The sequence below is a fragment of the Pacificimonas pallii genome (assembly GCF_019204005.1).
Lineage (GTDB): Bacteria > Pseudomonadota > Alphaproteobacteria > Sphingomonadales > Sphingomonadaceae > Pacificimonas > Pacificimonas pallii.
Window position 1 is genome coordinate 55010 of sequence record NZ_JAGSPA010000002.1, and the last position, 55124, is coordinate 110133.

The window sequence follows — 55124 nt, forward strand, 5'->3', positions numbered from 1 at the left end:
AACGATTTGGTTAATTGGCGCGGAATTTGCTTCCCCTCCAGCGTTAGCGTTCATGTCCTCACATTCCCTTTCCTCCCGGAGTCATACCATGAAGTGTTCCTTTCTGATTACCGCCGCCGTCACGGCGACGCTTGCCACGGCGGCATCGGCCTTTCCTGTTTTCTGGACGGACTGGCAGCGGAGCAGCGGTACCAACGCGCAGTCGAACACGGCGTTTGGCGAAATCAACACCGGCACGGACACGATCGGTGTCAATTATTCGGGCGCGATCTCGTTCTTTCAGGACGGCGTGAACGGGAATACCACCAACTATTGGACCGAGCCGAACGCAGGCGACCGTCCCTATACAGGCGGCCCGATCGACAATGCCCCTCCCGGAGCGGAAATGATCGCGCTGAATGTTGCCGGGACGAAGACGCTGACATTCAGTCAGGCGGTCACCGACGTCTATTTCGGCCTGGTCAGCTGGAACGGGAATAGCGGCTCGTTCAGCGAGCAGATCGATCTGGTCAGCGAAGGCACCGGCTATTGGGGCGGCGGCAACTGGACACTCAATGGCAGCGGCAACGGCTTTGTTGCCTCCGGCGAGCTTCATGGTGTGCTGCGGATCACCGGCAATTTCACGAGTGTCAGCTTCACGGACGTCGCCAATGAGTTCTGGCACGGCTTCACCGTCGGGGTTGCGGGTGTGGCGGATCCTGACCCCGTGCCCGCACCTGGTGCGCTTGGCCTTCTGGGCCTTGGGGCGCTTGCCCTTGGCCTGCGTCGTCGCAGCGCGCGCTAGGCAGCCGGACATGACAGGCGTAGGGTAGCGAGGAGCGGCCCTACGCCTGTTTTCGCGCCTGTCTTTCGACCAGCCTCCTCGACGCCCATGCAAGGACGAGGATGGCCAGCACGCACCAGCCGCTCATCGCCAGCATCTGCCGGGGGAGCGGCATGCCCGCGTCAATGAGCCAGCCGGTCAGGCCGGGGCCGAGCGCGGTGGAAAATACCATGGCGGCCATGATGAGTGCCCGGACACTGCCGAGATGTTTCGTGCCGTAGACCTCTGGCCAGAGCGCGCCAAGGAGCGTCGAGGTAAACCCGTAGCTGATCCCCATCAGGACCATGAAGAGATAGATGCCCCAGATCGGCGTCAGAAGCCCGACCGCGGCGCTGGCGATGGCCAGCGGCATCAGGAAGAAGGGCAGTAGGCGGATGGCGCTGAAGCGGTCGATCAGCTGTCCGCAGACGAGCGCGAAGCCGACCGTCGTGGCCGCCATCAGCGGAAAGGCGGCGGCGAAGGCGAGTGGGTCGTAACCCCTGAGCTGCACCAGATAATCCTGATGGAAGAACACCGTCGTCCCGATGAATGGCGGCGCAAGCACGCCAATGAGGAGCGCGTAGAATAACGGATCGCGAATGACCTCGGCGCGGGTCCAGTCCCGCGCCGTACTGATGGGAGCCTCGGCTTCCCCCTCGGGCCGGCGTTCGGCGCTGAGCAGTTTCGTGATAATGGGCCACGCAAATATAAGGAGAAGCGCCGCGGCGCCGATCCAGACCGCCTGCCAGCCTAAGGCTGCGGCGATAATGGCGGCGGTGATGGGAAAAACCATCTCGCCCGCCTGAAAACCGGGTACGACCAGCGATGTCGCCCGGCCGCGCGCGGCCGCAAACCAGCGGCCGATTTCGGTGAGGGCGATGTGGCTCATCATGCCCTGGCCGAAGAGGCGCAGCAGGTAGAGCGCGATCAGCAGCAGCGCGACATGCGGGGACCATGCGAGCAGCAGACACGCCGCGGCGAGGATCGGAATGACGAACCGCGCCACCTGCCATCCCGGCATGATATCGAGCGCGCGCCCCAGGAGCGGCAGCGTCGCCGCGCTGCCCAGGGTGGCGACCATGTAAAGCAGTCCGAACTCACCATCCGTCAGATCAAATTTCGCACGCAGCTCTGCGCCTGACAGACCGATAAAGAAGGTCTGGCCAAAGGACGAAAAAAGCGTGAGCAGAAACCCGGCACCCAGCCAGCGGGCATTTGCACGGATGAAGGCAAGCATATCGTCCGTTACGCGGGCGGCGGGGCGGTGGCAATGTGCGTTCCCAGACCTTTTTCCGATGGCGGGATTGCGCCGCTGACAGCCTATCCGTTTGCACGCCCGGCGGCGTAGCCATAGGTCGTCGGCATGCTATTTCCGCTGATCCTTGCCGCGGCCTGGTGCCTGACCCTGCTGGCCGGCGGGGCGCTGCTGACGAGCATTGGGGGATGGTATCGCGGCCTGCGCAAGCCGAGCTGGCAGCCGCCCGACTGGCTGTTCGGTCCGGCCTGGACAATCATTCTGGGGCTTGCGGCGTGGGCGTTTGTTCTCAGCTGGGACGGCGCCGCCCGAGATGGCGAGACGTCATCCCTGATCGCGCTTTATCTTGTGAACGCGGCGTTTCATTTTCTGTGGTCACCATTGTTTTTCACGGTGAAACGACCGGATTGGGCACTGGTCGAAGTGCTGTTCCTGTGGCTATCGGTGCTCTCGCTTTGCGTATTTCTGCGCGACTGGTCGATCATCGCGAGCTGGATGGCCGTGCCCTACCTTGCATGGGTCAGCTTCGCCGCCCTGCTCAACTGGAAAATCGTCCGGTTGAACGGCCCCTTCGTACATGAAACGCCCGGTTGAGATAATCCGCCGGGTGCAAGGCACGCTCCTCCGGCACCGCGGCGATCGTCAAATCGATCATGACGCCAGATCCGTATCGCCCTTGCACGGGTCAAAGGACAGCGCAGCCAAGTGACATGCCCCTGACCGTTGGAAGTATCCGCTGTATGGATTATGCTTCGCGTAACATGCGGATTTTTGGACGTTGAGGAGACGCGATGCCTTTAGATGAGGAAGCAGCGGTCGATCAGCTGATCGCCAACGACCCTGGCAACGTGGCCGCCCTGATCAAGAAAGGAGACCTTCGCACAAGCGCAGGAGATGAGAAGATCGCGAACTCCTTCTACCGGAAGGCGCTTAAAGTCGCATCAGGCGGGCCGGTATCAAGTGAATTGAAGAGCGAACTTTTGCGGGTGCAGGCGGCTTGTCGGCGCTCGTCGGGGCGGTTCGAGGAATATCTCGCAGACTCGCTGCGGCAGGCAGGCTTTGGTGATGGACAACGTCCTCCGCGATTTCAGGAATCCATCGAAATACTCTTGGGGCAGCGCCCGGCGGTTTCCTCGCTACAAAATCCGCGAACCTATTTTTACCCCGGGCTGCCACAACGACGTTATTATGAGCGACATGAATTTCCATGGGCCGCCGAACTTGAACAAAAGGCGGATATAATCCGGGACGAGCTTCTGCCATCGGTCAAGGATGAGAGGCTGTTTAGGCCCTATCTGTATAGCGATCCTTCCCGCCCGCCCAAGCATGGGATGGTCGACAATCCTGACTGGAGCAGTCTGACGTTATGGGAAACGGGCGTGCCCGTTCCGGAGACGATCTCGCAATTCCCGAAAACGATCGAGGTGGTTCAAAAGGCCGACCTGCTACGCATGCCCAAACGAGCGCCCCAGATCATGTTTTCCAAGCTCGCGGCTGGTGCGCGTATCGAACCGCATGTCGGCCTTCTGAACTGCCGACTGGTTTGCCATCTTCCGCTGATCGTGCCTGACGGTTGCATGTTTCGGGTTGGCGGTGAAGATCGTCAATGGCGAGAAGGGCAACTTCTCGTCTTTGACGATTCCATCGTGCATGAGGCGTCGAACAACAGTCATCAGGATCGGATCGTCCTGATTTTTGAAATCTGGCGACCGGAGCTCGATGCCGATGAGCGTGCGGCCGTGACCGCGCTGTTCCATGCCGTCGACACATATTAATGTGTTCGTGGCCCCGCCGTGCCATTTTTGAAGCCAATTCTGCAAGCGGAATAATCTGTTACCGTCTCTTCAGGAGCCCGATAATTCGCGGGCGGGAATTGCGCTGGGTCAAGGTGACGCCTGGCCGACGGCGTTAGGGATGCCCTTGTGGCAGTGACCGCGCAACCGCCGCCGAGACCGTCACCACCGCGTTCCAAAGGAGATGTCCGATGAAAAACATCCTGCTGCACATGAATGACGATCGTGGACTGTCCGCACGCATGGAGGCAGCGCTCGCGCTTGCGCGTTACCTCGATGCGAAAATGTCCTGCCTGCATACGGCGACCAATCCTGAAGTCGCGCTGGATATCTATACCGGCGGCATGTTCGCGGTACCGTTGGCGACCGTTCGGCAGAGCGCAGAGGCGGAGTGGAAGACCTTTCGCGACAAATGGGCGGAGAAACTGTCGAAGGAAGACGTCGTCTGGTCGTGGGACCGTAGCGGCGATGTCCCCGCATCGGGGCTGGCCGAGGCGAGCATCCTGACCGACGTGACGGTCGTCAGCCTGATCAGTGACAGCCTTTCGGAGCAGACGTCGTCCGGTTTCGTCGCGACGGTCCTCACCAAGGCCGCGGGACCCGTCCTGGCGGTGCCGGAGGCGCTCGACCGGTTCGATCCGTCGGGTCCGGTGATGATCGCGTGGAACGGCTCGGCGGAGTCCGGCAAGGCGCTGCGCGCATCCCTTCCCTTATTGGAACGCGCCGCGTCCGTCCGCCTGCTTGCGATCGGGCGGCCGCAATCCGACCGGCTGAGCGGCAGCGACGCGGCAAATTACCTTGGCGATTACGGCATCAAGGCGGAAGTGGTCGAGCGCCCGGAGACGGGCGAGATCGGCACGCAGATCCTGGCGGCGGCGCGGGAATATGAAGCGTCCCTGCTGGTCATGGGCGGCTATGGCCGGTCACGGCTGGCGGAGACGCTGCTGGGCGGGGCGACGCGCACGATATTGCGCGACGCCCATTTGCCGGTGCTGTTCAATCACTAGAGCGGGCGGTCATTCCGGAGCCGCGTCCTTGGGTCTAAGGTCGCCGATTGGCCGGTGGAAGGCGGGCGCGTCGCTATTGGCGCGAAACAGCGTGACACCCGTGACGGCACCCTGGGCGTCGCGCGTGAACCGCAGCCTGTTGGGATAATCGGCGATGACGAAGACGTCGTCTCCGACATAGCTCATTTCGCTACGGTCGCGCCCGATGAACTGGGTGAAGAATTCGGATGCGATCCACAGCTTCCCCTCGTCCTGCAGGATCTGATAATCAAGATCGAGATTATAAAGCAGCCCGCGATACGATCCCAGAATGGCGGTTCGCAGGTCGGCACCGAGCGGACGAGGCTGAACCTTGTTCCGGTCGGCCCAGCCCATGGAGACGATGACCTCGCGGCGCAGTGTCGCGAAGATCGGTGCCCTGTTCGGCTGATCGCCATTCGCCAGCATCACCATGCCATAGCCGCCGTCCATGGCGCCAAGCACATCACCGCCCGTTCCGGTGTTGGACCCGTCGTGACGAAACCAGTCGGTGCCGCCAAAACCGAACCCGCGGAAAAACGGCATGCTCATGCCGCCGACATATTCCAGCGAGAAAATGTCCGTGAGCGCGCGAGCGGCGGCGGGCGTGATGATGCTGGTTTCCTCCCCCTTGAGCGCGCGCTGCATGGCGATCGTCCACATGGCCAGATCGGCCGGGGTCGACCACATGCCCGACGCCGATATCTGCGGCGTGATCGGCAGTCCCGTGCGGATCACCTGACGGTCCTTGTCGTGGACGAGGGCGGCATCATCCGGGAATCCCGGTGAACCCGGCTGCACCATGGTCGTATGATTCATACCCAGGGGAGCGAAAATATATGTCGCGGCAAGGTCGGACAGGGCAATGCCAAGATGGTCTTCGAGCGCGCGCTGCACGATGACATAGCCGCCGCCACTATATTTCCAGCTGCTGCCCGGTGCGAACAGGAATTCGATCGGCTTGTCATATCGCGGAAGGCGCCCTTCGAGGCTGTCGATCAGCGTTGGAATGGAATCGCCCTCATAGAAATCCGCAAAGCCGTGCTGCGACGTTCCGGCCGTATGGGTCAGCAGCTGCCGCCAGGTAACTTGGCGCGCGCCGGGCAGGTCACTTTCGGGAAGTTGCCAGCTTTTCAAATAATTCGCGATGGGGGCATCGAGATCGATTTTCCCCTCGTCGGCAAGCATGAGACAAAGCAAAGCGGTGACCGGCTTCGATATCGAGGCGGTGGAGAATGCCGTGGTTTCAAGTACGGGCGCATTGGTCGCGGCCGACTTCACGCCGAAACTGCGAATATCGACGATACGGTAATCATCGAATACCGCGAGACTGAGACCTGCCAGATCGCGCTCGGACATTTCCGCCAGGATGGTCGCCGAAAGGGCGTCGAGCCGAGGTTCGTGCGCAGCGATTGGCTGTGGAGCGGGCAGCTGGCTTCCCTGCAACGGCGCACAGGCGCTCGCCATCAAGCCGAGGGTGATTGCAAAGAGCGGGAGTTTCGGCATGATCGTAGCTTTCCATGAAATCGATGCGCGTGCACATCTTGGTGTATTGCTTTGGTAACACACTTGGCAATGAAGTCAAACGGAGTTGGCTGGCGGAATGTTCGCCGCCGTCACTGATGTTTTCGTCAGCGCGAAGCGCCGGTTCCGGCCCTAGCCGCAAAAGCGCGACCGCAGTTCCATGAGCGCCAGCGCAGCCCTGGCCGCTTCGCCGCCCTTGTCCTTTTCGCCGCGTTCGGCGCGGATGCGGGCCTGTTCGGAGTTTTCGACCGTCAGGATGCCATTGCCGATGGCGAGGCCGTCGAGGGTGAGGGCCATGATGGCGCGGGCGCTTTCTCCCGCGACGATTTCAAAGTGCCAGGTCTCGCCGCGGATGACCGTGCCGAGCGCGACATAGGCGTCATATCCGCCGCTCTGGTCGGCAAGGGCAATGGCGGCGGGGATTTCGAGCGCGCCGGGGACGGTAATGGTCTCGTGCGTGTGACCGGCCGCCTCCACAGCGTGACGCGCGCCGTCGAGGAGGTGGTCGGCGAACCCCTCGTAAAACCGGGCTTCCACCAGCAGGACATGTGCCATCACTTCGTCTCCATCAGCTGTTTCATGCGGCCGAGATACCGGGCCATCGTGTCGATTTCGATGTTCACTTCGTCGCCCGTCCCTGCCGCGCCCCATGTGGTTTGCGCGGCGCTGTGCGGAATCAGGTTGAAGCTGAAGCGCACGCCATCGGCAACATCCTCGACCCTGTTCACGGTCAGCGACGTGCCGTCGAGACAGACCGAGCCCTTCGGTGCGATATAGGCGGCGATGTCGGCGGGGCCGGCGATCCAGATCTCGTGACTGTCACCGACAGGCGTCATCGAATGGATCGTGCCGACGGCGTCGACATGACCGGTGACGATATGCCCGCCAAGCTCGTCCCCCAGTTTCAGCGCACGTTCGAGATTAAGGCGTGCGCCCTGCCGCCAGCGCGCGGCGGCGGTCCTCGACAGGCTTTCATCCGAAATATCGACGGCGAAGCGGCTGGCCTGTTTTGCGACGACGGTCATGCAGGCGCCGGAACAGGCGATGGAGGCACCGATGTCGATACTGTCCAGATCATAGGCCGTATCGATCCAAAGGCGCAGGTCGCCGCGCTGTTCCGTACTGCTGATCGTGCCGATGTCGGTGATGATGCCGGTAAACATGACGGGGTCCCGCTGCTGTGAAGTCTGCTGCTCTGGAGGTGCGCACTTGTCAGATGCGGGCGTAAATTTCCAGCGTATCCGCGCCGAGGCGGCGTGTGGTTCGCAAAGCCCAGCGGCCATGTGCGGCGGACAGGTCGGCAAGCCCGATGTCGCCAATGCCGGGCGCGCGGTCGCCGATCAGGATGGGCGCGCGGTAGATGAGAAGGCGGTCGACAAGATCGTCGCGTATGAGCGAACCGGCAAGGCCCGCGCCGCCCTCGACAAGGATATCATTGTATGGCTGGCCGAACAGGTCCTGTGCGCTGCGCAGCAGGAGCGGGTCGCGTGCGGAGATTTTCGCCGTCACCGGAATCTCCCCGAGCGTGGCGGAAATGATGGCGGGGCGCGGGCTGCGGTGCTGAAGCCCCGCAATGCGCACGTCGAGCGCCGGATCGTCGGCCTCCAATGTGCCGCGCCCGACAAGGATAAGGTCGGATTCCGCGCGGATCAGATGCGCGTGTGTTCGTGCGGCGGGGCCCGTGATCCACTGGCTCTCACCGCTGGCGAGCGCCGCGCGGCCGTCGATGGACACGGCAAGTTTCAGCGTGATGCGTGGCCGCCCCTCACGCTGGCGAACGAGAAAGCCGGCATGTTCGCGGGCGGCGAGTTCGGCGCATAGGCCCTCGACGACCTCGATCCCGGCGGCGCGCAGGCGGGCGAACCCCTTTCCCGCGGTGCGTGGGTCGGGGTCTTTCAGCGCGGCGATCACGCGCGCGGGCTTTGCCGCGATCAGGAGGTCGGCGCAGGCGGGTCCGCGGCGACTGTCATGCGCGCAGGGTTCCAGCGTAACGTAGATGTCGGCACCCCCGGCACGAGATCCGGCGGCGTCGAGGGCAACGGCCTCCGCATGAGGGCGGCCGCCATGCTGGGTCCAGCCGGTGCCCACGGTAACGCCGTTCCTAACGATCAGGCAGCCCACGGCGGGATTGGGACTGGTGAGGCCGCGGGCCCGGGCGGCCATGGCGATCGCCGCCCGCATCCGGCGCGGGTCGGGCAGCGGGCGCGCCGTGCTCATACGGGAATGCTCATTCGGGCGGCGTTGTTTCGGGCGGTTTGTCAGCGGCGGCTGACGCGCCGGCAGGGTCCGCCCCTGTCTCTGCGGGGGCTGCCGATATGCCGGCCATCGCTTCGTCGGCGAGACGCGCGGCAAGGGCCTCTGTGTCTTCGCGCATGCGGCGCTCACCGGCCTGGACGGCGGCGGCGTCCTCGGCAGTGCGCGTGGCATCCCAGTTCTGGAAATAGACGATTTCCGGCTCTGGCTTCCAATAGCCGTAAATATGTTCGACGAAGAATAGCGACGCGATGCTGCCGACGGCAGTCAATGCGATGCCAGCGCCAATCCACTGCCGGAGTTCGATGGCGGCAATGGCGTTTCGAAGTGAAGAGAGCATGACGGGAAGAATAAGCGCTTATTTACATATACGCCAGAGGGCAGGGCCGTGTTAACCAGCAGTGCGCGAACGGAGACGCTTTTTCACATCCGGTTTTTCTTGAAATTCCGGCGCTTCACCCCCACAATAAGGGCAAGCGGACAGCCCGGTCGGGCAGGGTCCGCACCACTGGGAGAGTTTTTGTCGATGGACAACCGTACCGATCCTCGTTTCACCGCCCGCCAGCAGGGCATGCCCGGCACTGCCGTGCCGCGTGCCGGCGGGGCCAGCTTCGACGCCGGCCTCAGGAAGCATATGCTTTCGGTGTACAATTATATGGCGTCCGGCGTCCTGTTGACCGGCCTTGTCGCGATGTTCACGGCATCGTCGGGCTTCATCAATAATTTCTTCACGCCAACCGGCCCGTCCATATTGGGCTGGGTCGTGATGCTGTCGCCGCTGGCCTTCGTGCTGGCGCTCAGCTTTGGCATCAACAAGATGACCACGCCGGTCGCGCAGGCCGTCTACTGGGCATTTGCGGTCGTCATGGGCCTGTCCATGTCGACGATATTCCTGACCTATACGGGCGCGTCGATCGCACAGGTGTTCTTTGCAACCGCCGGTGCTTTTGCGGGTCTCAGCCTGTGGGGCTACACCACGAAAAAGGACCTGTCCGGCATGGGCACGTTCCTGATCATGGGCGTGATCGGTATCATCATCGCGTCGGTGATCAATTTGTTCCTGAAGTCTAGCATGTTCGACCTGGTGATTTCGATCCTGGGTGTGCTGATCTTTGCCGGTCTGACCGCGTATGACACGCAGAAGATCAAGAATATCTACTTCCAGGTCGCTGGAACGGAATTTGCCGGTAAGGCCGTGATCATGGGCGCGCTGTCGCTCTATCTCGACTTCATCAACATGTTCATGTTCCTGCTGCGCCTGTTCGGCAGCCGCGAATAGGCCGCGCGCCGCCACGGGCGTGAGAGCGCCGGGCGGCCCCGCGGATATCCGATCTGAAGGGCCCGGTGGGATGTGACCCCGCCGGGCCTTTTTTGCGCGTCCGTCATCCCTGCGCCGCCCTGGAAATTTCGCGCTGGTCAGACATGACGGACCCGAATATCGTGGCGGGACGAACAAGGGGATCATTCATGCACCTACGCCACTGGCTTGCCGCCTACTGCCTGTCATTCGCCGCCCCGTTTTCGCTGGCTTCGGCGCTGGCCGAGGACGGCGGCGATGCCGGGAAATTCACCGCCGAACGCGTGTTCGATCTGGAATATGCTGATGACCCGCAGATTTCGCCGGACGGCGGCACCATTGTCTACGCGCGCAAATCGATGGACAGGTTCGCCGACCGGAATGTCAGTGACCTGTGGGTGATCGACACGAGAAGCGGCAGCCATCGCCCCCTGGTGGCCGGTGCGGCATCGAGCTCCTCCGTACGCTGGTCGCCGGACGGGAGCCGGCTGGTGTATCTGACCACGACAAATGACAAGCCGGACCTGCGCGTTCGCTTCATGGATAGCGGGGAGAGTTTCTCTCTGGCGCAGTTCGAATATGGGCCGAGCGCACCGACCTGGTCACCGGACGGAAAATATCTCGCCTTTTCCATGTTTGTGCCGGATGAAAAGGCCAGTTTCGCGAAATCGCCCAAGAGTCCGGAAGGCGCGAAATGGGCGGAGCCGATGAAAATCATCGACGATCTGGTCTTTCGGTTCGACGGCGCGGGTTATCTGCCCAAGGGGAAAACCCATGTGTTCGTGCTGAGCACGGAAGGTGGCACGCCGCGGCAGGTCACAAGCGGGGCAAATGGCTTTGACGCGCCCGCATGGCTGGGGAATGACACGCTGCTGGTGACCGGCAATGCCGCCGAAGATGCGGATTTGGATCCGATCGAGAGCGAGATTTACCGAATTCGCCTCAGCGACCTTTCCCGCTCCGCCGTGACGGACAGGGACGGGCCGGATTTCGCGCCCGCGGTATCGCCGGACGGATCGCGCATCGCCTATCTGGGGTTCGATGACGAGGTGAAGGCCTATCAGCAAACCGACCTCTATGTCATGCGCCGCGACGGGACGCGCGCGCGCAATCTGACCGCGGATTATGACCGCACGATCGGGGCGGTTCACTGGCGCGCGGACGGCAAGGCTTTGATCGGGCAGGTCGAAATCGATGGTCTGCTGACGCTGGTCTCCATCGATCTTTCCGGCAATGTGCGGCCCCTGCTATCCGACATGGGCGGCACGTCCATAGGGCGGCCCTATGCCTCCGGCAGTTTCTCGGTGGCGGGCAAAACAGGTGGCGGGGCCCCCGTCATTGCCTATACGAAAAGCTCGCCGGATCGTCCGGCCGAGGTCGCCCTGTCGCGCGGGGGCCGGGCGGGGCAGGTGATGACCCGGCTGAACGAGGACGCGCTTGGCCATCTGAACCTGGCGACCATCGAGGAAATCAAGGTGAGGTCGAGCCATGACGGGCGGGAGATCGAAGCCTGGATCGCCCTGCCGCCGGGGTTCCGCGCAGACGGCACCTATCCGATGATCCTGGAAATCCATGGCGGGCCCAACACGATGTACGGGCCGTATTTCGCAGCGGAAATCCAGCGCTATGCGGCGGAGGGCTATGTCACCGTCTACGCCAATCCGCGCGGATCGACCGGCTATGGCGAAGGGTTCGCCCAGCTGATCGAGCAGGACTATCCGGGGCATGATCATGACGATCTGATGAGCGTCGTCGATGCGCTTATCGCAAAGAACTATGTCAGTGAGGACCGCCTGTTCATCACGGGCGGGTCTGGCGGCGGCATCCTCACCGCGTGGGCGGTCGGGAAAACGGAGCGTTTCGCGGCGGCGGCCGCCATCAAGCCGGTCATCAACTGGACCAGCATGGCGCTGGCCGGTGACATTGCCCGCTATGTCAGCCGGCACTGGTTCAACGGGCACCCCTGGGAAAAGCCGGAGGAATATTGGCGCCGGTCGCCACTGTCACTGATGCCGAACGTGACAACACCGACGATGGTCATGGTCGGTGAAGAGGACTGGCGTACGCCAAGCTGGGAGGCCGAGCAATTTTATACCGCGCTGAAGGTCCAGAATGTCGATACCGTGCTCGTCAAGGTGCCGGGTGCCTCGCATTCCATCGCGGGCAGGCCGAGTCAGCTGATTGGCAAGGTCGACAATATCATGGGCTGGTTCGCGAAATATGATCCGGCGGCGGATAAGGACGCGGGAGAAGAAGCGGAGGGCGCGGAGTAGGGGTGGTCCCCGCGAAGCTGTGTTCTTTGCGCGCCCTCACTGATCATGCGGTGCTGACGCGCGGCGATTACCGAATCGCTTCCTTGATCGCTTCGCTGGCGGCATCGACGCCGGTGAGAGCCATCTGGCGGCCGACCTGGCCCATTTCCTCTTCAATGGCATCGCGGTCGGCACCGGGTTCCTCAAGCTGGGATTCCAGTTCCTCCATGCGCGCGCCAAGGCGGTTCATTTCAGCCTCGAAACTGTCCCAGTCGGGGGCGTCCGAACTGGCGACTATATTGTCGCCGCCTTCAGCCGCCACGCCGCCCAAAGCGCCGGTTGCGCTTTCCACGGCCTGATCGACGCCCTCTTCGACCTGGCGATCAATGGTGACGATTTCGCCCTCATCATTTTGGATCGTAAGCGTATTTTCGGCGCGGTCATCGTCTCCGATGCTGATGCTGACACTGCTGTCATCATCGCCGCCGGAATTTTCCCAGGGTTCCTGCCAGACAAGGGCAAGAGCGGCGATGCCGCCCACGATAAGCCCGGTACGCTTCCAATCAATTCCGCCGCCACTTTCAGGCATCAACCTTGTCCCCTCCATCTGCCTTGTCGTCACCGTCATCTACGGCAGCCGCCCTGGCCTTCACCTTTTTCTTTTTAGGTGGTTTGCGCTTTGGTTTTGGCGGGGCGGCCGTGATTTCAAACGCCGGTTTGCCATCCTTCATATGGACGACCACTTCGCCGCCATTCATCAGGCGTCCGAATAGCAGTTCCTCCGCGAGCGGCTGTTTTATTTCGGTCTGGATGAGGCGGCCCATCGGGCGGGCACCGAACAGGCGATCATACCCCTTTTCGACGAGCCACGCCTTCGCATCATCACCCAGGCTGATATGCACATCGCGGTCGGAAAGCTGCAGTTCCAGCTCCAGCACGAATTTTTCGGCGACCATGCCAACGACTTCGGGCGGCAGATAGTCGAACGGCACGGTGGCATCGAGGCGGTTGCGGAATTCCGGCGTAAACATCCGCTTGATCGCCTCGTCGTCCGCGCCCTCGCGTGACATCGCGCCGAAGCCGATGGATTCCTTCGCCATATCGGCTGCGCCCGCATTGGTCGTCATGATGAGGATGACGTTGCGGAAATCGACGGTCTTGCCATGATGATCGGTAAGCTTGCCGGCGTCCATGACCTGCAGCAGGATATTGAACAGGTCGGGATGCGCCTTTTCGATTTCATCGAGCAGAAGCACGCTGTGCGGATTCTGATCGACGGCATCGGTGAGAAGGCCGCCCTGATCATAGCCGACATAGCCCGGAGGCGCGCCGATCAGGCGGCTGACGGAATGACGCTCCATATATTCCGACATGTCGAAGCGCTTCAGCGGAATGCCGAGGATCGACGCAAGCTGGCGCGCCGCCTCCGTCTTGCCGACACCGGTAGGACCGGAGAAAAGATAATTGCCGATTGGCTTGTTCGGTTCGCGAAGGCCCGCGCGGCTAAGTTTGATAGCGGACGCCAGCGTGCTGATCGCCTTGTCCTGGCCGAAGACGACGCGCTTCAGATCCTGTTCCAGCGTCGCAAGCTGCAGCTTGTCGTCGGAGGAGACGGATTTGGGCGGAATGCGCGCCATGGTGGCGACGACAGCCTCGACCTCCTTGACGCCCATCGTTTTCTTGCGGCGCGATTTGGCGATCAGATTCTGCGACGCGCCGACCTCGTCGATCACATCGATGGCCTTATCGGGCAGCTTGCGATCGTTGATGTAGCGGGCGGACAGTTCCACCGCGCTCTTGATCGCGTCATTGGTATATTTGACGCTGTGATGCTCTTCGAAATACGGCTTCAGACCATGCATGATCTTGATGGCGTCCTCGACCGTCGGTTCGATGACGTCGATCTTCTGGAACCGGCGCAGGAGCGCGCGGTCTTTCTCGAAATGATTGCGGAATTCCTTGTAGGTCGTCGACCCGATGCAGCGGATCGAGCCCGAGGAAAGTGCCGGTTTCAGAAGGTTGGATGCGTCCATCGCACCGCCGGACGTCGCACCCGCGCCGATGACGGTGTGGATTTCGTCGATGAACAGAACAGCCTCCGGCTTTTCCTCAAGTTCCGAGACGACGCTTTTCAGACGCTCCTCAAAATCGCCGCGATAGCGTGTGCCGGCGAGCAGTGCGCCCATGTCGAGCGAGAAGATGACGGCGTCCTTCAGAACGTCCGGGACGTCGCCCTCCGTAATGCGGCGGGCGAGACCTTCCGCAATCGCGGTTTTGCCGACGCCGGGGTCGCCGACGTAAAGCGGGTTGTTCTTCGACCGGCGGCACAGGATCTGGATTGTGCGGTCAACCTCCTGATGGCGGCCGATCAACGGATCGATCTTGCCGGCCTCCGCCTTGGCATTGAGATTGACGGTGTACTGGTCGAGGGCGGATTCCTGCTTCTTGCCCTTCGGCTTGGTGTCGGCGCCCGTCTCGGCATCAGCAGCGCCTCTGGGAGGCTTCGCCGCGCCGCCGCTTTTGGCGACGCCGTGGCTGAGGAAGGACACCGCGTCGAGACGGGTCATGTCCTGCTGCTGCAGGAAATAGACGGCATGGCTTTCCCGCTCCGAGAAGAGCGCGACGAGAACATTCGCGCCGGTCACCTCGTCGCGTCCGCTTGACTGCACATGCAGGATCGAGCGCTGGACCACGCGCTGGAAGCCGGCCGTCGGATTGGGATCGACCGAAGCACTGGTGCGCAGCGGCTCAAGCTCGTTATCGAGATACTCCGCCAGCTGTCCGGAAAGGACATCCTGATCGACACCGCAGGCGCGGATGACCGCACCGGCATGCTCGTCGGAAATCAGCGCGAACAACAGATGTTCGAGCGTGGCATATTCATGGTTGCGCTGCGCCGCCTGAGCGAGTGCATTGTGGAGCGTCGTTTCAAGTTCGCGTGAAAACGCCGGCATAAAGGTTCCTTTCACCCCAGGAACCGGCCGCGCCTTAGGGGCCGACCCCGCTTGATGCCAAGATTTGCACTGTAAGCCGAAAGGTCAAGAGTGAAAGCCATCACGCCGCAGAAATCAGCCTGCGTTTTCGTTCAGGCGAGCTCGGGAAACCACAGGGCCTGGCAGCGCTCCGAATATGCCTGCAACCTGGGATGCGCCCTCGCCGCCTCGAGCAGCGGCCCGGGATATTCCGGAATCAAGAGGTTGGTGATCGTTGGATAGGCGATGGCGTCGATGGCGGTGGGCCGGTCGCCGAACATGAAAGGCTTGTCGCCAAGCTGCGTTGCCAGCGCGGCGATGTCCCTGGCCGCAAAGGCGTAGATATCCGATGCGTCGTGGAGGCCCAGGCCGTGCCCTTTCAAATTCGCGCGGGTCTGACGCCGTGCGATGACGGGGAGCAATGTGCGGATTACGGGCGGCATGCCGGAGAACCAGAACGCATTGGTTGTCTTCCAGCCTGCGTCATCCTCCCATCGGTCGTAGGCCATGGCCCAGTACAGCCGTTCCTCCATCATGCGGCAGAAGGCATGCGATTGCGCACGTTCACCATCCGTCAGGCCTTCATCGAAGTCGGTGCCGAAGCGCGTTTCCAGATGCCAGCGGATGAGTTCCGAATCGGCGACCGGCGTGCCGTCATCGTCGATGAACGGCAGCTTTCCCTTTGGACTTTTGCGCGGATCGTCGATGATTTCGGAACGGTAGGGCTGCCCGGTCATCTTCAGCAGGATTTCCGCCTTCATGCAGAAGGGGCTGGGGCAGGGAACCCCGAAACCTGATTTATACTGGTAGAGCGTGATGGCCATGATGCGTTCTCGATCTTTTGGACGCGGGCGAATCGGTGGTTCAGGCGATGATATCAGGGTTAAGCATGTCACGGAGATGTTCAATCCGGTCCTTCAACTGCAATTTTTTGCGCTTCAGACGCATTAATTGAAGCTGATCCGGGTTTCGCTTTTCCGACAGGGCATCAATGGAATCTTTCAGATCAGCATGTTCGACCAGCAGACCCTGTAGGCGAATTTTTGCCTCACGATCATTCATTGCTCTGACTCCGCTAACATATTCTCAAGTTTTTGCCCTGAATTTGGATGATCGTTACGGGTATCGGGGCTGACAGACTCGAAAAACTATGATTGGCTACCCGTTCCCTATCGCTTCAATCAAGGAGGTTCGAACTATGGGTCAGGCAAATTCGCACATCGCGGCGCTCTCGAAACGGCACGAGGCACTGGAGATGAAGATCGAAGCGGAAACACATCGCCCCCACCCTGACGACGTTCGCCTTCATGAGCTGAAAAAACAGAAACTGAAACTGAAGGATACGATCTACGCGCATTGAAGCGTAGGGCTGGTCCTTCCGGCCATTTTCCACAGCTGGTACGCCCGGACCCCTGCCTCAGGCTCGTCTTTTCATTGCTGGAAAGCCGCAGCCATGCGCGATATTGTCCCTGACCCCGATGGCCTTGTCCATCGCGAGGCAGAAGGGGCCATCGTGCCGATGGCGCGGATCATGATTATGCCGTGACGCTGGAGAAGCCGGTGGAAGCGACCCGGATCTGCGGTCGCTGGTGCGCGGGCGAAAAAGGGCGAGGCCGCCTAGTCGAACAGGCTGCTGACCGAGCTTTCGTCGGCGATGCGGCGAATGGCTTCGCCGAGGAGGGGGGCGATGGTAAGCTTGCGGACGCCGTTGCTGGACGCATCGGCCGACAGCTGGATCGAGTCGGTAATGACGAGCTCCTCCAGAACCGAGTTCTGCACACGGGCAACGGCGCCGCCGGAAAGAACGCCGTGGGTGCAGTAGGCGAGCGCCTTTGAGGCACCCGCCTCTGTCAGGGCGGCGGCGGCGTTGCACAGCGTACCTGCGGAATCGACAATGTCATCGATAAGGATGCAGAAGCGGCCGTCGACGTCGCCGATGATGTTCATAACTTCGGATTCGCCAGCGCGTTCGCGGCGTTTGTCGACGATGGCGAGGGGGGCGTTGTCGAGGCGCTTGGCCAGCGCGCGGGCGCGCACGACGCCGCCGACATCGGGACTGACGATGGTCAGGTTTCCGATATCGAAACGCGCCTTGATGTCCTCCGCCATGACGGGCGCGCCATAAAGATTGTCCGTGGGGATATCGAAGAAGCCCTGTATCTGGCCGGCGTGCAGGTCCACGGACAGCACGCGGTCAGCACCCGCGGTGGTGATCAGATTGGCGACGAGTTTCGCCGAAATCGGCGTTCGCGGGCCGGGCTTCCGATCCTGCCGCGCATAGCCATAATAAGGAACAACCGCGGTGATACGCCGCGCCGACGAGCGTTTCAGCGCGTCGATCATGATCAGCAGTTCCATCAGATTGTCGTTCGCCGGTGCGGGCGTCGACTGGATGACGAAGACGTCCTCGCCGCGAACATTCTCGTGGATTTCCACGAAGACTTCCTCATCCGCGAACCGGCGCACACTGGCATCCGTAAGCGGCATTTCAAGATAGGAAGCAATGTCTTCCGCCAGTGGCAGGTTGGCGTTGCCGGTCATGATCTTCATAGGTACGCGGGTTCCCTATTGGCGGCGGTGCCGACTCGAACGGCCCCCCTGTGCGGTCCCTCGCCTAACCGCGCGCGGGATTCGCAGCAACGCATGACGTGACAAAATTATGTCTAATCGTGATCGGCACGAGCGGACCTTTTCGCCATCCGTGCGTTATATTCGTGGAAATCACGGAAAAAGAGGAAACGCGTCCATGTCAGATAATGTCTATGCCATCACCGAACTCGTCGGCACGTCGGAAACCAGCGTCGATGACGCCATTCGCGGCGCCGTACGGCGGGCATCGAAGACGCTGAAAAACCTCGACTGGTTCGAGATGACGAGCATTCGCGGGCATATTGTCGATGGCGAGGTCCAGCATTTCCAGGTGGGTGTGAAGATCGGTTTCCGTCACGAAAGCCAATAGCGCGGCGTTGGCGGCGGCGTTGGAGCTGGCGGGGACGTCGGTGGCGGCGCAGGAAGGTGGGCCTTTGCCTACGCGCCGTCTCCGCGATAGGAGTGACTGATGTTATCTCCCGCAGAACTGGCCGACGACGCGCTGTCAAAAGAGATCGAGGCCGAGCGTATTGCCGTTCTGGAGGCGCTCGATGTCCTCGATACGAGCGCCGAGCCCGGTCCGGACAAGGCGGCCAGGGCGATGGCGCTCGCTTTCGATGCGCCGGTCGCCTTCGTATCGCTGGTCGACCGGGACCGGCAATGGTTCAAGGCGAGCTATGGCTCCGAGCTGCGTGAGACACCGCGCAATATATCCTTTTGCACGCACGCCGTCCAAGTGCCGGACGAGGTCATGATCGTCCCCGACGCGCGGGAGGACGCGCGGTTTGTGAACAACCCGCTGGTGACCGGGGAAGCGCAGGTTCGATTTTACGCAGGTGCGCCCATCATCATTCAGGGGCACGCCATTGGCAGTCTGTGCGTCATCGACAATGTTCCAAGACATGATACGCCGGAGCGGCTGATTTCGATGCTGCGCGAAATGGCCGATGTCGTCGCGCTCAGTCTTGAAAGCCGCCTTTTGAAGGACCGGGCCGACCGGGCCGAGGCCGATAAGCGACTGGTGAACGAGCGCATGGCATTCGCGCTGGATGTCGCCGACATGACCATCTGGAGCTGGGACCTGGAGACCGACCGGATGGTTAATTTCGGACGCGGCCGGTCACGCGACGCAAAACAGGAATTTTCCGTCGAAGAGTTTATCGACGCCGTTGTGCCCGAGGACAGGGACGGCGTTCGGGCGGCCCTGTCGGAGGCAAGGCGCGACGGGTCGGAATATCACGCGGAATACCGCATGATCGCGGCGCCGGAGATCTGGATGATGTCGGAGGGCCATGCCGTCGAACATGCCGCTGACGGTGCGGTCATGCAGGTGACCGGGGTCGAAACGAATATCACGGTGCAGAAACGCCATGAGATGCTGCTGGAAACCACGGCGCAGGAGATGCGTCACCGGGTGAACAATCTGATCGGTCTGGCGGATGCGCTGGCCGGGCGGACGGCGCGTGAGACGGATTCTGTCGATGATTTTCTCACGCTGTATCGCTCGCGCCTGCAGGCGCTGGCGCGAACGCAGAAGATGCTGCTGTCGGGTGAAGGACAGGCGAAACTGACAGGTTTGATCGAGGCGGTCATCGAACCGTTCCGGCGCAAGGACCGCTCGGTGATGACGCTGGACCTGCCAGACCTGAAGGTCAGAAACGCCATGACGCAGGTTCTGACGCTGGTGTTCCACGAACTGACGACGAACGCGTTGAAATATGGCGCGCTCCGCTGGCCCACCGGTGCCGTTCACCTGAAGGGGGCGGTCGTCGATGACCGCCTGCAGATCACATGGAGCGAGTTTACCAATAGCACCGGCGACGTCTCGCCGCTGGAAGACTATGTGGAGATCACGTCGTCGCAGCGCGGCAGGTCGATCGTCGACCGGATGGTGCAGGCGCAGGGCGGTACGATCTCGTTCGATTTTCGTGAAAGCGGCCTCGTCGTACAGCTTGACCTGCCGCAGGATTGATTTCTTTACGAACGCCGACGAAGTCCCCTATTGGGACGACGTTGAGCGACACGCCTCGTGCCAGATATATGGAGCAAGACCCAACCGATGCAGAGCCTCCTGAAACGCGTTGAGAAGGCCGTCGTGCTGAAGCCAAGGTCCGCGCTGAGGGATTTTGTCAGAACCGAGTCCGCAGGCGGTATCGTCCTGATGGTTTCGGCGGTGCTGGCAATCCTGGTCGCCAATTCGCCCTTCGCCGATGAATATTTCGGCGCGCTGAAGACATATATTGGCGGTTTTGACTTTACTCCGCGCGGCGAAGCTGAAGGCATAAAGTTCAAGGGGTTGAGCCTTGAACACTGGATCAATGACGGCCTGATGGCGATCTTCTTCCTGCTGGTCGGCCTGGAAGTGAAACGCGAAATGCTGGATGGCCAGCTGTCCACGTGGGAGCGGCGCATATTGCCGGGCGCAGCGGCTGCGGGGGGCATGGTGTTCCCGGCGTTGATTTTCGTGGCGCTGAACATTGGTGAGCCGACGCTGCGCGGCTGGGCCATTCCGGCGGCGACGGACATCGCCTTCGCGCTTGGCGTGCTGGCGCTGCTGGGAAAGCGGGTGCCGGGATCACTGAAGATTTTCCTGACGGCGGTTGCGATTATCGACGACCTTGGCGCGATCATCATCATTGCGCTGTTCTACACGAGTGAACTGAATATTGCGGCGCTGGTGCTGGCAGCGGCGCTGCTGGGCGTGCTGGCGTTTCTGAACAGGCAGAATGTGAGGAGCCTGATACCCTATCTGATCATCGGCGTTGTCGTCTGGGTGCTGATGCTGGTTTCGGGCGTGCATGCCACGCTCGCGGGTGTCGCGGTCGCGCTGACCATCCCGCTGACGACGGCGCCCGGCACGCCGGACAGCGTGGAATCGCCGCTGCATAAACTGGAACACGCCATCGCACCCTATGTGGCGTTTCTGGTCGTTCCGATCTTCGGCTTTGCGAATGCGGGCCTTAGTTTCGACGGGTTGAAGCTCAGCATGCTGACGGACCCGCTGGTGCTTGGCATTGCGCTTGGCCTGTTTGTCGGCAAACAGATCGGTGTGTTTGGCGTGATGTGGGTGCTCGAAAAGCTCGATATCGTCGATTATCCTGTCAACGCGTCGACGGCGCAGGTTTACGGCGTGGCGCTGTTGTGTGGCATCGGCTTCACGATGAGTCTGTTCATCGGCAATCTGGCCTTTACGGACGCCTATTATATATCCGAGGTGAAGATCGGCGTGCTGCTGGGATCCATGGTGTCCGGTATCGTCGGCGCCGCCGTCCTCATATTGGCAAAGCCGAAAAGGCAAGAGGTCGACGCGGAAACGGCTGAGGCATGAAGCGGGCGATCGCGCTGCTGCTGGCGGCGATTTCAGGGTCGGCGACGGCGCAGCAGGCCGCCGAGGTGCCGGGCGATGCCCAGACATGGTTCGAAACCCGCGTGGAAGCGGCCGCGCCGCTCGCCCCCTCGCTCGCCGACCTGCGCGAAGAGGCGCTGTTCCGCGCGCGCTGGTCGACGACGATCCAGCCCTGTTCCGCGCCGCCCGAAAATCTGCGCCTCTTTGGACTGCGCCCGGCCATGGCGGACCGGCTGGTCACCAATGGCATGCTTGCCGACGCATTCCTGGGGGCCTGGACATTTTATGCGGAAACGGACTGCGCCGAGACGCCGCTGCTGCGCTATATGTACGTTCTGGAAAAGGATGGCAGCCACGTCTTGATGGTCGTCAACCGCGGCGAGACCATCGCGACGCCGAGCATGATGCGCGAGACGAGCGCGGTCGCCGGGGCCGACGCCTTTGCGGCGGCGAAAGCGCGCCAGCCGGACTGCGATATCAAGAGCGTGGGCATGCGCGCCGCGCGCATCGATGCGACAGATCCCGGTTTGGGCCCGGAGATCGCCGGCACCCGCTTCACCGGTGGCTGGTCGGAAATCTGGGCGTTTCGCGCCTGCCAGCAGGATGTCGAGGTGCATGTGCGCTTCGATACCGACGGCAGGGGCGGAACGACCGCCCGTATCCAGAACACGCGGGTCGTCGGCTAGCATCCGCGTTTCCCGAATGACCACGGGCCGGGTATAAGGCGCCGATGGATTTCATTTTCGCGCATCTGACGGCCGTGATCGTGACCTTCGGGGTGGTGATGGCGACAAGCCTGCTGCTGCGGCAGCGCCGTGCGCCGCAGGCGTCCATGGCATGGCTGCTCTCGATCCTGTTGCTGCCCTATATCGCGCTGCCGCTGTTCCTGCTGTTCGGGCTGAGCCGGACGAACCAGCAGAAGATGCTGCCCCAAATCAGCGCGAGCCAGGTACCGGCGGAACTGCCGCCGGGGCCAGCGGCGCCTCTCCTCGCAAGTTACCGGATTCCGTCCGTCTCGGAGGGGAACCGCCTGATATTCTATCCGGATGGCGAGGCGACATGGAACGAGCTGAACGCGATGATCGCGCGCGCCGAGCGGTCCATCTGGTTGTCCACCTATGTCCTGCGGGATGGACCGGTCGGCGGCGCGGTACTCGAAGCGTTGTCGAAGCGGGCGCGGGACGGTCTGGACGTCCGGATCATGGTGGATGCGGCGGGATCGCTGTTCCTGCCGGAAAGATCGCTTGCGCCTTTGCGAAAGGCGGGCGGGCATGCGATCCGCTTTTCGCCGCTATGGCGGCTGCCGTTTCGTGGACGGCCAAACCTGCGAAATCATCGCAAGGTGCTGCTTGTGGACGAGAAACAGGCGCTGGCGGGGGGATTTAACATTGCGCAGGAATATCTCGGGCCGGGGAGCGATGCGGCGCGCTGGCGGGAACTGGCGTTTCGTGTCGATGGGCCGGCGGCGCTGGATTATGCGGCGATGTTCCGGTCGGACTGGGAAGATACGAGGGGCGCGGAACTGCCGCCGCCGCCTGCGCCGCTGCAACGCGCAGGCAATTCCGCCGTGCAATTGGTGCCAAGCGGACCCTATGCCGAGGGGCAGGTGCTTTTCGATCTGATCCTGTCAGTGATCTTCGCGGCGAAACGGCGTGTGTGGATCGTGACGCCCTATTTCATTCCCGATGAGGCGGTGGCGCGCGCGCTGGAGCTTGCCGCGCGGCGCGGGGTCGATGTCCGGGTGGTGGTGCCGGACCGGTCCAATCACCGCATCGCGGATTTCGCGCGCGGCGCCTATTTGCGGGAGCTTGGCGCGGCGGGGGTGAAGGTGTTCCGTTACAAGGTCGGCATGATCCACGGGAAGGCGATTATCGCCGACGACGCGGCGCTGGTCGGCTCCCCGAACCTTGATTTTCGCAGCCTGTTCCTGAACCGGGAATCGACGCTGGTGCTGTATCAGGAGGATGATATCGCCCAGGTCGCCGACTGGATCGACGGGCTGCGCGCGGCATCGAAGGAAGGCCCGCGCAAACTGGGCGTCATCAAGGAACATCTGGAAGGGGTTGCCCGGCTCGCGGCGCCGCTGCTTTAGGCCCCTCCCCAAAGGAAGGGGAAAGAGGTATGCCGCTTTGGCGTAGGACTGGGACTTTCACGTAACGGAGCAGCAAAGCCATGACCATTCCCGCCCTTTTCGACATGACCGGTCAAACGGCTGTCATCACGGGGTCGAGCCGCGGTATCGGCAAGGCCATCGCCCACCGCATGGCCGAGCACGGCGCGAACGTCGTGGTTTCCAGTCGCAAGATCGACGCCTGCGACGCGGCGGTCGCCGAGATCAACGAAGCGGTCGGCCGCGATGCGGCGATCGCCGCGGCGTGTAACATCTCGTCAAAAGACGATCTGTCGAATCTGGTCGATACGGCGCGCGGCAAGTGGGGCCGGGTCGACGCACTGGTCTGCAATGCGGCATCGAATCCCTATTATGGCCCGCTTGCGGAAATTGGCGATGAGCAGTTCACCAAGATCCTGCACAATAACATCATTTCCAATCACTGGCTGATCCAGCTGGTCGCGCCGGAAATGCGCGCGCGCAAGGATGGCAGCATCATTGTCGTGTCGTCCATTGGCGGCCTGAAGGCCTCCACGGTCATCGGTGCGTATAATATTTCCAAGGCGGCCGATCTGCAGCTGGTGCGCAATTATGCGGCGGAGCTGGGGCCCGACAATGTCCGCGTGAACGCCATCTGCCCCGGCCTGATCAAGACCGATTTTGCGCGCGCGCTGTGGGAGAACCCCGATACGCTGAAGATGGCGACGGCGCATTCTTCGCTGAAGCGCATCGGCGAACCCGACGAGATCGCCGGCATGGCCGTGTTCCTGGCGACAAAGGCGGGTGCCTTTACCAGCGGGCAGGGCATGGTCATCGACGGCGGCGCGACCATCGTCTGACAGTGGCTGGATGACGATTCCCCGCCTCCTGATCGTCTGGCATTCCGCGACCGGCGGCACGCGCCAGATGGTGGAAGCGGCGCAGGCCGGTGCGCGTGAAGAAAAGGGCGCGGACGTGGCCGTCCGCGCGGCGCCCGATGCAACGCCTGAAGAGATGCTGGCGGCGGACGGCTATCTGTTCGCCGCGCCCGAGAACCTCGCTGCGATTGCGGGCGTGATGAAGTCATTTTACGACCGCTGCTATTATCCGGTCCTGGGGCGCATCGAGGGGCGGCCCTACGCGCAGATGGTCTGTGCGGGATCGGACGGCGAGAACTGCGTGCGCCAGACCGCGCGCATCGCGAAGGGCTGGCGGCTGAAGGCGGTGGCCGAGCCGATCATCGTCTGCACCCATGCGCAAACGACCGAGGCGATCCTGGCGCAAAAAACGATCCCCGAGGCCGAGCTCACACGCTGCCGCGACATGGGGCAGGCGCTCGCCGCCGGACTGGCGATGGGGCTATTCTGAGCGCGCGGGCCGCGCGCGCGCGGCAGTTAACGTTTCAGCATCACGTTCATGCGGGCGGTGGCAATGGGTTTGTCCGCATCGGACTGCCATGCGGTGACCTGCACGTTGACGACGCGGCGGCCCATGCGGACGATGGTGGCACGGGCATAGGTGTCCTCGGGCTGGCCCGCGCGCAGATAGTCGACGGTGACGTCGATCGGCTTGATCGCCGGAACCTTTTCCTCATCGCGAAGGCTGTGAAGAAGCTGCGCGATGCTCGCGATTTCCATAAGGCCCGCGACGCTGCCACCGTGCAGGCGCGGCGGCTGCGGAGACCCGATCAGGGCTTTGGTAAAAGGCATGATGAGCGTGACGCCATCCTGGCCGACCGAGAATTGAAGGCCGAGAAATTCGGCATAGGGCAGTCCGGTCAGGACGCCTTCGCTGGCCGTGGACACGCCGCGGCTAAGATCGGTAAAGCTCATGCGCCTGATACCGTCATGATTTCGATCCCGATGTCAGCATGAAGCAGCCCGCCATCAGCGCAATCGGGTCCTCGCGCTCGCCGTCATGGGCGTAACCGCGTACGAACGCGATGGAGCGGGTGAGCTTGTGCACCTTGGAATACCCGTAGACGGTCTCGCCGGGATTGGCAGGGCGCAGATAGTCGAGGCGAAGGTCCACCGTGGCAACGGGCGCGGGAATTTTGCGCGCGGCCTGTACCGAGAACCCGCCGACGGAATCCATCAGGGTAAAGACGGCGCCCGACGCGATGACGCCCTTCTCGCCGTCGGGAGCGGGATAGGCGACGAGCTTTTCCTGCCAGGGGAGGCTGAGTTCGGCCCAGTCCCGGCCGACGCCGCTATAGCCTATGCCAAGTTCCCGGATGTGCGGGATGAATTTCATGAACTGGTCGATGACCGGTTTCATGACAATGTTCACGCGGCCAGCCTTTTGGCGGTTTCCTGCACAAGGGCGATCATATTGGGGATGCCCTGTGTGCGGTTTGACGACAGGTGTTTGTCGAGCGCGAAGGGCTTCAGCCGGCCGGCGATGTCGATCTGGCGAACCTCGGCGGCGCTCCGGTCCTGCACCAGCGTCAGGATGAGAGCGACAATGCCCTTTGTGATGGCGGCGTTACTGTCGGCGAGAAAGCGGAGAGCGCCCGCTTTCGCGCTGACGGGATAGACCCAGACATCGGCGCTGCACCCGCGAACTTTTGTGGCGTCGGTCTTGAGGGCATCCGGCATCTCCTCAAGGTCTTTGCCAAGGTCGATCAGAAGCCGGTAGCGGTCGTCGGGTTCGAGGATTTCCCAATCCTCTTCAATACGGTCGAAATCGTTCATGCCCGCCTAGGTGCGTCGTCAGGCGCGCGGGGTCAACCATGATGCGGCTAAAGATCGACCCCGGCGGCGATGGCCTCGAGCTTGCGGACGCGTTCCTTCAGGTCGGCGACCTCGATACGGTTCATCGGGTTGCCGCTGGGAACATCGCCGAATTCGGCGTCCGCGCCGCGCGCGATCTGCGCCTGTTTCAGCTCCAGCCAGCCTCGCCAGCTCCAGGCGGCGAGGCCCGAAATCAGCGCCGCGCAGGCAAAGGCCGTCGCGGCGATGACGATGGTGGTGTGAAGGTCCGGCATGTGATCAGTCCTTTCCGTTATCATCCAGCGCGTCGATCTGGTCCGACAGTCGGCGCGTCTTGTCCGTGGCAATGCGTTCCAGCGTTTCTATGCGCTGTTTCAATTCCATGATTTCAGTCTTCAGGGCCTGCTTCTCACCGCGCTCCGCAGGCATCTCGTCAGCGCGCCTCTGGCGCTTCATGATGATTCCGCCGACCATGGCGATCAGCACGATGAGGACGGCGGCAGACCAAGACCCCATGATCAGTTCGCCCTTTTATCTTCGAGCGAGTCGATTTCAGCCGACAGGCGGAGCGATTTGTCCGTGACAATGCGTTCGATGGTTTCGAGGCGGTCGGTGACGCTGCCTAGCTGCGCGCGCAGCTGTGCGTTTTCCTGCGTCAGAAGCGAGATACGCTCGCGTTCCTGGGTGGTGACCTTGGGGTGGAGGGCCTGTCCCCATGCCCCGTCGATCGGATATCCGTTCTTGATGCGAAGCCAGGTATTCACGACCCAGCCGCCGATACCGAGCGCGCCCAGCGCCATGCCGCCAAAGATCACATAGGGGAGGATGTTGGGATCAAGCGATTCCATCGGGTTTTCCTTCAATTGGCGCGGGGCAGAACCGGTCTGTCGGCGCGCAGATCTTCTATTTCGGCGGCGAGGCTGCTGCCCTTGTCCGTCGCGATCCGCTCGAGAACCCGCATGCGGGCCTCCAGCTTCTCGATATGGACCGCCTGCGAGGCGGCCTTGTCGGCAGCTTCATGTGCGGTGAGTTCCAGCTGCTTTTCCTTCAGGTCCAGCCAGCGCTTGCCCAGCTTTCCAGCGACGCCGGCCAGGACCGGAATGCCAACCACGATCATGAAGAAGCCAAGAACGAACCAGCCTTCCATCAGCGGTGCTCCCCGCCGAGGGCGTCGATCTCGTCCGACAGGCGCTTCCTGGGGTCGGTGGCGATGCGCTCAAGGACGCTGATGCGTTCTTCGAGGCGGCCGACCTGACCCTTCAGGGCTTCGTTTTCATTGGTGAGCAGTTCAACCTTTCGGGTGTCCTCGATACGCTCGTTCTTCTCAACGGGGTCGCCCCAGTCATCGGTCAGAGGATAGCCGTGGCGAGCCTGGATCCAGTTCTTGCCGATGGTGACCGCGCCGCAAACTGCGATGATCGCGATGACGAAAAGTGGTGATCCCCAGTCCATTGATTTTCCCCTTTGATATTATGTTGTCGCGGTTCCGGTGCTGTCTCAGAGCGAGTCGATCTCTCGCGCCAGGCCAGAGTTCTGCGTGGTGACGCCGCGCTCGACTTCGCTCAGCCGCCGATCAAGCGCGCGGAAGCGGCCGTGAACGTCCTTCAGCGAGCGCAGCGGTGCCCGGCGTGTCTGCATGGCGAAGCGTTCCTCTTCCGGGTTGAAGTTATCCCTGTAGAGTTCCGCCGGCTTCCTGTCGGCGATGACGCCGGTCGCGATATAGGCGACGGGCAGGATTGGCCCCAATGCGAAGATCGTGGTCAGCACGGCGCCGAGACGCCACCAGACAACATCGATACCGGTATAGTCTGCCAGACCCGCGCAAACACCAAGCCATTTGCCATCACGTTTGTTGCGGAAAAAGCGTTTCGTAGTTGTCATGACGTCCTCCGGACATTGGTGTTGCGGTCTTCGATTTTCTGGTCGAGCGTGGAACGCGGCTCCGGTGCGCTCAGGCGGCGCCAGTCGGGGTTGTCCACGTCCATGATACGTTCGATGGAATTGATACGGTCGTCCAGGCGATGGGCGACGTGGTAAAGATCGTCCAGGAGCTTCTCGTCATCGCTGGAAATCGACCGGCTTTTCTTCCACTGCGTGATGTTGTGGAACAGGATGGCCGGGAAAATGACGAAAATCGAAATGATTGCGACAAAGGGGATAAGGTCGTCCCACATATTAGTCCTCCTTCGCTTCAGCGGGTTTGCGATGCGTCAGGCGGTTTTTCATCTGCGTAAGTTCCGCTTCGACGGCGTCGTCGGCGGTAAGCGCCGCGAATTTGTCCTCGAGCGTGTCGGTGTCGTCGCCCATGCCCCAGGCATCGGCGCGGCCTTCCGCGTCATCGACCTTGCGTTCCAGCACATCGAAGCGGCTGAATGCCTCCTGCGTCTTGCCGCCGCGCAGCAGGCTGCGGACACGAACGCGGTTATTGGCGGTTTCGAGACGCTGGAGCAGGGCACCCTGGCGGGCGCGCGCTTCGCGCAGCTTCGATTCCAGTTTCTGAATGTCTTCCTCATAGGTACCGAGGCTGTCGTTCAGAAGGTCGACTTCGGCCTGTAGCTGGCTGGCTCCGCCGGACGCCTTCTGTTTCTCAAGGAGCGCTGCCTTTGCGAGATCTTCGCGATCCTTCGAAAGCGCGAGTTCGGCTTTTTCTTCCCAGGTGGATGACGCCTCTTCGAGCTTGATGATCGAGCGGCGCAGTTCCTTCTGGTCCGCGATCGTGCGGGCGGCGGAGGCGCGAACCTCGACGAGTGTTTCTTCCATTTCCATGATGATCATACGGATCATCTTCGCCGGGTCTTCCGCCTTGTCGAGAAGATCGGTGACATTGGCGGCGACGATGTCGCGAGTTCGGGAGAAAATACCCATGCTGATTACCTTTGTTGTTGTTCGGGTAAAGTGGATCGGCGGGGGCGGAAGAACGGTGGTGACCCGGTGTGGCAGGTCGTTACCGCTGTCAGGGGGGAGTGCATCGCCCCCGCCGGTCCCGGTCAGGCCAGGGAAAGGCCTGCCGTGTTCGCCGCTACGGCCGTCATCGGCGAAGCGGTGTAAACGTCGGCGCGGGGATCAGGCCCGGCTGCGCCGTAGAAGACGGTGACTGTCAGTGCCGTTGCGGCGATCATGCCGACCAGGCTGCGGAGGATGTTGGTGTTGGCGGGTTCGTTAAACATTGTCTGGCTCCGTTTGTCTGATGGGCAGGTTCTTGTTGGTGTTGCCATAGGTTAAGCAACCCCCGTGCCAAGTTTTGGAAAAATCGTATTTATACAACATAAACAGCAACTTAACTGTTAATTCACGGTTCAGCTCCTATCCGACACAAAGAAAACATTTGCCAACAGTTGGTGAAAATTACTAACTGTCAGGAATGAATCCTGGTACGACGCTCGTTGGTCAATCGACCGTTCTTCTGGATGCCGTTGAGCGTGCAAGTCGCGCCGCCGCGCTCGACCGTCCCGTGCTGGTGATCGGCGAGCGGGGCACCGGCAAGGAACTGGTGGCGGAGCGCCTGCACCGCCTGTCCAATCGCTGGGATGCACCGCTGGTGACGGTGAACTGTGCCGCGTTGCCGGAGAACCTGCTGGATGCGGAACTGTTCGGATATGAACCAGGGGCGTTTACCGGGGCCACCAAGGGCCGGGCGGGGCGTTTCGAGGAGGCGGACACCGGCACGCTGTTTCTGGACGAACTGGGGACGTTGTCACCGCCCGCGCAGGAGCGTCTCCTGCGTGTGGTGGAATATGGCCAGTTGACCCGCCTCGGCTCCAATGAGGTGCGTCAGGTTGACGTGCGCATCGTCGGCGCGACCAATGCCGACCTGCCAGGGATGGCCGAAACGGGCGCGTTTCGCTCCGACCTCCTCGACCGGCTGAGCTTCGAGGTGGTGACGCTGCCACCGCTCCGCGTGCGCGGGGACGATATCATGGCGCTCGCCAATCATTTCGCCGGACGTATGGCGATCGAGATTGGCTGGGACAATTTCCCCGGCTTTTCGAAGGAAGCGCGGGCGAAGCTGACGTCGTATCCCTGGCCAGGCAATGTGCGTGAGTTGAAGAATGTCGTGGAGCGCGCGGTGTATAGTGCGGAGTTCGCGGACGAAGAGGTACGGGATCTGCGCTTCGACCCTTTTGAATCGCCGTGGCGGCCAAAGGCGGAGTCAAGCGCCGCCGGGCCGGCGGCGACAACCCTTGTGTCCGCCATCGCGGGCGATGAGGGCGCGAAATCGGGCACAGCGGCAGATATGGATTGCGAGGATCTGCGGATGGCCGTGCAGGACTTCGAGCGTACGCTGCTGGTCGCCGCGCTGGAAAAGTGCCGGTATAATCAGCGGGAGACGGCGGCGTCGCTCGCGCTGACCTATGATCAGCTGCGGCACGCCATGAAGCGGCACAGTCTGAACAAGCGGGAACCGGAATGAAACATGGCCGGAGCGTCGCCGCCCCGGCCATGTTTTCCGATTGCGCCGCGCGGGCTCAGGCGATGTGCGAAGCTGCCGTCTGCGTGACATCGACCATGTAGATGTCGGCGCGGGGATCGGGACCGGCTGCACCATAGAAGACGGTGACGGTCAGGACGGCGGAGGCGATCATGCCGCCGAGGCTGCGGAGAGTGTTGCTGTGTTTCGCTGCGGTGAACATGATCGATTCCCTTCGGATTTCGGTGTGGATGGAGCTAGGCGAGGTTGGCAGGGGCAGCGTCAGCGGCGGCGATGCTGGTGTAAACGCCGGCGCGGGGGTCTGGGCCAGCAGCGCCGTAGAAGACGGTGACGGTCAGGACGGCGGCGGCGATCATGCCTGCGAAGTTGCGGATGATGCTGGTGTCGTTTGCGGCGTTGAACATGATGGGGTGCCTTTTTTCTCTTGGTTGATGTGTCGTTGTCGGTGTTGCCCACTCCTAAGCAACGGCTGTGCCAAGTTTTGGATATTTTTTGATTTATGTTTATTATCAGAGAGGTATGGGTTCATTCTGTGTTCAGGGAGTTATTTCAGGAAAAACGTAATTTGCCATTAATTGGGAAAAATCACCAATCATGGGAAAATCATGCGACGCTGCGACAGGCATGCGACAAATGTCTCGAAGTCTGACGCGGCGCGTGCGAAAGGGAGGGTGATGACACCCGCTCCTCCTTCTGGCCTGTTCGACGGCGGTGTGCACCGCTTTCCCGTTCGTATCTATTTCGACGACACTGACCTGAGCGGAATTGTGTACCACGCGAACTACCTGCGTTTTATGGAGAGGGCGCGTTCCGACATGCTGCGCGTCGCCGGCATCGACCAGCGCGCGACCATGGAAGCGGGCGAGGGCGTATATGCTGTCGCATCGCTGGAGATCGCCTATAAACGACCGGCGAAGCTGGACGATGTCCTGATCGTCGAGAGTGTTGTCAGCCGCGTCAGGGCCGCGGCAACGGAAATTCGTCAGTCTATCCTGCGTGAGGGGGAACTCATCACGCAGGCGGTTGTTACGGCCGCACTGGTTGCGCCAGACGGTCGACCAATAAGGCAGCCTGCGGCGTGGCGGAATCTGTTCGAAAAACTAATGACGCAAGTGAAAGGGGATCATGCAGGCTGAAACCGTAGAGATAGGCATGGCAGCAGCCACCGACCTGTCCCCCTGGGCCCTGTTCCTACAGGCCGACCTTGTCGTGAAGGCTGTGATGGTCGGCCTGATCGCGGCGTCGATATGGTCGTGGGCGATCATATTCGACCGCTCGGGCAAGATGAAACGCGTGGCGAAGCAGGCGGATGCCTTTGAAGACCGGTTCTGGAAAGCGGACAGCCTGGAAGATTTCCATACGGCGCAGTCGAAGCTGTCGCATCCGTCTGCCGCTATCTTCAACGCGGGCATGACCGAGTGGCGCCGTTCCAACAAGGGCGGCACCGTGCGAACGGAGGGGCTGAGGACACGCCTGGCATCGACCATGCAGGTGACCATCGACCGGGAAATCGGCGCACTGAGCGACCGGCTGAACGTGCTGGCGACCATCGGATCCGTGTCGCCATTTGTTGGCCTGTTTGGCACGGTGTGGGGCATTATGCGGGCGTTCACGGGTATCGCCGCCAGCCAGAACACAACGCTTGCCGTCGTCGCGCCAGGGATCGCAGAGGCACTGTTTGCGACCGCATTGGGGCTGTTCGCCGCGATCCCGGCGGTCATCGGCTATAATCGGCTGCTCCACCGAATCGGATCGCTGGAGGCGCGCCTCATTGGTTTTTCCGAGGAATTCCAGAACCTGCTGTCGCGCGAACTGGACCAGCGCAAGAGCGGGACGGGCGAATAGCATGGCGATGGGCGTTGCCAGCAGCGCTCGTGGCCGCGCGCGGGCGCGCCGGGCGCCCATGTCGGAAATCAACGTCACGCCGCTGGTGGACGTTATGCTGGTGCTGCTGATCATTTTCATGATCACCGCGCCGCTGCTGGTGGCGGGCGTGCCGGTCGATCTGCCGGAATCGAGTGCGGGCGCGCTGAATAGCGACGATACGCCCATCCAGATCTCCGTCGAGGCGAATGGCGATATCTATATTGACGAACAGTTGCAGGGCCCGGGCGTATTTCCTGCGCGGCTGGCCGCCATCCGTACCGCGCGTCAGGGACCGGACGAGCCGCGGGTCTATATCCGCGCCGACCGGGCGCTGGATTATGGCCGGGTCATGGCGGTTCTGGGCGATGTGAACGCAGCGGGCTTTCGCCGCGTTGCGCTGGTGAGTGAAGCGGGCGCGCGTGAGGTCGGGGCTGCGGACGGCCAATGACCGAAACGCGCGCACTGACCATGGCCGGGATTGCGCATCTGGCGCTGTTCGCCACGTTGTCGCTGAGCTGGAGCCTGATGGCGGATCACACGATCACTTATGATGAGCCTGTGCCCGTCGAGTTCATCGAACTTGGCGAGATGCCGACGGTGACCGAGCGCCCGGAACCGACGCTGGCCGCCGCGCCGCGCGAAACCGTGGATGCCGCGCCCGCACCCGACACCGATATGCTGGAAGAGACGCCGCCGACGGAAGCGCCCGACCTGCTTGTGCCGACGGAAACCCCACCGCCGCCCGCCAAGGCAGCGCCCAAGCCGGAGCCGAAAAAGAAGAAGCCGCAAGAGCTGACCCAGGCCGTGGACCGGAACAAGGCGGAGGCCGACAGGGCGCTGGAAGAGCAGGATTTCGCCAGCATGATCACGGATGCGCTGCCGCCGCAGATCACATTGTCGTCCATCCAGCAATCGACGCTGGTTGGCCTGATCCGGGAGCGGATCTACAAATGCTGGGACCCGGCAGCGGGCGGGCCCGACAGTGCCGCCATTGTGACGACGCTGCGCGTGAAGGCGGCCAGGAATGGCGATATTATCGGCCGGCCAGTCGTGGTCCGGCAGTCCGGAAGCGCCAATGCGGGCTATAAACGCGCCGCGCGTGACGCCGCGATCCGCGCCGTGATGAACCCGAGCTGCTCGCTATCCGGTCTGCCCGAAAAGCTATATGCGGGCGGCTGGGAAGATTTCACACTGAATTTCGATCCGAAGGATTTGTAATGATGAACGGTCTAACTGGAGCGACGGGACGAGCGGTGAAGCCTCTGGCCGCGCTGTTCGTGCTTGTCGCCGCGCTCATCACAGGCCCCGCGGCGGCCCAGAATCTGTCGGTCGATATCAATCAAGGCGTGTCGCGTCCGCTGCCGATTGCGATCCCGGATTTCACGACGCAGCAGAATGTCGAAACGCCGGCGGGCACCACCTCGTCGCTTGGCAAGCGTGTTGCCGAAGTCATCACCAATGATCTGAAATCCTCGGGACTTTTCAGGCCGATAGACACGCTCGCCTTTACCACGAACGTTGCCTATCCAGATGTGCTGTCGCCGCAATTCGCAAGCTGGCGTACCGTTGCTGCGCAAGCGCTGGTCACCGGGTTTGCCGAGGCGCAATCGGACGGCAGCGTGACCATCGGCTGCTATCTGTACGATGTGTTCTCAGAAGAGGTGCTGGTGCGCGAAGGGTTCAACACGCCGGTTCGGAACTGGCGGCGGGCGGCGCATAAATGCGCGGACGCCGTCTATTCCCGGCTGACCGGTGAGGCGGGCTATTTCGATAGCCGTATCGTCTACATCTCTGAAACGGGCCGGGCGACGAACCGGATCAAGCGGCTGGCCATCATGGATCAGGACGGGGCCAATCACCGGTTCCTGACCAACGGCCAGAACCTGGTCCTGACGCCGCGGTTTGCGCCGAACCAGCAGACGGTGGCCTATCTCAGCTATGCGCAGAACCGGCCGCGCATCTATATGTACGATGTCAACACGGGACAGCAGCGGCTGGTTGGCAATTTTCCCAATATGAGCTTTGCGCCGCGCTTTTCGCCCGACGGGCGCACGCTGGCATTCAGTCAGAGCCGCGGCGGCAATACGGATGTCTATGTAATGGACGTGAACGGCGGGAATGTGCGCAGGCTGACGAATGCGCCGGGCATCGATACCGCGCCGAGTTTCTCGCCGGATGGCCGCCGCATCGCCTTTGAAAGTGATCGGGGCGGATCGCAGCAGATTTATGTCATGAACGCGGATGGTTCCGGGCAACGGCGCATCAGCTTTGGCGACGGCCGGTATGGCACGCCGGTCTGGAGCCCGCGCGGCGACCTGATCGCCATGACGAAGATTGGCGGCGGCAAGTTCCGCATCGGCGTCATGCGCCCCGATGGCAGCGGTGAACGCCTGCTGACGGACAGCTGGCAGGATGAGGGGCCGACCTGGTCGCCCAATGGCCGCGTAATCATGTTTTTCAGGTCGCGCAGGGGCGGCGGAGCGGATCTGCACAGCATCGATCTGACCGGTATCAACGAGCGGCGCATCCCCACGCCGCTCGAAGGCAGCGATCCGGCTTGGTCGCCATTGTTACAATAAAAAGCACGAGGAACCGGTAGGCCCTTTGAGGGTTGGCTTTACGAGTAGAAACGCATGTCAAAAGGGAAGTGCCATGAAAATGAGATTGACGAGTGTCGCAGCGATCGGCCTGCTGGTCGGTGTGTCGGCATGTTCCAAGAATAATGATGACCTGCCGCCACCGCCGCCGCCTCAGGAGACTGCGGCCACCACGCCGGTCGCTGCTACGCCCACACCGACGGACACGGTCACGAACACAGTCGTTCCAGGCAGCATGGAAGAGTTCATGCAGCAGGCGGGCACGGATACGGTCTATTTCGCCTATGACAGCTCGTCTCTTGACGGCGAGGCGCGCGACACGCTGACGAAGCAGGCGTCATGGCTGACGAAATATCCGAATGTCCGTATCACCATCGAAGGCCATGCCGACGAGCGCGGCACGCGCGAATATAATCTGGCCCTCGGTGAACGGCGCGCCAATGCCATCGTGACCTTCATGCAGCAAAATGGCATCGGCGCCAGCCGTGTGACGACGATCAGCTATGGCAAGGAACGCCCCGCTGTCGAAGGGTCGTCCGAGTCCGCATATGCGCAGAATCGCCGCGGCGTGACCACATTGTCGGGTGCGGCCGCAAGCTAACCCGCCTAACGGCCTGTACGACCGAAAAGGGGGGGCGTTCGCGTTGCGAGCGCCCCCCCTTTTGTTTGGGGTGCGCTCCTGATGATGTCCGGGCCGCCAGCGCTTTGGCAAAGTGTGGGGGCCGTCCACGGGGATTTCGCGGCCGGCTGGACCGACCCCTTTTAGAGTTACGGGTACCGTGCCGCCTCCGCTGTCACAAACAGCATGCTGCCCTCCGAAACGGCGCGCATAGGCGTTCGTAATCCTGAACGCGGTGCGTTCAGGCGGTCCAGCAGGCCCTGACGATGACGCGGTGCGGCGACTTCGCCGGCACGGTGCAATAGCGCCAGATAGTTTCGGCCAATCCATCGTTCCGCGACAAGGCTGCTCATGAAAATATTTGCCCCCGGCGCGGACACGCGCGCCAGTTCCTTGGTCACGGCCCCGACGTCTTCGAAAATATGAAGCATGCCGGGGCACAGGACCGACCCGAAACTTTCCGACCGGAACGGCAGTGCGTTCAAATCGGCCTGCAGCAGGACCAGATTGCCGGGCACCCCACCTGCGCTGGCGATCAGCCGGTTGCGTGCGGCGCGCAGCATGCCTTCCGACAGATCGCACAGGATCGAGCGCCGCCGGGACTCGATATGCTTGTGAACGGTCGAAACCAGCGATCCGCATCCGGCATCCAGCAGCGTCCCGCTGCCGGAACGCAATGCCGCGTTCGCGAACCGCGCATATGAGTGCGGCGACGTGCCCCACACCAGTCGATTGTACAGCCGATTGCCGATCAGGCGGTCGTAGAGCCGGGCATGTTTATCATAAACGAGCTGTGAAGCGCCGTCGGGATCCACCGACCAGATGTCATCCCCGAGCGGGCGCACGCTGATCCCGGGTTTCAAAACAGCTTCCAAAAGAGACGGCAGGGTCATTGTCAGGATTTACCGGGGCGACACAGGCGCGCCACTGCGGCATATTGCTGTACACATATAATGCGCGCCGGATGTGGGACGCCAACATGCCATTATCAATTGTCCAGGACAATCTGTCGGGGCGCGAGATTCGCGCGCTGTTAGAGGTGCATCTGGACGAAATGCACCGCAATTCGCCTGCCTGCCTTGTTCACGCCATGCCCGCTGAACGGCTTCAGGCCCCCGACGTGACCTTCTGGTCGGCATGGTCCGGTGACGCACTTGCCGGGTGCGGGGCGCTGAAGGAGATCGGTGCCCGGCACGGCGAGCTTAAATCCATGCGCACGGCACCGGCGTTCCTGCGCCAGGGGGTGGCGGAGGCGATCCTGCTGCACCTGATGGCCGAGGCACGGGCGCGGGGGTATCGGCGGCTGAGCCTGGAGACGGGAAGGACGGCACCGTTTCACCCGGCGCATGCGTTATACCGGAAACACGGCTTCACGGACTGCGCGCCGTTCGCGGATTATGCGGAGAATGACTTCAGCATGTGCATGACGCGTGTGATCTGACGGGCGCGCCGACGCGCCGCCTCGCCTTCGTCACACGACCTGGCTATATGGCGGTTAACCCAGTCAATTCAGGATCCTTCCATGTCCGTTCGCCCCTGGCGCGATATTGAGCGCCGCAAGTGCCGTCAGATCATGGTCGGCGATGTGCCGGTCGGCGGCGATGCGCCGATAACCGTGCAGACGATGACCAACACGCCGACGTCGGACGCGAAGGCGACGATCGATCAGATCCGCGCCTGTGAAGAGGTCGGGGCGGACATTATCCGCGTCAGCTGTCCGGATGTGGAATCAACCAGCGCGTTCGGGCTGATCGCAAAGGCGGCGCACGTGCCGCTCGTCGCGGACATTCATTTTCACTATAAACGCGCGCTGGAAGCGGCGGACGCAGGCGCGGCGTGTCTGAGGATCAACCCGGGGAATATCGGATCGTCGGCGCGTGTCGCGGAGGTTGTGCGGGCGGCCAAGGCGAATGGCTGTGCGATCCGCATCGGCGTGAATGCCGGTAGTTTGGAAAAAGACCTTCTGGAAAAATATGGCGAGCCGTGCCCCGAGGCGCTGGTGGAAAGTGCGCTCGATCATATCAAACTGCTGCAGGACCATGATTTTCACGAGTTCAAGGTCGCCGTGAAGGCGTCGGACGTGTTTCTGGCGGTCGCGGCCTATCATGCGCTGGCCGAGACGGTCGATTGCCCGCTGCATCTGGGCATTACCGAAGCGGGCGGCCTTATTGGCGGCACGGTGAAATCGTCGATCGGCATGGGCAGCCTTCTGTGGGCCGGTATTGGCGACACGATCCGCGTTTCCCTGTCCGCAGAGCCGATGGAGGAAGTCAAAGTCGGCTTTGAAATGCTGAAAGCGCTGGGCCTGAGGACGCGCGGCGTGCGCGTCGTGTCATGTCCCAGCTGCGCACGGCAGGGGTTCGACGTGATCCGCACCGTGGAAACGCTGGAAAAGCGGCTGGAGCATATCAAGACGCCCATGTCGCTGTCGGTTCTGGGCTGTGTGGTGAACGGGCCTGGGGAAGCGCGGGAAACCGATATCGGCCTTACCGGCGGCGGGAAGGGTAAGCATATGGTCTATCTGTCCGGCGTCACCGATCACCATGTCGAGAGCGAGGATATGGTGGACCATATTGTCAGCCTGGTCGAGAAGAAGGCCGCCGAGATCGAGGCGGGAATCTCGGAGGCGGCTTAGGACGCTTTTGGGTCCATGCCCGTTCTTGAAGGATCGGCTTGAGGTGCTGCGGATTTCACTTTTCTTGCCTTTCACGGGCATTGCGGCTCTAGACGAAATATGACCCGCACGCTCTTCATGGCCATTGCCGCCGCCACCCTCGCCGCGACCGCCCACGCGCAAGATCTTGTCCGCACGCCGGACAGTCAGGCCGACGATGGGGCGGGGCCGTATCCGACGCTGCTGATTTCCGGGGCGACCGTCATCGACGGTAGCGGGTCGCCGCCCATGGGGCCGCTGGACATCCTGGTAAAAAGCAACCGGATCAGTGCCATCGCACCGACCGGCGGCTTTGCGGACGCTTCGCCGGACAGGACGATAGATGCGAAGGGCATGTTCGTTCTGCCCGGCTTTGTCGATGTGCACGATCATAATGGCGATGCGCAAAAGGCACCCAATGCGGAATATGTGCACAAGCTGAGGCTGGCGCACGGGATCACAAGTGTGCGCGGCGTCGCGTTCCATTTTTCCGCGGATGATCCGGGGCTGGAAGAGGCGCGGCGGAGTGCGCGCGGCGAGATCACCGCCCCGCGCATGTTCCCCTACGCCGTTCTGGGCCAGCAATGGGGTGAGGCCTATCCCGCCACAGAGGAGGCCGCGCGCCGCTGGGTCCGCTGGGCGCAGGGTCGCGGCTATCACGGGATGAAGGTGTTCAACCCGACGCCGCCCGATATCCTGAGGGCCGCGCTGGACGAGGCCGGAAAGATCGGCATGGGGAGTGTGGCGCATCTGGGCCAGATCGGGGTCGTCGACCTGAACGGCCGGATCGCCGCGGAAGCCGGCATTGGCGGGCTGACGCATTTTTACGGGCATTTTGAATCCCTGCTGGACGGCGCGACCGTGCAGGATTTTCCGGCGGACTATAATTACGCCAATGAGCAGGACCGGTTTTCCGGCGTCACCGACCTTGCCGATCAGATCGCCGCGCCGGGATCGGAGGCGTGGGATGCCTATATCGACCTGCTGGTCGACAATGGCGTGACGATGTCGCCGACGTTCAACATCTATTCCGCCGGACGCGATTTGCAGCGGGCGCGGACGTTTGAGTGGCATGACCGCTACACATTGCCGTCGCTGATGCGGTTTTTTACGCCATCGGCAACCAATCACGGATCGTTCTTTTTTGACTGGAAGACCGAGGACGAACTTGGCTGGCGGCGCTTCTATCAGCCATGGATGCAGCTGGTGCGCGATTTTCGCAATCGCGGCGGGCGCGTGACGGTGGGGTCCGATTCCGGATTTATCTATCAGACATGGGGTTTCTCCTACATTGGCGAGCTTGAGATGCTGCAGGAGGCCGGGCTGACGCCGCTGGAGGTTGTCAGGGCGGCGACCATCGATGGCGCGCGGGAACTTTATCAGGCCAGGGGCGAAGCGCCTCCATTCGGGCTGGTGCGGGCGGGGATGCTGGCCGACCTGATCGTCGTACCGGAAAACCCGCTGGCGAATTTCAAGACGCTGTACGGAACCGGACATTTGCGGCTGGATCTGGAGACGGGCCAGCTGGCGCGTGTCGGGGGTGTGCGGTTCACGATCAAGGACGGCATCGTCTATGACGCGCCGAACCTGCTGGCCGATGTGGCGGCGATGGTGGCGGCGGAAAAAGCGAAATGATCGCACGAGGCGTCCTTGCCGCCGCGGTTCTGGCGATCAGTGCCTGTTCGCCGCCGCTGGCTTACGCGGCAGATCATGACGAGCCGAGGCCTTATGCGGCGGACATCGATGCGATGACGGCGGTTGATGCCGCGCTGTCGCGCGCGACCCTTGCGGGAAAGCGGGTCATTCTGGTGATGGGCGCGAACTGGTGCCACGACAGCCGCGGGCTCGCCGAACATCTGGAAAGCGCGCGGTTCGCCCCGCTGATCGCCGGGAATTTCGAAGTCGTTTACGTCGATGCGGGGCGACCGCGCGACGACGAGGCCGCGAACATGGACGTCGCGCGGCGATTCGGCGTCGAGGCCCTGGTCGGGACGCCCAATGTCTTCATATTGTCGGCAGCGGGCGAACGGCTGAATGACGAAGAGGATGTCCTTGGCTGGCGCGATGCCGCGAGCCGGGATCCGGACGATATCCATGCATATTTCGAGGGTTACCGCGCCCCGGATGCACGTGGGAATCCTGTAAGATAACAGACACATAAAATTCATCCTGCTGCACCGCAGCAAGGATTATGGGCAGGCATCCGATCATCCTTTCAGCGGAAGCCTTTCCCCCATGACAAAGATAATATTGTTGGCTGGCGCCGCCGCGCTGGTGGCCCTGACCCCTGCCTACGCGCAAATAGCGGCAGTATCCGATGTCGCGGATGAGGCCGCCGATGAAGATGTCATCGTCGTGACGGCCCAGAAGCGTAGCGAACTGATCACCGAAGTCCCGCTGACCGTCACCGCCTATGGCGCGGCGCAGCTGGAGCGGCTGAATGTCAATGAATTCGACGAGCTGAGCGCGTTCGTTCCCGGCCTTAATGTGCAGGAACAGAGTGCCAATAATCCCGGCTTCGTCATCCGCGGCATCACCTCTGATTCGGGCAGTGCGCAGGCCGCGCCGCGCGTCACGATCTATTATAATGGCATCGACGTATCGCGGTCGCGCGGCTCTTACTTCAAACTGTTCGATGTCGAGCGTGTCGAGGTCGTGAAGGGGCCGCAGGCGACCCTGTTCGGCACGGCGGCCACGATCGGCGCGATTTCCGTGCTGACCAACAAGGCCGAGTTTGAAAATTCGGGCGCGATCAGTGCCTCATATGGCAATCTGGATGCCGTCGAGGTCGAAGCCATGGTGAATGTCGCCGGTGAGCGCATCGCCGGGCGCGTGGCGGGCTATTATGAGCGCCGCGACGGCTATGTCCGTAATATTGCAGGCGAGGCCGGGACGGCGAGCGAGAGGCTGGTGGGTATCGATCAGCGCGACCTGAACGGTCTGGACCAGTTCGGGCTGCGCGGCTCGCTGCGCATCGAAGCGGGCGATGGGACGATCGACCTGGTCGCCACTTATGAAGAGCAGAACAATCCGGGGACAGCCTTCGTCTCCGGCACGATTCCGGCGTCGGGCGGTGACACCAGCCCGTTCACCTTTGCCGAACTGGGCGGTATCGCGGATAGCGAGGACGTGCTTGGCATCCGCGAACTGAAGCTGGAGCGCAGGGTGTTCGACGTGAACGCGACGCTGAGCTTTCCCCTTTCCGATGCCGTGACGCTGACGAGTGTGTCGGGCTATCGCACATTCGATAGTCTGGAAACGTTCGACGCCGATGGTTCGGCGCTGCCCTTCCTGGAATTCGCGGAGGATGCCGACGGCCGGCAGATGTCGACCGAATTGCGGCTGTCCTATGACAATGATGACCGCATTCGCGGCTTTGCCGGCGTCAACCTGTTCCACGAGGACGGCACGCAAAGAGTGCCGTTTTCGACGGAGGAAGGCATCTATCTGTTCTGTGCGCAGGGCTTTTGCCAGGACGCGGCGGCACTGGTTGCGGCACCGCAGTTCACCGCGACCGCGACGGGAGGCACGATCACCGCGCTGCCTTACCGGAGTGAATTCACCAATGGCGGCGAAAACAGCGCCTATTCGCTGTTTGCGGACGTCACATTCGCGCCGACGGACAGGGTGGAACTGACCGCTGGCGTGCGCTGGGTGAAGGAAGAGCGGCGGTCGAGTTTTTCCGCCGTGCAGCCCAATGCCGTGCTGCTCGGCGCGCCGCTGCTTCCGGTTGTCGATACAGGAGGGCAGACATTCGTCGCGGATGACAGTTTCAGCGCGTGGCTGCCACGCTTCAACGCGCGCTTTGAGATCATCGACAATGTGAACATCTACGCGACGGTTTCGAAGGGACGGCGGGCCCCGGTCCTGAACCTGGGTGCCAGGGTTGGCGAGAACGGCCCGGTTGCGGACCTGGAGCGCATATCGCGCGAGCAGGTCTGGAATTACGAGGCTGGGATCAAGGGCGCACGGGGGCCATTCAGCGGCAGTCTGGGTGTTTTCTATCAGGACTATTCGAATTTCCAAACCAGCTTCAACACGGGCGCGCAGATCATTGCCGTCGATGCCGGCCAGGCATCGAACTTTGGCGTTGAGGTCGAGGGCAGCCTGCGCATGACCGACTGGCTGCGGGCCTATGCGACCTACGCCTATATCGACGCGAAGATCGACGAGCCTGCGGACAATGCGTTTCCCGGCGTGGATTTCGTCGGCAGCCGCTTCCGTTTGCAGCCAAAGCATTCGGCATCCCTCGGCCTTGATTTCGACTTTGATCTTGGCGGCGGGACGGCGTTGACTTTCACGCCAACGGCGACCTATCGCAGCCAGGTCTTCTTTGAAATTCCGAACAATCCGGCCATTGGCGAGGACGGCTATACGCTCGTTAATCTGCGCGGCGGTGTCAGCTTCGCGGACGGCAGATATGCCGTTCATGGCTTCGCGACCAACCTGTTTGACAAGGCGTTCATCATCGATGGCGGCAATACCGGCGGTGCCTTTGGCCTGCCGACGTTCATCCCCGGTGAGCCCGCGCTTTACGGCGTGGAGATATCCGCTCGTTTCTAGCGCGGCGACAGGTCCATTCCGGACGTGATTCCACCGGGCAAAGCGGTGCGGAATTAGGACATAGCTGTCAGTGCTGTCCACGTGATGGCACGATGGCTCCTGATTCTCTGCCTGGCGGCGATGCCGATCCCGCTTGCCGCGCCCGCGGCCGCCCATGGCGGCGGGCTGGCGGCCGATGGCTGTCACAATGACCGCAAGCGTGGCGGCCGTCACTGTCACCGGGGATCGAAGGATGCCGCGCCGCGCGCGCCAGCACCGGCCCGGCTGATGGGCCAAGACGCCTATTTCGCGAATTGTACGGAGGCGCGCCGCGCAGGTGCGGCCCCTCTGCGCCGCGGCGATCCCGGTTATCGGTCCCGTCTGGACCGCGACAATGATGGTGTCGCCTGCGAATGAACTTTTAAGACATTTTTAAGGGTGGTCATGCCAGAACGCCTCATGCGCTTTTCCCCCATCATCCTTATCGCCGCACTGCTGCCTGTTGCCGAGATGTTGGGCCTGTTCGCCTAACGCGGCTGCAATGCGCGGTCGAGCGGTGCGCGTCCGCTGCCGATTTTTTCCAGATGCGGATAGCGAAGGCCACCGGAATAATCGAGCGTAACGGTGCGGTAGCGATCGCCGTTCCTCAACAGCAGTTCAATGGGCTGAGGATTGCCGCCGGCGGTTTGCCTGATCGCCTCCAGCAGGTCGTCGCTATCGAATTTCACGCCGTTGACCGCCATGATCCTGTTGCCAATGGTGACGCCCTGACCGAACAGCGGGCCGTCCCAGACAACCCGTGAAATCTTTCCGCTTTTTTCGACGATAGCGCCGATCGAGAAGCTGAGGTCGTGGCGTTTGCCGCTGGTGATGTTCGACTTCTCATGCGCGTTGGGTTCATCCTTATAGACAAGCCTGTAGCCACCAAGTTCGATCCCGCGCGCCGGGTCGTCGTTCAACTGGTTCACCCGCTTATCCAGAAAGGCGCGCCAGTCATATTCGTGGACGGCGTTCAGCGTTTCCACGATCTCAGTGAAATCATAGGTGACCGTGCCCCAGTCACCCGGTCCATTGCCCTGACCGGGGCCGAAGAACGCATAAGCGAAATCGTCCAGCGATTTGCGACCGCGCGTCTCGGTACGGATCAGCATGTCCGCCTCCAGCCAGATTAGCGCGCCCTCGACATAATAATCCTCCGACCGCTGATAGTCCCGCCACGGCTGGGGACGGCGGGCGTTGACGGTGGGATCGGCGGTCGTATCGGCGAGCGGACGCCAGTCGCGGCCCTTCATCGTACTATAATAAGCCGCCGATGTCGCAAGATCGCCGAGCACCACGTCTTTTGGCAGAACCTTGGAGCGGACACCCAGAATATTGTCCCAGTAACTTGTCTGCCCCTCATAAACCCAAAGCAGCGAATCCTGCATGGGCGTGCGGTAATCGGGGGTCCAAAGATCGGCGGGGCGGCGGAACTTGCCGTTCCAGCTGTGCACCAGCTCGTGCGGCAGCAGGCCGCGCCGCGCCGGGCTTTTGTCCCATTCGGTGAAGAATTCGCGCTGGCGGGCATTCTCGCTGGACCGCGAATGCTCAAGACCGATGCCGCCCATTTCATCGGTGAGGGCGAGAAGAAAATCATAGCGGTCGAAATGCGCCGCCCCGAACAGCTTCAGCGCCTGATCGACCAGATTGCGATGAACCTCGATATGCTCGTCATCGGCCTGAAGATAGGCGGCGCGGTCGGCAAAGACGTTGAGGTCGACATTGCTGCCAAGGTCCCACGCGCGAAAATGCGCGCCCGCGAACATCGGGCTGTCCACAAGCGTTTCCAAATCGGTTTCGGCGTAGCGAACCGTGCCGCTGCGCGGTTCCCCGTCGATGGCCGAGACCCCTGTCCAGTCCGCGGGCAATTTGACCTGTGGAAGGACACGGATCCGGCGGATGTAATAACCCGCTGGATAGAGCGCGACATCTTCCCACTGGAGATTCAGCATGGCGGGCGCGGCGACGACGCGGCCCTGGTTGCTGGCGGTGGGTGAGAGGAACTCGAAACTGATGTCGAGCCGGGAGGCCCCCTCTGGAACATCGATCCGGAAGGCATAGACGTCGACGGGATCACGCTCCCAGGCGATGGCTGTGCCGTTCGACGAGATTTTCAGGCCGGCAATACGATTGATTTCCCCGCGCGGCGCGTGCTTGCCGGGAAGATATTCAGGATAGCGCAGGACCATCGGGCCGGCATTCGTAACCGGGATGACCTGCTCCACGCGCCAGATACCGCGGCGGATATCGGTGGCGTCGACGTTTAGCTGCATGACGCCGGGATAAGGCAGATCCTGCGCCGGAAGCTCCGCATGCACATAAGCCGGTTCGCTCGGCAGGCTGTTCTGCGCCAGCACGGGCGCAGCGATGATCGCGGTCAGGGCAAGCAGGGCAGATTTCATTCGTCGGTCTCCGGATAGGGTGCGAGGGCGGCATTGCCGGTTTCCAGGGAGGGGCGAAGCGAGACGGACGGATCAATGCCGGCCATTTCTTCATATGCGGCGCCAAGCGCGAGAATATTGGCATCGTCCCATTTCGCACCGATGAAGCTGAGGCCGACCGGCAGGCCGCGATGTTTTCCCATCGGTACGGTCAGATGCGGATAGCCCGCATGGGCCGCCAGATAACCAGCGCCGCCGCCATGCCAGCTATCGCCGTGGACACTGTCAATTAGCATCGCCGGCGCGGTCGTCGGGCCGATGAGCGCGACCACATCATATTCTTCCAAGAGACGGTCAATGCCATTCGGCCCGGAATATGCGGCGACGGCATCGCGAATATCCTGATAATCTTCCGACTGGCGACCGTCGGTCGCCTCAGACAGCACGAATATATTCTGATCGAAAAGCGCAAGTTCGCGTTCGCTTTGCCCGTTAAAGGCGATCAGGTCGGCCAGCGTGCGGACGTCCACCTGCGGCGGCGTCGATGCGAGATAAGCGTTCAGATCGTCCTTGAATTCCTGAAGCAGCAGCTTGAAACTGAGTTCGTCGTCGTCAAGCGCGGTGCCGAGTTCGTCAATGTCGATCAGTTCGGCCCCCGCTGCGCGAAGAACGGCCAGCGCCTCTTCGAAGCGTTCGTCGGTACCGAAACCCGTGGCAAAGCGCATGACGCCCAGCCGAATACCGGCTAGCGATGCCGCATCCACGGCGGCGACATAGTCGGTCCGGCGCCGATCAGCCTCCACGGTCGCGGGATCCGCCGGGTCGCTGCCCGCCATCCAGTTCAGCATGCGCGCGGCATCGCGCACCGTACGGGTCATGGGGCCAGCCGTATCCTGACTCGCGCTGATGGGAATGATGTGCGTGCGGCTGACAAGGCCAACCGTGGGTTTGAAACCGACAATGCCATTCATGGCCGCAGGACAGGTGATCGAGCCGTTGGTTTCCGTGCCGACAGCCATGGAAACCATGCCCGCAGACACAGCGGCGCCGCTGCCCGCCGATGACCCGCAGGGGCTACGGTCAAGTGCGTGCGGATTGCGTGTCTGGCCGCCCACGCCGCTCCAGCCGGATATCGACCCGAAAGAGCGGAAGTTCGCCCATTCCGAAAGATTGGCCTTCCCCAGGATAACGGCACCGGCGCCGCGCAGTCCGGCAATCGCGGGTGCGTCGCGATCGGTGACATTATCTTTCAGCGCAAGGCTGCCCGCCGTTGTCGGCAGCGCGCCTTTCGCCTCGATATTGTCCTTGACCAGAATCGGCTCCCCGTAAAGCGGGCCGCGCACGGCGCGGCGCAGATCCATTGCGCGCGCCTGATCCAGAATGCCGGGTTCCAATGCGATGATGGCATTGACGAAAGGTTCGGTCTTTTCGATGCGCTCGAGAGCGGCGCGCACCTTCGTTTCGGCGGGGCCAGGAAATTCCGAAGGATCGGGACCGGGCTGAGCGGACGCTGTTGTGGCTCCGGCCACACCGGCCAGCATTGCGGCCATAACGAAGGTGGACGGGCTCACTTCGCCTGCTGGGCGCGTTCGATCGCTTCCATGACGATTCGCTCGGCGACCTTGCGATCCTCCCATTTGCCGACGCGTACCCATTTCTCCTTTTCCAAGTCCTTGTAATGCGTGAAGAAATGTTCGATCTGCTGCATGACGATATGCGGCAGGTCGCTGCGTTCGCCAACGCGGTTATAGTAGGGAAACGTCGTTTCGACCGGCACTGCGAGCAGCTTCTCATCGCCGCCCATCTCGTCTTCCAGCATCAGGACGGCGATGGGGCGGCACTTTACGACACAGCCCGGAATGAAGGGCGAGCGCGCGACGACCATGGCATCCAGCGGATCGCCATCAGGCGATAATGTGTGCGGAATGAAGCCGTAATTCGTGGGATAGCGCATCGGCGTGTGCAGGATACGATCCACGAACAGAGCGCCGGAGGCCTTGTCGAACTCATATTTCACAGGTTCGCCGCCGACCGGCACTTCGATGATGACGTTAACGTCTTCGGGGGGATTTTCGCCAATGGCGATCTTGGTGATGTCCATGCGGGGTCATCTAATCGCGAGAAATCCGGCTGTCACCCTTTCAGAGGCTGTTGCATGACAATTGATATAGTGTAACATTGCATTCATTCTTTTCCCTAACAGCCAGAGAAAAACATGTTCCGCCTTTCCCTATTGCTTGCCGCGAGCATTTTGCCCGCCACCACTCTCTACGCCCAGACGTCCGAAGCCGCCGGAGCTGCCCAGGCAGACCGGACACCCGCCGATGATTTCCATGATGAAGCCGACACGATTATCGTCACCGGCGTCGGTCTGAAGCAACTGGACGTGCTGGCAGGTACGTCGGTGCTGGATGGTAAGGATCTGATCCGGAATCTGGAGCCGCAGATTGGTGACGTGCTGACGGGCCTGCCCGGTGTGTCGGCGACCAGCTTCTCACCCGGTGCTTCGCGCCCGGTGCTGCGCGGGTTTCAGGGCGTTCGCGTGCGTGTTCTGACCGACGGGATCGGCGCCATCGATGTGTCCAATACGTCGGCGGATCATGCTGTCAGCATCGACCCGCTGACGGCGGAGCGTGTCGAGGTTCTGCGCGGACCGGCCGTGCTGATCTACGGCAGTCAGGCGATTGGCGGCGCGGTGAATATCATCAGCAAGCAAATCCCGAGACGCGTGCCTGAAGAGGCCGTCCATATCGATGGCCTGGTTAGCCTCGGGACAGCATCCGACCTGCGGATGGGCGGGCTTTCCGCCGATGTCGCGCTGACGCCGGAATTGGTGTTCCATGTCAACGGCGGATACACAAAGACGGACGACCTGTCAGTGGGCGGGTTTACGATCGCGCCTGAGCTGCGTGCCGATCTATTGGCCGAAGCCGCGGAAGACGAAGCGGAGGATCCCGAGGAAGCGGAAGAGCTTCGTGAGGCGGCGGCACAGCGCGACGTGCTGCCCAACAGCGCGACGGAGACACTTTCGCTCGCGTCCGGCCTGGCCTTCGTCAACAGCCGTGGTTCCCTGGGTGTGTCTGTCAGTTATTTCGATACCGACTATGGTGTGCCGGGGCGTCCGGGGACGGGCCACGCGCATGCCGGTGAGGAAGGCGAGGAAGAGGAAGAGGGCGAGGAGGAAGGCGAAGAGCTGGTTTCCATCGCCCTTGAACAATTTCGCGCCGACCTGCGCGGCAACGTCTTGATCGGCGGCAATATCATCGATGAAATCCGGATACGCGCCGGATATGCGGACTATACGCACACGGAATTCGAAGGTGACGAGGTCGGCACCGTCTTTGACGTGACCGGTGTCGAAGGACGCCTGGAACTGGTGCAGCCTGACATTGGCGGCTGGAGCGGCGCAGTCGGCGCGCAGTATTTTTCGCGTGACTTCGTGGCAACGGGCGCCGAGGCTTTCCTGCCGCCAAATGAAACCGAGCAACTGGGCCTTTTCGCCCTGCAGGAGGTGCCAATTGGGCCGTTGCAGCTGGAACTGGCGGGCCGCTACGAACATACCGAGGTGGACGCGCGCAGCTTTGGCAGCCAGAACTTCAACACCGTGTCGGGGGCGATCGGCCTTGCGCATGAACTGCAATCCGGCTTCCGGTTCGGCATTTCCGGGTCGCGCGCCGAGCGGGCGCCGTCGGCCGAGGAACTGTTTTCCAACGGGCCGCATATTGCCACGCAGGCATTTGAAATCGGTGACCCAAATCTGACGACCGAGAAGAGCTGGGGCGCCGAAATCTTCGCGCGCGGCGACGTGGGGCCGGTAACGCTGTCCGCCAGTGTATTCGGGACGTGGTTCGATGATTATATTTACGAGGAGCGCACCGGCGCGGAAGAAGATGACCTGCCGGTGTTCGCCTATCGCCAGCAGGATGCCGATTATATGGGCGTGGAACTGAGCGTTTCCGCGCAACTGTTTGAAGGCGGCGGCTTCACTATCGTTGGCGATGCCGTGGGCGACTATATTCGCGCCGAGCTGACCGATGGTACGGCGGTGCCGCGCATTCCGCCGCTGCGCCTGCTGGGCGGCCTGGAGGCGCAGAGCGATGCCTTTGATGCGCGGGTTGAGGTTGAATGGACCGACGCACAGGACCGCATTGCGGCGTTTGAAACGAGTACGGACAGCTTCACGCTGGTAAACGCATCGGTCGCGTGGCGGCCCTTGGGAACGGAGAATGTGACCCTGCGCTTGCAGGCGGAAAACATCTTTGATGTGGACGCCCGCCGTCACGCGAGCTTCACAAAGGATTTCGTTCCGCTTTCGGGACGGGATTTCCGGGCCAGCCTGAGATTTAGTTTCTGATCGTCCGCCCTGAATTGGACTTGCATTCCACACCCTAAACGCGCTTTTTACGCGGGAAGGGGATGCATGACCGAGCCGGGGCCAGAACTTGTCGATGCAGTAAGGTCGGTGTTTGCGTGTCAGGCGGAGACGGGCAAGGCGATTGCCCGTCTCGCGCAGTCGCGCGGCTATGACGTGCGCGAAACGATCCTGCATCAGGGCGACCGCGCCACGACGAGCTGGCTGCTTTTCAAAGGGCGCGCAAATGCGGTCGCCGTGGGGCAAAACGGCCAGGTCGTCATGCTGGGCGAATATGGCCCGGGCGACCTGCTGGGCGCATTGCCCGGTGAGGAGGTGTCGGAGGCGGATGCGGACGTTATCGCCGCGGAAGCCGTTCGTGCGCTGCTGTTCCGGGCCATGGACCTGCTGTCGCTGGCCGAGCGTCATTCCGAAGTTGGCCTGACCCTGTCCAAGGCGCTGGTGCGCCGCTTGCGCGCCACGTCGCGCCGCATGGTGGCGCAGGTCACGCTTTCTGCCGCCGGGCGGGTCCATGCCGAACTCCTTAGACTGGCGCGCAGCGCTGGTGGTGACGGGATGACGATCGCGCCCCCGCCGATCATGACATCGCTTGCCGCAGAACTGTCGACATCAAGGGAGACCGTATCCCGCACGGTCAGCGCGCTGGAACGGCGCGGTATCGTCCGCCGGGAGAACGGCGCGCTCATCATCACCTCTCCCGCCCGGCTGGAAGAAATGATCGTCTGAAGGAGCGGGCAGGCCGCAGCGCCAGGGAAAGACGCGCTGGCGGCGGTTCGATGCGAGCCTGGGCGATATGCGGCTAGTTACGGGCGCAATGCAGGCAGTCCATAGGTTTCCCGGTCCATCAGCCCATGCTGAGCCGTTCATAGCGGCGCAGGAAATGATCGGTAGGACCGAACTGACTTTCGATCATCGTCGCCCGCTTGAAATAATGGCCAACGGCATATTCATCCGAGATACCGTTGCCGCCGTGCAGCTGCACCGCTTCCTGGCCGCAGAATGTGAGGGCCCGGCCGATCTTCGTCTTCGCCATCGCGACCGCCGACGTATCGGGCAGCTTCAGCGTCGCCATCAGCGTCATCGAGTGCGCCTGTTCCAGTTCCAGCAGCATATCGACCATGCGAAACTGCAAGACCTGAAACTTGGAAATCGGCACGCCGAACTGTTTGCGTTCGCGGGTATAGTCCATGGTCAGGCCGTGCAGCTGGCGCATGACGCCGACCGCTTCGGAACAGAGTGCGGCGATGGCCTCATCGACGACCTTGCGGATGACGGGGCTCGCCTCTCCCTCGGCACCCAGCAAAGCTTCCTTGCCAACACTTGCATTCTCGAACGTGATTTCAGAGGCGATGCCGCCATCCACCAGCGGGTAGTCACGGCGGCTGACGCCCTTGGCGTCAGCGGGGATGACAAACAGTGAAATGCCGCGTGCGTCCGCCGCGTCACCCGATGTCCGCGCGCTGACGATGATGTGCGTTGCGGATGGGGCGTCGCGGACCACGGCCTTATGCCCGGACAGTGTGTAGCCGTCGCCAGACGCCTTTGCGGACACTTCGACATGGTCAAGATTGTAGCGGCCCTTTGGCTCCGCCCATGCAAAGGCGAAGCGGGTGTCCCCGCCGATAATGCCTTCGATAAGGTCAGCGCGGCCTGCCTCGCGCGCGAAGCCGCCGCCGAGCACGACGGTCGAGAGATATGGTTCGACCACGAGCGATTTGCCGATCTCCTCCATGATGATCATGTTTTCGACCGCACCGCCGCCAAGGCCGCCCATGTCCTCGGAGAAGGGCGCGCCGAGGATGCCGAGGTCTTCGGCGAACGCTTGCCAGATCTCCGCGGACCAGCCCGCGTCAGAGCGGCTGATTTTCTGCCGCGTCTCGAAATCGTAGCGATCGCCGAGAAAGCGCTGGAGCGTGTCGCGAACCATGGTCTGGGTTTCGGAATAGTCGAAGTTCATATCGGGCCCTGTCCCTCGTTCAGATGATCATTTATCATCGTGATAAAGACTGCATGCGCGTTCGTCTCCCCTGCCTTTCAGGGAGGGAAGCCAATTTTATCTTTCACATGCCGCGCGATTAAAGGAAGCGCGCGATGACCTCGCGATAGGATCTGCTGACCTTCACCTGCGCGCCCGAGGACAGTGTCAGGAAACTCTCGCCATTGGTGTGCGGTTTCACTTCCTTGACCTGATCCAGATTGACGATGGTGGACCGGTGCACACGCTGGAACATGCGCGGATCAAGGCGCTTTTCCAGGTCCTTCATGGTCTCGCGCAGGATGAGGGTATTGTCGCCGGTATAGATGCACATATAGTCGCCGGCGGCGTCGATACGTTCGATGCTTTCCACACCAATGCGGAAGATCTGGCCGCGATCCTTGATGTTGAGGAGCTTCTCGTAGCGGCTGGCGTCAGTGGCCGCGCCGCCCATCTCCCCATGCGCTTCCGCAGCTTCGGGCGCGACCTCGCTCAGGAGGTCCTTCAGCTGTTTGCGTTCAAGTTCCGCGTTCCGCTCCATCATGCGCTGACGAACGCGCGAGATGGTATCGGCCAGGCGGTCCTGATCGACCGGCTTCATCAGGTAATCGACGGCATGTGCCTCAAACGCCTTGATCGCGAATTCATTATAGGCGGTGACCATGACGAAAAGCGGTGGTTCCATATCCTGCAACGCATTGATGACACTGAACCCGTCAAGGCCGGGCATCTGGATATCCAGAAAGACCAGATCGGGCTTGTGCGTCTTGACCGCGCGTATGGCCTCCCGTCCATTGGCGCATGTCGCCACGATCTCAATGTCCTCATGCGGTGCGAGCCGCATTTCGAGCCCCTTCGTCGCCAACGGCTCATCATCGACCAGAATTGCGCGTATCGTCATGCTGCGGCCTCTTTCATAGCAGTGCCCATCGTCTGATACGGGATATCCAGCCGCGCCACCACGCCGCCTTCCGGTCGTTCAGCCAGCATAAAGCTCGCTTCACCGCCATATTGCTGTGCCAGACGCTCCCGGATGTTGTTCAGACCGACGCCGGCACCATCGATGTAGCTGGGTTTCGCGGCCTGCAAGCCGGGACCGGTATCGGCCACGTCGATGAACACGCGGTCGTTCCCCACAAGGCGGGCCGTGATGGCGATTTCCGCGCCCTCCTCCTGCGGCGTGACGGCGTATTTGATGGCGTTTTCAACGAGCGGTTGCAGGATCATGGAGGGCACGGCCGCATCCGCGGCGCGCGCGTCGATATCGAAACTGGTCTGCAGTCGATTTTCGAACCGCATGCGTTCAATGTCGAAATAGAGCTTCAACGCTTCCAGTTCCTGCGCAAGTGTCACGCGGCTGCCCGGATCCTCGGCTAGGGAATAGCGCAGAAACGAGGACAGCCTGGACAGCATCGCATTCGCCTTGTCGTCTTTCAGCAGTACGAGCGTCGAGATGGAATTCAGCGTATTGAACAGGAAATGCGGGTTCACCTGATAGCGCAGCATGGCGAGACTGGCCTCCGAAGCCTGCGCCTGCACTTTCAGCATGTCCTCATTCTGGTGCGACAGCATCAGGTAGAAGTTGATGCCGAAGTAAAGCCCCGACCACGCGCCGAGCACGCTGATATCGAGGAGGATCGCGCCAAAGAACTGTACGCCCTCCGGCTGGAAATTGGCGTCGTAGAACCGCGAATGCGCCCATACTTCGAGCACGGAAAATACCGATGCCGCGACCGCGATGACGAGCAGGGTCAGCGACCAGACAAAGACCGCGCGCATCTGGATGATGCGGCGGTAGGCCGCCGACATCAGCAGCGTCAGCGAGAAGCCCGTGGCGCTGGCGATCAGGGCCGGAAGGATAAAGGGCAGCTCCGCACCATTGGCGAGCCCGCCAAATGTACGCAGGAAGAAATAGGCGACCCAACCGCCGCCCTGCAGCAACCAGAATGCGCGATTCTTGTCGGCGAAAAAACCTCTGGTACGTTGCGTGTCAGGTTTCATGGCTTCGGACCTAACCGTTCGCGGGCCGCGATGCCATACGGCCTCTCGCCAAGGACGCAAACTCAGCCTAATTCCCGCTTATGCTTTTCCCCTATGCCTGTCACCCCGGCCACTCGCGCGGACGCCTGCACCCGGCGAACCCCTCGGCATTGCGCGATGCCTTCGCGCGCGACCGCGACCGCATCGTCCATTCCAGCGGATTTCGCCGCCTGAAGCACAAGACGCAGGTCTTCGTCGCGCCGGATGGCGACCATTTTCGCACGCGCCTGACACACAGCCTGGAGGTTGCGCAGATCGGCCGGGTGATGGCGAAGGCGCTGGGCGTGCACGAGGCGCTGACCGAGGCGATCTGCCTGGCGCACGATCTGGGGCATCCGCCCTTTGGCCATGTGGGCGAGGATGCCCTGAATGTCGCCATGGCGGATTATGGCGGTTTCGACCATAATGCACATACGCTGCGGGTCCTGTGCACGCTGGAGAGCGCCTATGCCGCGCATGACGGGCTGAACCTGAGCTGGGAGGTGCTGGAGGGACTGGCGAAACATAATGGCCCGGTGACGGCGCCGACCTGGGCGCTGCAAGAGATCGATACCGCGTTTCCGCTCGACCTGGAGACGCATGCCAGTCTGGAGGCGCAGATTGCCGCGCTGGCCGACGATATCGCTTATGACAATCATGATTTCGAGGACGGGCTGAGGGCGGGGCTGTTCAGCCTGGACCAGGCGCTGGAGGTCGATGCCGTGCGCGAAAACTGGGAAGCCGTGCGCGCGCGCTATCCGGATGCGCCGCAGGATCGCCTGATCGCGGAAATGAAGCGCCGCCAGATCGGCCTGATGGTCGAGGATGTGCTGCGGGAGACGAAATCCCTTCTGGCGGCGCTGTCGCCGCGAACGGCGGGCGATATTCGCGGTGCGGGCCGTCAGACCGCCGCCTTTTCCGCGCCAATGGCGGCGGCGGAGCGCGAGATCAAGAGCTTCCTCTATGCCAACATGTACCACCACCCCGCCAGCATCAGGCCGAGGGACAGGGCCGCCGCACTGGTCGGGCAGCTTTTCGAAGACATTTCCCGCACCTCCGCCCGCCTGCCGGAAAGCTGGGAAGCGACGCTCCCCGCCGAAAATCCCGCCCGCGCCCGCCATATCGGCGACTTCATCGCCGGCATGACGGACCGATATGCGCAGCGGTTTGGCGGTGAACTGCAATTGGAGGGGTGAGCGACATGTGTGGTACGGAATTGTGACGGGGCCGACCCTTGTGCGCTCCATAAATCAGTTCGCGGACATTGAGGTCAGATCGCGCTAAAGACTGGATAGGTCATGGCGCGGCGCAGGTCGGTTCGGCAGGGAGCGAAGCGATCTCAATAGACGTCTCCATCAATGGCATTCGTCCACGCTCCACGCCCGGCTACGGGGGGTGATGCGTGCTCTTTCCGGACCGGATGCCCTGCAATTCTCCCTTGCTTATCTTGCTAAAGCGCATGCTGTTTCACCGCAGAGGCTGCGCGGACTCGCCATGCCGGGACGTGTTTTGTCATGCGCGTTTGATGAGCCCCAGAGGCAGGTTGTCGCGCGGCCGCGGGATGGGGACCATCTGCCATTGCGGTTCGTAATTGACCGGAACGTCGATGGTTCGCGCGGCCAGCAGTTCGAACAGGAACACCTTTGCCTGCATATAGGCAAAGTGCAGGCCGAGGCACATGTGTGCGCCGCCGCCGAACGGAACATAGGCATGCTTGTGCCTGA

The 55124-nt window shown here is 62.0% G+C and carries 63 protein-coding genes (1 of these 63 cut by a window edge); 30 read left to right on the top strand and 33 right to left on the bottom strand.

What is annotated here, in order from left to right:
• Positions 1-88 precede the first annotated feature (88 nt).
• Complete coding sequence (locus KCG44_RS05335; RefSeq protein ID WP_218444766.1) at positions 89-784, top strand: PEP-CTERM sorting domain-containing protein; 696 nt, start codon at positions 89-91, stop codon at positions 782-784.
• A 40-nt stretch (positions 785-824) separates the two neighbouring features.
• Here the strand turns inward: KCG44_RS05335 and KCG44_RS05340 are convergent, their stop codons facing one another.
• Positions 825-2039 (bottom strand): MFS transporter, encoded by a 1215-nt coding sequence (locus KCG44_RS05340; protein ID WP_218444767.1) that lies wholly within the window; start codon positions 2037-2039, stop codon positions 825-827.
• Between the two features lie 126 nt (positions 2040-2165).
• On the opposite strand from KCG44_RS05340, the gene KCG44_RS05345 reads away from it, so the two are divergent.
• From KCG44_RS05345 to KCG44_RS05355, 3 genes are all read left to right on the top strand, one after another.
• Positions 2166-2651: a TspO/MBR family protein gene (locus KCG44_RS05345; RefSeq protein ID WP_218444769.1), complete on the top strand. Its 486-nt coding sequence runs from the start codon at positions 2166-2168 to the stop codon at positions 2649-2651.
• 197 nt (positions 2652-2848) lie between these two features.
• Entirely contained in the window at positions 2849-3832 is a 984-nt protein-coding gene (locus KCG44_RS05350; protein WP_218444770.1) for an aspartyl/asparaginyl beta-hydroxylase domain-containing protein, read from the top strand.
• 209 nt (positions 3833-4041) lie between these two features.
• Positions 4042-4857: a universal stress protein gene (locus KCG44_RS05355; RefSeq protein WP_218444771.1), complete on the top strand. Its 816-nt coding sequence runs from the start codon at positions 4042-4044 to the stop codon at positions 4855-4857.
• A gap of 9 nt (positions 4858-4866) precedes the next feature.
• Here KCG44_RS05355 and KCG44_RS05360 read toward each other — a convergent pair whose 3' ends face one another.
• The 5 genes from KCG44_RS05360 to KCG44_RS05380 form a co-directional block, all read right to left on the bottom strand.
• On the bottom strand, positions 4867-6381 hold the full coding sequence (locus tag KCG44_RS05360; protein WP_218444772.1) for a serine hydrolase domain-containing protein: 1515 nt from the start codon (positions 6379-6381) through the stop codon (positions 4867-4869).
• A 150-nt stretch (positions 6382-6531) separates the two neighbouring features.
• A complete protein-coding gene (gene ribH, locus KCG44_RS05365; protein ID WP_218444773.1) occupies positions 6532-6954 on the bottom strand; it encodes a 6,7-dimethyl-8-ribityllumazine synthase in 423 nt (140 codons plus the stop codon).
• The gene (locus tag KCG44_RS05370; RefSeq protein ID WP_218444775.1) at positions 6954-7562 is read right to left on the bottom strand and encodes a riboflavin synthase; all 609 of its coding nucleotides are present in this window, start codon (positions 7560-7562) and stop codon (positions 6954-6956) included. The genes ribH and KCG44_RS05370 overlap by 1 nt, the downstream gene beginning before the upstream one ends.
• Positions 7563-7611: 49 nt before the next feature.
• Entirely contained in the window at positions 7612-8616 is a 1005-nt protein-coding gene (ribD, locus tag KCG44_RS05375) for a bifunctional diaminohydroxyphosphoribosylaminopyrimidine deaminase/5-amino-6-(5-phosphoribosylamino)uracil reductase RibD (protein ID WP_255536371.1), read from the bottom strand.
• A 10-nt stretch (positions 8617-8626) separates the two neighbouring features.
• Complete coding sequence (locus KCG44_RS05380; RefSeq protein WP_218444776.1) at positions 8627-8992, bottom strand: hypothetical protein; 366 nt, start codon at positions 8990-8992, stop codon at positions 8627-8629.
• 186 nt (positions 8993-9178) lie between these two features.
• Here KCG44_RS05380 and KCG44_RS05385 point away from each other — a divergent pair, with 186 nt between their 5' ends.
• A complete protein-coding gene (locus tag KCG44_RS05385) occupies positions 9179-9931 on the top strand; it encodes a Bax inhibitor-1/YccA family protein (RefSeq protein ID WP_218444777.1) in 753 nt (250 codons plus the stop codon).
• A 188-nt stretch (positions 9932-10119) separates the two neighbouring features.
• Positions 10120-12222, top strand: coding sequence for a S9 family peptidase (locus KCG44_RS05390; protein ID WP_218444778.1), 2103 nt, complete (start codon positions 10120-10122; stop codon positions 12220-12222).
• Positions 12223-12289: 67 nt separating this feature from the next.
• Here the strand turns inward: KCG44_RS05390 and KCG44_RS05395 are convergent, their stop codons facing one another.
• The 4 genes from KCG44_RS05395 to KCG44_RS05410 all read right to left on the bottom strand — a co-directional run bounded on the left by KCG44_RS05395 (position 12290) and on the right by KCG44_RS05410 (position 16235).
• Complete coding sequence (locus tag KCG44_RS05395; RefSeq protein WP_218444779.1) at positions 12290-12790, bottom strand: globin family protein; 501 nt, start codon at positions 12788-12790, stop codon at positions 12290-12292.
• Positions 12783-15155, bottom strand: a complete 2373-nt coding sequence (gene clpA / locus KCG44_RS05400; protein WP_218444781.1) for an ATP-dependent Clp protease ATP-binding subunit ClpA — start codon at positions 15153-15155, stop codon at positions 12783-12785. Before clpA ends, KCG44_RS05395 begins: the two co-directional genes overlap by 8 nt.
• 131 nt (positions 15156-15286) lie before the next feature.
• Entirely contained in the window at positions 15287-15997 is a 711-nt protein-coding gene (locus KCG44_RS05405; RefSeq protein WP_218444782.1) for a glutathione S-transferase family protein, read from the bottom strand.
• 40 nt (positions 15998-16037) lie between these two features.
• Complete coding sequence (locus KCG44_RS05410; RefSeq protein ID WP_218444783.1) at positions 16038-16235, bottom strand: YdcH family protein; 198 nt, start codon at positions 16233-16235, stop codon at positions 16038-16040.
• A 136-nt stretch (positions 16236-16371) separates the two neighbouring features.
• Here KCG44_RS05410 and KCG44_RS05415 point away from each other — a divergent pair, with 136 nt between their 5' ends.
• Positions 16372-16533 carry a DUF465 domain-containing protein gene (locus KCG44_RS05415; RefSeq protein WP_218444784.1) on the top strand — a complete coding sequence of 54 codons (162 nt, stop codon included), beginning with the start codon at positions 16372-16374 and terminating at the stop codon, positions 16531-16533.
• Between the two features lie 257 nt (positions 16534-16790).
• On the opposite strand, the gene KCG44_RS05420 is transcribed toward KCG44_RS05415, so the two are convergent.
• A complete protein-coding gene (locus tag KCG44_RS05420; protein WP_218444785.1) occupies positions 16791-17723 on the bottom strand; it encodes a ribose-phosphate pyrophosphokinase in 933 nt (310 codons plus the stop codon).
• 196 nt (positions 17724-17919) lie between these two features.
• Here KCG44_RS05420 and KCG44_RS05425 point away from each other — a divergent pair, with 196 nt between their 5' ends.
• The 7 genes from KCG44_RS05425 to KCG44_RS05455 all read left to right on the top strand — a co-directional run bounded on the left by KCG44_RS05425 (position 17920) and on the right by KCG44_RS05455 (position 24565).
• On the top strand, positions 17920-18132 hold the full coding sequence (locus KCG44_RS05425; RefSeq protein ID WP_218444786.1) for a dodecin: 213 nt from the start codon (positions 17920-17922) through the stop codon (positions 18130-18132).
• Between the two features lie 99 nt (positions 18133-18231).
• Positions 18232-19734 carry a sensor histidine kinase gene (locus tag KCG44_RS05430; protein WP_218444787.1) on the top strand — a complete coding sequence of 501 codons (1503 nt, stop codon included), beginning with the start codon at positions 18232-18234 and terminating at the stop codon, positions 19732-19734.
• A gap of 87 nt (positions 19735-19821) precedes the next feature.
• Complete coding sequence (gene nhaA / locus KCG44_RS05435; protein ID WP_218444788.1) at positions 19822-21090, top strand: Na+/H+ antiporter NhaA; 1269 nt, start codon at positions 19822-19824, stop codon at positions 21088-21090.
• Positions 21087-21794, top strand: a complete 708-nt coding sequence (locus tag KCG44_RS05440; RefSeq protein WP_218444789.1) for a hypothetical protein — start codon at positions 21087-21089, stop codon at positions 21792-21794. The genes nhaA and KCG44_RS05440 overlap by 4 nt, the downstream gene beginning before the upstream one ends.
• A 44-nt stretch (positions 21795-21838) precedes the next feature.
• Positions 21839-23200 (top strand): phospholipase D-like domain-containing protein, encoded by a 1362-nt coding sequence (locus KCG44_RS05445; protein WP_218444790.1) that lies wholly within the window; start codon positions 21839-21841, stop codon positions 23198-23200.
• An 80-nt stretch (positions 23201-23280) separates the two neighbouring features.
• A complete protein-coding gene (locus tag KCG44_RS05450) occupies positions 23281-24057 on the top strand; it encodes an SDR family NAD(P)-dependent oxidoreductase (protein WP_218444791.1) in 777 nt (258 codons plus the stop codon).
• 10 nt (positions 24058-24067) lie between these two features.
• Complete coding sequence (locus KCG44_RS05455; RefSeq protein ID WP_218444792.1) at positions 24068-24565, top strand: flavodoxin family protein; 498 nt, start codon at positions 24068-24070, stop codon at positions 24563-24565.
• 26 nt (positions 24566-24591) lie between these two features.
• On the opposite strand, the gene KCG44_RS05460 is transcribed toward KCG44_RS05455, so the two are convergent.
• The 12 genes from KCG44_RS05460 to KCG44_RS05515 all read right to left on the bottom strand — a co-directional run bounded on the left by KCG44_RS05460 (position 24592) and on the right by KCG44_RS05515 (position 29075).
• Complete coding sequence (locus tag KCG44_RS05460; RefSeq protein ID WP_218444793.1) at positions 24592-25029, bottom strand: PaaI family thioesterase; 438 nt, start codon at positions 25027-25029, stop codon at positions 24592-24594.
• Between the two features lie 13 nt (positions 25030-25042).
• Positions 25043-25486 (bottom strand): PaaI family thioesterase, encoded by a 444-nt coding sequence (locus KCG44_RS05465; protein ID WP_369411930.1) that lies wholly within the window; start codon positions 25484-25486, stop codon positions 25043-25045.
• Entirely contained in the window at positions 25483-25890 is a 408-nt protein-coding gene (locus KCG44_RS05470; RefSeq protein ID WP_218444794.1) for a SufE family protein, read from the bottom strand. Before KCG44_RS05470 ends, KCG44_RS05465 begins: the two co-directional genes overlap by 4 nt.
• Positions 25891-25937: 47 nt before the next feature.
• Entirely contained in the window at positions 25938-26183 is a 246-nt protein-coding gene (locus tag KCG44_RS05475) for a hypothetical protein (protein WP_218444795.1), read from the bottom strand.
• Between the two features lie 4 nt (positions 26184-26187).
• Positions 26188-26424, bottom strand: a complete 237-nt coding sequence (locus KCG44_RS05480; protein ID WP_218444796.1) for a hypothetical protein — start codon at positions 26422-26424, stop codon at positions 26188-26190.
• Positions 26425-26426: 2 nt separating this feature from the next.
• Positions 26427-26756, bottom strand: coding sequence for a hypothetical protein (locus tag KCG44_RS05485; RefSeq protein WP_218444797.1), 330 nt, complete (start codon positions 26754-26756; stop codon positions 26427-26429).
• Between the two features lie 11 nt (positions 26757-26767).
• Positions 26768-27055, bottom strand: coding sequence for a hypothetical protein (locus KCG44_RS05490; protein ID WP_218444798.1), 288 nt, complete (start codon positions 27053-27055; stop codon positions 26768-26770).
• The gene (locus tag KCG44_RS05495) at positions 27055-27360 is read right to left on the bottom strand and encodes a hypothetical protein (protein WP_218444799.1); all 306 of its coding nucleotides are present in this window, start codon (positions 27358-27360) and stop codon (positions 27055-27057) included. Before KCG44_RS05495 ends, KCG44_RS05490 begins: the two co-directional genes overlap by 1 nt.
• A gap of 45 nt (positions 27361-27405) precedes the next feature.
• The gene (gene pspC, locus KCG44_RS05500; RefSeq protein WP_218444800.1) at positions 27406-27789 is read right to left on the bottom strand and encodes an envelope stress response membrane protein PspC; all 384 of its coding nucleotides are present in this window, start codon (positions 27787-27789) and stop codon (positions 27406-27408) included.
• Positions 27786-28082, bottom strand: coding sequence for an envelope stress response membrane protein PspB (gene pspB / locus KCG44_RS05505; protein WP_218444801.1), 297 nt, complete (start codon positions 28080-28082; stop codon positions 27786-27788). The genes pspC and pspB overlap by 4 nt, the downstream gene beginning before the upstream one ends.
• 1 nt (position 28083) lies before the next feature.
• Positions 28084-28773, bottom strand: a complete 690-nt coding sequence (gene pspA, locus KCG44_RS05510) for a phage shock protein PspA (protein WP_218444802.1) — start codon at positions 28771-28773, stop codon at positions 28084-28086.
• A 122-nt stretch (positions 28774-28895) separates the two neighbouring features.
• On the bottom strand, positions 28896-29075 hold the full coding sequence (locus KCG44_RS05515; protein WP_218444803.1) for a hypothetical protein: 180 nt from the start codon (positions 29073-29075) through the stop codon (positions 28896-28898).
• A gap of 194 nt (positions 29076-29269) precedes the next feature.
• Here KCG44_RS05515 and pspF point away from each other — a divergent pair, with 194 nt between their 5' ends.
• The gene (gene pspF / locus KCG44_RS05520) at positions 29270-30319 is read left to right on the top strand and encodes a phage shock protein operon transcriptional activator (protein ID WP_218444804.1); all 1050 of its coding nucleotides are present in this window, start codon (positions 29270-29272) and stop codon (positions 30317-30319) included.
• Between the two features lie 55 nt (positions 30320-30374).
• Here pspF and KCG44_RS05525 read toward each other — a convergent pair whose 3' ends face one another.
• Both KCG44_RS05525 and KCG44_RS05530 read right to left on the bottom strand, forming a co-directional pair.
• Positions 30375-30539 carry a hypothetical protein gene (locus KCG44_RS05525; protein WP_218444805.1) on the bottom strand — a complete coding sequence of 55 codons (165 nt, stop codon included), beginning with the start codon at positions 30537-30539 and terminating at the stop codon, positions 30375-30377.
• A gap of 34 nt (positions 30540-30573) precedes the next feature.
• On the bottom strand, positions 30574-30741 hold the full coding sequence (locus tag KCG44_RS05530) for a hypothetical protein (RefSeq protein ID WP_218444807.1): 168 nt from the start codon (positions 30739-30741) through the stop codon (positions 30574-30576).
• A 270-nt stretch (positions 30742-31011) separates the two neighbouring features.
• Here KCG44_RS05530 and KCG44_RS05535 point away from each other — a divergent pair, with 270 nt between their 5' ends.
• From KCG44_RS05535 to pal, 6 genes are all read left to right on the top strand, one after another.
• Complete coding sequence (locus KCG44_RS05535; protein ID WP_218444808.1) at positions 31012-31473, top strand: YbgC/FadM family acyl-CoA thioesterase; 462 nt, start codon at positions 31012-31014, stop codon at positions 31471-31473.
• A 16-nt stretch (positions 31474-31489) separates the two neighbouring features.
• Positions 31490-32182: a protein TolQ gene (tolQ, locus tag KCG44_RS05540; protein ID WP_218444810.1), complete on the top strand. Its 693-nt coding sequence runs from the start codon at positions 31490-31492 to the stop codon at positions 32180-32182.
• A gap of 1 nt (position 32183) precedes the next feature.
• On the top strand, positions 32184-32651 hold the full coding sequence (locus KCG44_RS05545; protein ID WP_218444812.1) for an ExbD/TolR family protein: 468 nt from the start codon (positions 32184-32186) through the stop codon (positions 32649-32651).
• Positions 32648-33421 carry a cell envelope integrity protein TolA gene (gene tolA, locus KCG44_RS05550; protein WP_218444814.1) on the top strand — a complete coding sequence of 258 codons (774 nt, stop codon included), beginning with the start codon at positions 32648-32650 and terminating at the stop codon, positions 33419-33421. Before KCG44_RS05545 ends, tolA begins: the two co-directional genes overlap by 4 nt.
• A 2-nt stretch (positions 33422-33423) precedes the next feature.
• Complete coding sequence (gene tolB / locus KCG44_RS05555) at positions 33424-34782, top strand: Tol-Pal system beta propeller repeat protein TolB (protein ID WP_255536372.1); 1359 nt, start codon at positions 33424-33426, stop codon at positions 34780-34782.
• 73 nt (positions 34783-34855) lie between these two features.
• Complete coding sequence (pal, locus tag KCG44_RS05560; RefSeq protein WP_218444820.1) at positions 34856-35401, top strand: peptidoglycan-associated lipoprotein Pal; 546 nt, start codon at positions 34856-34858, stop codon at positions 35399-35401.
• A gap of 167 nt (positions 35402-35568) precedes the next feature.
• On the opposite strand, the gene KCG44_RS05565 is transcribed toward pal, so the two are convergent.
• Positions 35569-36282: a class I SAM-dependent methyltransferase gene (locus KCG44_RS05565; RefSeq protein ID WP_218444822.1), complete on the bottom strand. Its 714-nt coding sequence runs from the start codon at positions 36280-36282 to the stop codon at positions 35569-35571.
• A gap of 116 nt (positions 36283-36398) precedes the next feature.
• Between KCG44_RS05565 and KCG44_RS05570 the strand changes: the two genes are divergently transcribed.
• The 6 genes from KCG44_RS05570 (at position 36399) to KCG44_RS05595 (ending at position 43031) form a co-directional block, all read left to right on the top strand.
• Complete coding sequence (locus KCG44_RS05570; protein WP_255536373.1) at positions 36399-36860, top strand: GNAT family N-acetyltransferase; 462 nt, start codon at positions 36399-36401, stop codon at positions 36858-36860.
• A gap of 81 nt (positions 36861-36941) precedes the next feature.
• Positions 36942-38054 (top strand): flavodoxin-dependent (E)-4-hydroxy-3-methylbut-2-enyl-diphosphate synthase, encoded by a 1113-nt coding sequence (ispG, locus tag KCG44_RS05575; RefSeq protein ID WP_218444825.1) that lies wholly within the window; start codon positions 36942-36944, stop codon positions 38052-38054.
• Between the two features lie 99 nt (positions 38055-38153).
• A complete protein-coding gene (locus tag KCG44_RS05580) occupies positions 38154-39707 on the top strand; it encodes an amidohydrolase family protein (RefSeq protein WP_218444827.1) in 1554 nt (517 codons plus the stop codon).
• Positions 39704-40222, top strand: coding sequence for a thioredoxin family protein (locus KCG44_RS05585; RefSeq protein ID WP_218444828.1), 519 nt, complete (start codon positions 39704-39706; stop codon positions 40220-40222). The genes KCG44_RS05580 and KCG44_RS05585 overlap by 4 nt, the downstream gene beginning before the upstream one ends.
• An 85-nt stretch (positions 40223-40307) precedes the next feature.
• Complete coding sequence (locus tag KCG44_RS05590) at positions 40308-42635, top strand: TonB-dependent receptor (protein WP_218444829.1); 2328 nt, start codon at positions 40308-40310, stop codon at positions 42633-42635.
• Positions 42636-42719: 84 nt separating this feature from the next.
• Positions 42720-43031, top strand: a complete 312-nt coding sequence (locus KCG44_RS05595; RefSeq protein ID WP_255536374.1) for an excalibur calcium-binding domain-containing protein — start codon at positions 42720-42722, stop codon at positions 43029-43031.
• Positions 43032-43141: 110 nt separating this feature from the next.
• Here KCG44_RS05595 and KCG44_RS05600 read toward each other — a convergent pair whose 3' ends face one another.
• From KCG44_RS05600 to ppa, 3 genes are read right to left on the bottom strand one after another with little or no spacing between them, the layout of a single operon-like run.
• Entirely contained in the window at positions 43142-45055 is a 1914-nt protein-coding gene (locus KCG44_RS05600; RefSeq protein WP_218444830.1) for a M61 family metallopeptidase, read from the bottom strand.
• Positions 45052-46605, bottom strand: a complete 1554-nt coding sequence (locus KCG44_RS05605; RefSeq protein ID WP_369411931.1) for an amidase — start codon at positions 46603-46605, stop codon at positions 45052-45054. Before KCG44_RS05605 ends, KCG44_RS05600 begins: the two co-directional genes overlap by 4 nt.
• The gene (ppa, locus tag KCG44_RS05610) at positions 46602-47135 is read right to left on the bottom strand and encodes an inorganic diphosphatase (protein WP_218444831.1); all 534 of its coding nucleotides are present in this window, start codon (positions 47133-47135) and stop codon (positions 46602-46604) included. The genes KCG44_RS05605 and ppa overlap by 4 nt, the downstream gene beginning before the upstream one ends.
• Positions 47136-47249: 114 nt before the next feature.
• Here ppa and KCG44_RS05615 point away from each other — a divergent pair, with 114 nt between their 5' ends.
• Positions 47250-49388 (top strand): TonB-dependent receptor, encoded by a 2139-nt coding sequence (locus KCG44_RS05615; protein ID WP_218444833.1) that lies wholly within the window; start codon positions 47250-47252, stop codon positions 49386-49388.
• 66 nt (positions 49389-49454) lie between these two features.
• Entirely contained in the window at positions 49455-50132 is a 678-nt protein-coding gene (locus KCG44_RS05620; RefSeq protein ID WP_218444834.1) for a Crp/Fnr family transcriptional regulator, read from the top strand.
• A 118-nt stretch (positions 50133-50250) separates the two neighbouring features.
• Here the strand turns inward: KCG44_RS05620 and KCG44_RS05625 are convergent, their stop codons facing one another.
• The 3 genes from KCG44_RS05625 to KCG44_RS05635 form a co-directional block, all read right to left on the bottom strand.
• Positions 50251-51363, bottom strand: a complete 1113-nt coding sequence (locus KCG44_RS05625) for an acyl-CoA dehydrogenase family protein (RefSeq protein WP_218444835.1) — start codon at positions 51361-51363, stop codon at positions 50251-50253.
• Positions 51364-51481: 118 nt separating this feature from the next.
• Complete coding sequence (locus tag KCG44_RS05630; RefSeq protein WP_218444836.1) at positions 51482-52282, bottom strand: LytR/AlgR family response regulator transcription factor; 801 nt, start codon at positions 52280-52282, stop codon at positions 51482-51484.
• Positions 52279-53382 carry a sensor histidine kinase gene (locus KCG44_RS05635; protein WP_218444837.1) on the bottom strand — a complete coding sequence of 368 codons (1104 nt, stop codon included), beginning with the start codon at positions 53380-53382 and terminating at the stop codon, positions 52279-52281. The genes KCG44_RS05630 and KCG44_RS05635 overlap by 4 nt, the downstream gene beginning before the upstream one ends.
• A gap of 80 nt (positions 53383-53462) precedes the next feature.
• Between KCG44_RS05635 and KCG44_RS05640 the strand changes: the two genes are divergently transcribed.
• Positions 53463-54596: a deoxyguanosinetriphosphate triphosphohydrolase gene (locus tag KCG44_RS05640; RefSeq protein ID WP_218444839.1), complete on the top strand. Its 1134-nt coding sequence runs from the start codon at positions 53463-53465 to the stop codon at positions 54594-54596.
• A gap of 316 nt (positions 54597-54912) precedes the next feature.
• Here KCG44_RS05640 and KCG44_RS05645 read toward each other — a convergent pair whose 3' ends face one another.
• Positions 54913-55124, bottom strand: the final stretch of a protein-coding gene (locus KCG44_RS05645; RefSeq protein ID WP_218444840.1) for a cytochrome P450. The gene runs 1201 nt beyond the window's last position; the window shows 212 of its 1413 coding nt (coding positions 1202-1413); the start codon falls outside the window, past its right edge — the gene reads right to left on this strand; the stop codon is at positions 54913-54915.

Coding starts and splice junctions, on each gene's coding strand:
- ribH (WP_218444773.1), bottom strand. CDS start 6,954: ATGGCACATGTCCTGCTGGTGGAAGCCCGGTTTTACGAGGGGTTCGCC.
- nhaA (WP_218444788.1), top strand. CDS start 19,822: ATGCAGAGCCTCCTGAAACGCGTTGAGAAGGCCGTCGTGCTGAAGCCA.
- KCG44_RS05405 (WP_218444782.1), bottom strand. CDS start 15,997: ATGGCCATCACGCTCTACCAGTATAAATCAGGTTTCGGGGTTCCCTGC.
- tolQ (WP_218444810.1), top strand. CDS start 31,490: ATGGCAGCAGCCACCGACCTGTCCCCCTGGGCCCTGTTCCTACAGGCC.
- pspB (WP_218444801.1), bottom strand. CDS start 28,082: ATGTGGGACGACCTTATCCCCTTTGTCGCAATCATTTCGATTTTCGTC.
- clpA (WP_218444781.1), bottom strand. CDS start 15,155: ATGCCGGCGTTTTCACGCGAACTTGAAACGACGCTCCACAATGCACTC.
- tolA (WP_218444814.1), top strand. CDS start 32,648: ATGACCGAAACGCGCGCACTGACCATGGCCGGGATTGCGCATCTGGCG.
- KCG44_RS05445 (WP_218444790.1), top strand. CDS start 21,839: ATGGATTTCATTTTCGCGCATCTGACGGCCGTGATCGTGACCTTCGGG.
- KCG44_RS05525 (WP_218444805.1), bottom strand. CDS start 30,539: ATGTTCACCGCAGCGAAACACAGCAACACTCTCCGCAGCCTCGGCGGC.
- KCG44_RS05530 (WP_218444807.1), bottom strand. CDS start 30,741: ATGTTCAACGCCGCAAACGACACCAGCATCATCCGCAACTTCGCAGGC.
- pal (WP_218444820.1), top strand. CDS start 34,856: ATGAAAATGAGATTGACGAGTGTCGCAGCGATCGGCCTGCTGGTCGGT.
- KCG44_RS05545 (WP_218444812.1), top strand. CDS start 32,184: ATGGCGATGGGCGTTGCCAGCAGCGCTCGTGGCCGCGCGCGGGCGCGC.
- KCG44_RS05370 (WP_218444775.1), bottom strand. CDS start 7,562: ATGTTTACCGGCATCATCACCGACATCGGCACGATCAGCAGTACGGAA.
- tolB (WP_255536372.1), top strand. CDS start 33,424: ATGAACGGTCTAACTGGAGCGACGGGACGAGCGGTGAAGCCTCTGGCC.
- KCG44_RS05600 (WP_218444830.1), bottom strand. CDS start 45,055: ATGAAATCTGCCCTGCTTGCCCTGACCGCGATCATCGCTGCGCCCGTG.
- ribD (WP_255536371.1), bottom strand. CDS start 8,616: ATGAGCACGGCGCGCCCGCTGCCCGACCCGCGCCGGATGCGGGCGGCG.
- KCG44_RS05570 (WP_255536373.1), top strand. CDS start 36,399: ATGCCATTATCAATTGTCCAGGACAATCTGTCGGGGCGCGAGATTCGC.
- KCG44_RS05615 (WP_218444833.1), top strand. CDS start 47,250: ATGTTCCGCCTTTCCCTATTGCTTGCCGCGAGCATTTTGCCCGCCACC.
- KCG44_RS05640 (WP_218444839.1), top strand. CDS start 53,463: ATGCTTTTCCCCTATGCCTGTCACCCCGGCCACTCGCGCGGACGCCTG.
- KCG44_RS05585 (WP_218444828.1), top strand. CDS start 39,704: ATGATCGCACGAGGCGTCCTTGCCGCCGCGGTTCTGGCGATCAGTGCC.
- KCG44_RS05450 (WP_218444791.1), top strand. CDS start 23,281: ATGACCATTCCCGCCCTTTTCGACATGACCGGTCAAACGGCTGTCATC.
- KCG44_RS05620 (WP_218444834.1), top strand. CDS start 49,455: ATGACCGAGCCGGGGCCAGAACTTGTCGATGCAGTAAGGTCGGTGTTT.
- KCG44_RS05495 (WP_218444799.1), bottom strand. CDS start 27,360: ATGGACTGGGGATCACCACTTTTCGTCATCGCGATCATCGCAGTTTGC.
- KCG44_RS05345 (WP_218444769.1), top strand. CDS start 2,166: ATGCTATTTCCGCTGATCCTTGCCGCGGCCTGGTGCCTGACCCTGCTG.
- pspA (WP_218444802.1), bottom strand. CDS start 28,773: ATGGGTATTTTCTCCCGAACTCGCGACATCGTCGCCGCCAATGTCACC.
- KCG44_RS05355 (WP_218444771.1), top strand. CDS start 4,042: ATGAAAAACATCCTGCTGCACATGAATGACGATCGTGGACTGTCCGCA.
- KCG44_RS05350 (WP_218444770.1), top strand. CDS start 2,849: ATGCCTTTAGATGAGGAAGCAGCGGTCGATCAGCTGATCGCCAACGAC.
- KCG44_RS05385 (WP_218444777.1), top strand. CDS start 9,179: ATGGACAACCGTACCGATCCTCGTTTCACCGCCCGCCAGCAGGGCATG.
- KCG44_RS05470 (WP_218444794.1), bottom strand. CDS start 25,890: ATGAACGATTTCGACCGTATTGAAGAGGATTGGGAAATCCTCGAACCC.
- KCG44_RS05580 (WP_218444827.1), top strand. CDS start 38,154: ATGACCCGCACGCTCTTCATGGCCATTGCCGCCGCCACCCTCGCCGCG.
- KCG44_RS05335 (WP_218444766.1), top strand. CDS start 89: ATGAAGTGTTCCTTTCTGATTACCGCCGCCGTCACGGCGACGCTTGCC.
- KCG44_RS05475 (WP_218444795.1), bottom strand. CDS start 26,183: ATGCCGGACCTTCACACCACCATCGTCATCGCCGCGACGGCCTTTGCC.
- KCG44_RS05415 (WP_218444784.1), top strand. CDS start 16,372: ATGGGTCAGGCAAATTCGCACATCGCGGCGCTCTCGAAACGGCACGAG.
- KCG44_RS05595 (WP_255536374.1), top strand. CDS start 42,720: ATGGCACGATGGCTCCTGATTCTCTGCCTGGCGGCGATGCCGATCCCG.
- KCG44_RS05410 (WP_218444783.1), bottom strand. CDS start 16,235: ATGAATGATCGTGAGGCAAAAATTCGCCTACAGGGTCTGCTGGTCGAA.
- KCG44_RS05360 (WP_218444772.1), bottom strand. CDS start 6,381: ATGCCGAAACTCCCGCTCTTTGCAATCACCCTCGGCTTGATGGCGAGC.
- KCG44_RS05515 (WP_218444803.1), bottom strand. CDS start 29,075: ATGTTTAACGAACCCGCCAACACCAACATCCTCCGCAGCCTGGTCGGC.
- KCG44_RS05625 (WP_218444835.1), bottom strand. CDS start 51,363: ATGAACTTCGACTATTCCGAAACCCAGACCATGGTTCGCGACACGCTC.
- KCG44_RS05420 (WP_218444785.1), bottom strand. CDS start 17,723: ATGAAGATCATGACCGGCAACGCCAACCTGCCACTGGCGGAAGACATT.
- KCG44_RS05340 (WP_218444767.1), bottom strand. CDS start 2,039: ATGCTTGCCTTCATCCGTGCAAATGCCCGCTGGCTGGGTGCCGGGTTT.
- KCG44_RS05390 (WP_218444778.1), top strand. CDS start 10,120: ATGCACCTACGCCACTGGCTTGCCGCCTACTGCCTGTCATTCGCCGCC.
- KCG44_RS05630 (WP_218444836.1), bottom strand. CDS start 52,282: ATGACGATACGCGCAATTCTGGTCGATGATGAGCCGTTGGCGACGAAG.
- KCG44_RS05635 (WP_218444837.1), bottom strand. CDS start 53,382: ATGAAACCTGACACGCAACGTACCAGAGGTTTTTTCGCCGACAAGAAT.
- pspC (WP_218444800.1), bottom strand. CDS start 27,789: ATGACAACTACGAAACGCTTTTTCCGCAACAAACGTGATGGCAAATGG.
- KCG44_RS05440 (WP_218444789.1), top strand. CDS start 21,087: ATGAAGCGGGCGATCGCGCTGCTGCTGGCGGCGATTTCAGGGTCGGCG.
- KCG44_RS05535 (WP_218444808.1), top strand. CDS start 31,012: ATGACACCCGCTCCTCCTTCTGGCCTGTTCGACGGCGGTGTGCACCGC.
- ppa (WP_218444831.1), bottom strand. CDS start 47,135: ATGGACATCACCAAGATCGCCATTGGCGAAAATCCCCCCGAAGACGTT.
- KCG44_RS05430 (WP_218444787.1), top strand. CDS start 18,232: ATGTTATCTCCCGCAGAACTGGCCGACGACGCGCTGTCAAAAGAGATC.
- KCG44_RS05460 (WP_218444793.1), bottom strand. CDS start 25,029: ATGAGCTTTACCGATCTTAGCCGCGGCGTGTCCACGGCCAGCGAAGGC.
- KCG44_RS05455 (WP_218444792.1), top strand. CDS start 24,068: ATGACGATTCCCCGCCTCCTGATCGTCTGGCATTCCGCGACCGGCGGC.
- KCG44_RS05395 (WP_218444779.1), bottom strand. CDS start 12,790: ATGCCTGAAAGTGGCGGCGGAATTGATTGGAAGCGTACCGGGCTTATC.
- ispG (WP_218444825.1), top strand. CDS start 36,942: ATGTCCGTTCGCCCCTGGCGCGATATTGAGCGCCGCAAGTGCCGTCAG.
- KCG44_RS05380 (WP_218444776.1), bottom strand. CDS start 8,992: ATGCTCTCTTCACTTCGAAACGCCATTGCCGCCATCGAACTCCGGCAG.
- pspF (WP_218444804.1), top strand. CDS start 29,270: ATGAATCCTGGTACGACGCTCGTTGGTCAATCGACCGTTCTTCTGGAT.
- KCG44_RS05590 (WP_218444829.1), top strand. CDS start 40,308: ATGACAAAGATAATATTGTTGGCTGGCGCCGCCGCGCTGGTGGCCCTG.
- KCG44_RS05485 (WP_218444797.1), bottom strand. CDS start 26,756: ATGGAATCGCTTGATCCCAACATCCTCCCCTATGTGATCTTTGGCGGC.
- KCG44_RS05480 (WP_218444796.1), bottom strand. CDS start 26,424: ATGGGGTCTTGGTCTGCCGCCGTCCTCATCGTGCTGATCGCCATGGTC.
- KCG44_RS05490 (WP_218444798.1), bottom strand. CDS start 27,055: ATGGAAGGCTGGTTCGTTCTTGGCTTCTTCATGATCGTGGTTGGCATT.
- KCG44_RS05425 (WP_218444786.1), top strand. CDS start 17,920: ATGTCAGATAATGTCTATGCCATCACCGAACTCGTCGGCACGTCGGAA.